Source organism: Psychrobacter sp. 1Y4 (assembly GCF_051847555.1).
Genome location: NZ_JBPYDE010000013.1, coordinates 57,672 through 108,127 on the forward strand (window position 1 = coordinate 57,672; position 50,456 = coordinate 108,127).

Below are 50,456 nucleotides of genomic sequence, written 5' to 3' on the forward strand. Positions count from 1 at the left end.
GGTTGGTGGCGATTTAGTAGAAGTATCACCACCATATGATCCGTTTGGTAATACTTCTGTGTTAGCAGCGAACTTGCTGTTCGAGATGCTATGTATCTTGCCAGGTGTGCGCTATGACGACAAAGTCAAAGCAGTCTACTAATCGCAGCGTTTATCTCGATTGAACTGTCCTGCAAAGAACAGTTTGGACAAAATAGTCTCTATAACAAGCAGCCTTTATATATAAATAATATAAGGGTTGTTTCAAGATACAGATTTGATAATTTTGATAATTGCCTGAATATTCAGCGAACCTTTTTAGGATGATCGACCCATGACGCAATCAATGCAAGCGCCTTCTTCATTGCCAACAACCTCACCTCTGACATGCGGTGAGCTGTTGGTACAATGGTTAGAGTATTACGGAGTTGAAACCGTATTTGGTATCCCTGGTGTCCATACGGTAGAGCTATATCGTGGTTTGCCCAATACCGATATTCGCCATGTGACCCCGCGTCACGAGCAAGGCGCTGGGTTTATGGCCGACGGCTATTACCGCGCGTCTGGTAAAGTTGGCGTTTGCTTTATTATCACAGGCCCTGGCATGACCAATATCATGACTGCGATGGCACAAGCGTTAGCAGATTCTATCCCGATGTTGGTGATATCTAGTGTCAATAAAGTTGAGGACACAGGAAGCGGTGAAGGGCATTTGCATGAGTTGCACGATCAGCAAGGTATGGTCAGCAAGGTTGCGCTTATGAGTAAAACCATCTGGCAACCTGAGGCGCTACCCAAAGTCATTGCTGAAGCATTTTCCATGTTTAACGGCGCTCGTCCAGGCCCTGTCCATATTCAGCTGCCTATCGATGTAATCACCGCCGATGCCAGTCATGTTGCTAAGCCACCTAAAATAGATCAAAGTGCAAAAAACCAAGCTGATGCGATTTTAGCACTACCGCAGGTCACAAGACCGCTACCCAATCCTGCGCAGCTTGATTTGATCGTTGAGCAGCTAAACCGCGCAAAGAATCCAGTTGTATTGTACGGCGGTGGTTGCGTTGACGTCGATCACGATGCACAAAGGCTGGCAGAGCTGATAGATGCCCCGACATTTTTGACCATCAATGCCAAAGGTTTGCTGCCACCTGGTCACGCACTCAGTTTGGGTAGCAATCAGTCATTGGACGCTGGTCGCGCCGTGATTAGCGAGGCAGATTTGGTACTAGCGATCGGTACCGAGCTTGGTGAGACTGATTACGATGTGTTTTTTAATGGTGAGTTCCAAGTCAACGGCACACTCATTCGTATTGACTGCGATGCTCAGCAGTTGCAGCGTCCTTTTAGGGCGGATATCGCCGTATTGTCTGATGCACAGATGGCGATTAGTGGGCTATGTACACGTTTAGAAAATCACAATCTCAATCATAAGGCAGCAGCGCGCGTAGCCGAGGTAAAGCAGACGTTAATAGAAGCGATGACCCCAGACTTTGCTGGTCAAAATGCACTACTTAAGCTCATTCGTGATGAAGTGAAGGATGTCATCTTCGTCGGTGATTCAACGCAGCCTGTCTATAGTGGCAATCTTGGTTTTGAGGCATTATCAACCCGTAAATGGTTTAATTCATCGACGGGATTTGGCACGTTGGGTTATGGTTTGCCTGCCGCAATTGGCGCAATGATTGGATCGAAAACGCCTGTCATTAGTCTTATTGGTGACGGTGGTATTCAGTTTACCATTGCTGAGCTTATCTGCGCCGCTGAGCTTGAGCTGCCATTGATTGTCCTACTGTGGAATAACCAAGGTTATGGTGAGATTCGTCGTTATATGGAAGAGGGTGGTTTGCCATTGATTGGGGTCAATATAAAAACACCTAATTTTGAGCATTTAGCCGCTGGATTTGGCGCAGGCTATCGCAGAATTAATGATAAACAACAACTGCTAGATGCTTTACAAACAGACACTCAAGGTAGCCAGCCTATCGTTTATGAAGTGGATGAAGCTGATGAATTTCTTATCAATATGGGTAAGACTTTTACTTGTTTTAGCTAATCAAAAGGTCACTACGCATATAAGAAACTGGCATATAAAAAACTGGTCGCTCAGGGAAGAACGCCCATGCTATCAAACGTTAAAAAAGCGTCAGACGAAGGACTTGAGCGGTTAATGGGTTTGTTAACGGATCTAATTGCTACTGTCGGTGCGGCTAATGTAATGACCAAACCCAGTCAGCAACAGTCTTATCTACACGGTGCGACTGGAGATATCGCAGATGCCGTCAAGGCAGTAGTAACGCCAGATACCTTAGTAGCGCTTTGGCGCGTGATTAATATTTGTGCGGCAGCGGATGTGATTATTATTGCTCAAGCGGCCAATACGGGACTGACTGGCGGCTCAACCCCGTACGGTGACTATGATCGACCAGTCGTCTTGGTTTCGATGCAGTTATTGACCGGTAGCTACTTGCTTAACGATGCTAAAGAAGTGATTGCGTTACCAGCCACCACGCTTCAGCAGCTAGAAACGCAGCTTTCGCCATTAGGGCGTGAACCGCATTCGGTATTGGGCTCTAGTTGTGTTGGCGCGTCAGTGATTGGCGGTATTTGTAACAGCTCAGGCGGTATGTTGGTACAACGTGGGCCTGCTTATACTGAAATGGCATTGTTTGCTAGGCGTAATAATGATGGTGAGTTTGAGTTAATTAATCATTTAGGTATTGATTTAGGTGAGCATCCAGAGCAGCAGCTGCGCAATTTACAGTCTGGACAGTTTGACAAAAGCTTGAGCGCTTTAAGTGATACATCCATCAATAGAAGTAATGCAAACCATCACTATCAGCATAAAGTCCGTGACTACAAAGCCAGTACGCCTGCTCGTTTTAATAATGACCCTAACGGTCTATATGAAGCTGCTGGCTCAGCAGGTAAGGTCATTGTCTTCGCTGTTAGGGTCGCCACATTTGCTAAGCCGGCCCAAGAACAAACGTTTTATATCTCGACCGATAACGCGGATACCTTAACCATATTGCGTAAGCAATGGCTAAAAAGCGCGCTGAGTCTGCCTGTCTTGGCAGAGTATATGCACAAAGACTACAACGATATTACCCTGCGCTATGGCCGCGACACTTGTCTTAGTATGCGCAAGTTGCCAGCCAGCAAAATAGGGGTGCTATACCGATTACAAGCAAAGATCAGCTATTATCTAGATAAATGGCGACTGCCAAAAACGTTGCCTGATCGCGTGCTACAGATGGCAGCCATCTTTATGCCCGCCTCGTTACCAAAAAACTTAGCTGAGCAGTCACTTTCGTACCGTTATCACTTAATTATAAAAGTGGCGGATGATGATGATAAGAGTAATGACATTGCTGCTGCGACAGCATTTTTACGTGAGTATGTACAGCGACAACAAGGCAAATTGCATCTGTGTACAAAGGATGAAGCACAAGCATTATTGATGTTTCGTAGTGCCGCCACCGCTGCTATGTTTCGCTATCATAACCTCAATCACACAGCGTTCGGTGAGCTATTATCCACTGATATCGCTCTGCCTAGAAATGCGACAGATTGGGATGAGTCTTTGCCGACTCATTTACAACAGCAAGTAAGTAGAACTTTTTATTTGGGACATTTTTTTTGTCACGTTTTGCATCAGGATTATCTATTAAAGCCTGCGGTTGATGTAAAAGAGTTCAAAAAAGCGCTACTAGATTTTTACAATGAGCGCCATATCGAGTACCCTGCAGAGCACAATGTGGGCCACGTCTATACTGCAAAACCTGCACTACATTCTTTTTATAAAAAACTAGATCCGACCAATTCACTTAATCCGGGAATTGGTCGGACAGCAAAATGGAAAAATTGGCGAGTGTCGCCTATCATGGAGGAAACAAATGACGGTTAATATCAATAAGTCGCAGCAGCCTGTTTTAGGCAATGATGCTGTCGACTCAAAAACGCCGCAAGGAGAGCAATGGCGCGCGTCATTGTGGAAGTTTTTATTGTTTTCAGCGCTTGGTATTGCGCTATTTATTATTCCATTTCAATGGGATGGTAAAGTTACGATTTTACTTGGTGTATTAACCGATGCTTTGCAGGCGGCTTTAGGTAGTTATGTCGCTTATATTACCCTTGCGATAGTCACGACCTCTTTTATTGGCGCGCTTGCAGTCAAAGTATTGCGTCCTAATTTACACCCAGATTCTTTACTAAAAAAACTCTTCGATGTCGATTGGTTATGGCTTGTCGCACGTTTTTTAGGTACGCTATTTATCTGGATGATTTTTTTACAAGTAGGTCCAGAATTTATTATTAACCGGAATACTGGCGGCGTCATATTTGAAGATCTGGTCCCCATTTTGGTTCCTTTATTTTTCTTTGCCATTTTATCTTTACCGTTCTTGACTGACTTTGGCTTGATGGAGTTTTTGGGAACTTTGGCCAGTAAAGTATTTATTAAACTGTTCAAACTGCCAGGTCGTTCTGCAGTCGATGCAATGTCCTCATGGTTTGGTGCAGCCTCTATCGGTCTGCTAGTGACTATGCAAGAGTACGATAAGAGTTACTATAGTCAGCGTGAAGCAGCCATTATTGCCACGACTTTTTCGGTAACCTCTATTGCTTTTACTTATGTCGTTGCCAAGACCATTGGGGTAGATAATAATTTTGTCTTCTTTTATTTGACCATCGCTTTGACTGGTTTTATTGCTGCGATTATTATGCCGCGCATACCACCATTGTCACTAAAGCCTGACACCTACCATTCTGGTAAATGTTTGTTGAATGAAGACATTCCTGCGCAATATAGTATGCCGCAGTGGGCATTGAACCGCGCAGTGACTCGCGCACACTCTATGCCAGGCTTGGGTAGTGTATTTAAAAACAGCGTAAAAAACTTGTTTGATATCTATTTTGGACTTATCCCAATTATTTTTGCAATCGGTACTATTGGTCTAGGATTAGCTGAATATACGCCTGTGTTTGATTGGCTTGCCGCGCCATTGGTTCCTGTGCTCGATTTGTTACAAATTCCAGAGGCTGCCAAAGCAGCTCCTGCTATGATTATGGGTTTTGCTGATATGTACTTACCAGCGTTGGTCGGTAAGAGTATTGAGAGTGAAATGACACGCTTTGTCGTTGGCGCTGCCTCTATCACGCAGATTATTTACATGTCTGAAGTTGGTGCGCTGATTTTGAAATCAAACATTAAACTTAATGTTTTAGAGCTGTTTATGATTTTTATTATTCGTACGCTTATTAGCTTGGTGGTTATTACATCAGTGGCACATTTGCTGTACTAGTAATTTATTTATAGCAAACATAGAGCCGATTTGATGTCAGTCAGATCGGCTTTTTGCTATTTATATATTTTCAAAAAAATCTCAAATCGCTAAGCGTGAAAACTTCTCTTGATATTCTTTTGGTGTCAGCTCGGTTGCGCGCTTAAAAAGTCGCGTGAATGATGAGATGTCATCGTAGCCAACTTGCTCAGTCAGCGATTTTATCGTCACATTCCCTGATTCCAACAACCGCTTTGCTTGCTCAATTCTGACTGCTTGAATGTATTCAATTGGGCGCATCGCGACGCAAGATTGAAAACGTCTGTTTAAGGTACGCGGGGTGACATTGACCATCGCTGCCAAATGGCTCACCTGTAAAGGTTGTTTAAAGTTATCTTCGATAAATACTTGTACTTGCTTGACCAGCTGGTCTGCATGCGGCTTATGCAAAGTCACGTTAGTATAGCTGTTTTGATTGCCACGTTTGCTATCGATGATCTGAGTTTTGGCCACTTGAGTCGAAATCTCACGGCCGCAGTAACGCTCTATCAATAACAAGGCTAAGTCATAAAAGGCGCTACCGCCTGCGGCGCAAAAAATATGTCCCGATTGGGTTGTTGACTCGCTTTTTGACTGGATTTTTGATTGCGTAACAAACTGGTTTTCTTGCAAATCAACCAATGGAAAATCTGTCTTAAACTTATTGGCATAGCCCCAATGAGTGGTCGCGACTTTGCCATCGAGTAAGCCTGCCTTTGCCAAAAAAAACGCGCCGCTACAGTTACTGGCGATATCCGCCTTGGTCGTTGCAAGCCGCTTTATATGCACAATTAATTCACTGTTTTGATTCAGTACTTTATCGATCGAATCGCCAATGGTTGGAATTAATAATAAGTCGCACTCAATCACATCTTGAATATCGCAATGCGCTTGCATGATTAAGCGATTGCTACATCTGATATCGGCACCGCCTAGACTGGCTATCTGCACATCAAATCTTGGCTCTACCGTCTCATCTGCGAATCGTTGCCAGCTGACCCCAGTAAATGAAAATAAATCTAGGGCCCCAGCGAGCACGCTACCGAGAACACCATCGAAACCAACAATAATGACTTTAAAAGGTTTAGAGTAAGGCACAAGCGTTTCCTTTCTTTATACGTATCAGAAATAAAGTTTTTCGACTGAATATTTCTCACAATCAATGTTGTGTATGTCTTATTTGACCATAATTATGTCATAAATGACAATACGGTACGGCGTTAAATTAGATTACTATCAATTAATTATCAAATTTAATAAGTTAACGAGAATACTATGGCAGCAGATACGCTTATCAATGACTTTGAATTACCGTTCCAATTATATGATGTATTGGGCACTGAAGACTTAACCAAACATCCTAAATTTGCAGAACACAGCCGCGAAACCTTTGATGCGGTTTTGGGTACCGCCAATAAAATTGCCACCGATTTGTTTTTGCCACACAACCATTTGGCAGATAAAAACGAACCACAGTTTGACGGCAAAAAAGTCAGCATGATAGACGATGTTAAAGTAGCTTTTGATGCGTTTCGTGAGTCAGGTTTTATCGCGGGTCGTTATCGCTTTGATGATGGTGGGATGCAATTACCTGAAACCGTCATGACAGCGGTGGCAGGCTATTTTATGGCAGCCAATCCATCGACCACCGCTTATCCATTTTTGACCACTGCCGCGATTAACGTCATCTCGCATTTCGCCAGTGATGAGATTAAAGATGCCTTTATGCCGCGTATGTTAACGGGCGAGTTTACTGGCACTATGGCACTGACCGAGCCACATGCAGGTTCATCGCTTGCTGATATCAAAACCACAGCAGTAAAGCAAGACAACGGCAGCTATCGCATCAAAGGTAACAAGATTTATATCTCAGCGGGCGATCACGAATTGTCTGACAATATTGTGCATTTGGTATTGGCCAAAGTGCCGGGCGGTCCTGGTGGCGTCAAAGGTATCTCGTTATTTGCTGTACCCAAGTATCGCTTAAATGAAGATGCCTCGGTCGGCGAGCGTAATGATGTCCATCTAACCGGACTCATTCATAAGCTTGGTTATCGCGGCGCGACTTCTACGGCGTTAAGTTTCGGTGATGCAGGCGAGTGCTATGGCTATCTCATCGGTGAAGAGCATTTCGGCCTGCGTTATATGTTTAAGATGATGAATGAGGCGCGTATCGCGGTTGGCTTTGGCGCGGCGATGATTGGCTATCGTGGTTATCAGTATTCGCTCGATTATGCAAAAGACAGAACGCAGGGTAGAATCGCACCGAATAATAAACCCGAAGATGCAGCAACGGCGATTATTCAGCATGGTGATGTCAAACGCATGCTCCTTGCGCAAAAAGCTTACAGCGAGGGCGGCATTTCACTGTGCTTATACGGCTCAAACCTGATTGATCGTATCAATACCTGTGAAGACGCCACACTCAAAAACGAGCTATCAGAATTATTGGATTTACTCACGCCAGTGTTAAAAGCATGGCCATCGGAATATGGGCCAAAGGCCAATGATTTAGGTATTCAAGTATTGGGCGGTGCAGGCTACACGCGTGAATATCAGGCTGAGCAGTTTTGGCGTGACAACCGTCTCAATCCCATTCATGAAGGCACAAATGGTGTGCAGGCGTTAGATTTGTCATTTCGTAAGTTATGGCAAAACAAAGGACTTGGTATTCAAGTTTTAAAACGTGAAATCACCCAAGATCTAGAAAGTATTAGTACGCCAGAAACTGCAAAACTTGCGGGTAAATTGATGCCCTATATGGATCATCTGCATGAGGTATTGGTACATCTAAGTAAGGTTTTGCAGACAGAAAAAGTCATTACGTTGACGGGCAACGCGCAAGCGTTGATGAATATTTTTGCCTCTATCGTGGTCAGTTGGATTTGGATTCGCCAAGCGAGTAAAGCGGAGCAGTTGCTAAGCGAAATTAACGACAGCGGCACACAAAATACTGAAAAACAAAACTTTTATCATGGCAAACTACAAGCAGCCAAATATTTTATCGATTGGGAGCTGCCATTAATCAAGCGCGATATTGAACTGTTGAATAACGACAATGCGGTATGTACCGATATGCAAGCAGAATGGTTCTAACCAATGAAAGGTTAGTAGTATCATTTTGTAGAAACTTGCATCAGATAAAATAAAACTCTTTTAAAGGAATATTATATGACGTTAAATACAAATGGAGTTGCATCAGACGTAACTGGTAAACGCATTTTAATCACTGGCGGGGCGTCTGGTATCGGCGCTGCAAGTGCGTTATTGTTAGCCAGTCGCGGGGCCAAAGTAGTCATTGGTGATCTAGCAGAAGAGATGGGCGCAGCCGTTGCTAAGCAAGGTCAGGAAGCTGGCAATAGTATTGTGTTTAAAAAGGTCGATGTTACCAGTGGCGATGACGTGCGAGCGCTATTTGCCTTTGCCATGGAGACGCTTGGCGGTCTTGATGTGGTGATAAACAATGCTGGCATCGATCATAAGCCAGCACCCATGCACGAGCTAAGCGATGAGGATTTTGATCGCAATATCGCCGTTAATTTAAAAGGCGTCTGGCATTGTATGCGAGCTGCTGTCGCTTGTATGGCGACCAATGGCGGTGGTCACGTGATCAATGTCGCGTCTATCGCAGGTTTGCGTTCTGCGCCGCTGTTATCAGCTTATAGCGCTGCAAAGCATGGTGTCATGGGGCTAACCAAGTCTGCTGCTCATGAATATGCGCGCATCAATATCCGCTTTAATGCAGTCTGTCCGAGCTTTATCGATACGCCGATGGTACGTAATACCATGGCGAAGATGGATGAGCGCGCCCAGCAAGCAACCATTAAAGCCAGCCCAATGCGCCGTTTGGGAGATGTCGATGAAGTGTCTGGTGCGATTGCTTGGCTGGCGAGTGATGAAAGCAGCTTTATGAATGGTCATGCGTTTACCCTCGATGGCGGCATGTTGGCTTAATAGTTTATACCAATCCCAAAAATATGATTAGCGGTGTCAAACTCGCTTAGTCTACTAATTGTAGTACTTGCACTCGTTTTCCTTGCTACTCAAATTTTTGGAAATGGTCTTAAGTTTCGTAAAGCTGATAAAAATCTTAAAACTGAAGGGTTAATTTACAAAATTATGAGGAATAATGATGAAAGATTTATTTGATTTAACGGGCAAGATTGCCTTGGTTACTGGCGCTAGTCGTGGTATTGGTGAGTCTATCGCTCGTTTATTGGCATCTAGAGGCGCACATGTCATTGTCTCTAGCCGTAAGATTGATGCTTGCCAAGCCGTCGCTGATAGCATCAAAGATGATGGACATAAAGCCAGCGCCTTTGCCTGCCATGTCGGTGAGATGGATCAGATTGAGGCGATTTTTGAGCACATCAAGAGCGAATTTGGTCAACTTGATATCTTAGTCAATAACGCTGCCGCCAATCCTTATTATGGGCATATCTTAGATACAGATTTGGCAGCGTTTGATAAGACTGTGGAAGTTAACATTCGTGGTTATTTCTTTATGTCGACAGCTGCGGGCAAGATGATGCGCGAGCAGGGCGGCGGGGTGATTTTAAACACCGCCTCGGTCAATGGCTTGGTCGCGGGTGATAAGCAAGGCATCTATTCAATCACCAAGGCTGCCGTGATTAGTATGACCAAAGCTTTTGCTAAAGAATGTGGCCCCTTAAATATTCGCGTCAATGCGTTATTACCAGGTCTGACCGATACCAAGTTTGCCTCGGCTTTGACCACCAATGATAAAGTCTTAAAAATGGCGCTACATGCCATTCCACTAGGACGCGTAGCCGATCCGGACGAGATGGCAGGTACGGTATTATATCTAGTGTCTGATGCGTCGAGCTATACGACAGGTGCAACGGTGGTTGTCGATGGCGGTATGCTTGCTTAGTAGTAAATGGGTAGTAAATGAGTAGTTTGAAATAATAGAGCCAGCTCTTAAAGTAAAGAAACCGCATGATGCTAATATCATGCGGTTTTTTGTATTTATACTCTATATTCAATTTATATGATCTAAACTTATAAATAAATTAACTGTGAAGCTACGTTAATAAAAAATAGAGATGAGTTATTGTCCTGCAATATAACTGTTGCTATAGTAAATAACGGTTTGATCTTAAAATGAGTCGCTTATAGCGTATTTACTAAGCTCTTTTATTGTCTACCGGTCACTACCAAGTACGAAATGGAATTCGTCTCAGAGTTAGTAGATGCTATCTCTATATCTCAATACGATAAGGAAGTCGTCAATGATACATGCTCATACCCCCATTCATAATAAGCAAAAACTCAACAATAAAACCAATAAAAATCTCACTACTAGGGCGTTAAAATCAACTTTTACTGCATTGGTGGCCAGTCTGGCGCTTGCATATAGCGCGCAAGCATTTGCTCATGGCGGCAAAGTCAATATGGTTCCGATCGAGGAGGCGATGAGTACAGCGGGTGCAGACGTTGAATATGATAGTTATGCTGAGATGTATACTATTACTAAGAACTCAACCCGCGTACAAATCAAACCCAACAGCAAAACTGCTATGGTGAACGGGCAGTCCTTAGCAATCACCAATCCGCTCATCATAAAAGATGGTCAAGCTTTAGTGCCTGATTCATTAGCAAATGAGATTTTACAATCAGGTTTGGATCAAACTTTTAAGATAGAGCAAAGCCCGCATCCACTCAATGTGTTAAGTGCTGAGGAGATCGAGCAAACTTTGGCTATTATCAAAAAAGCCAAGCCTACCGAGACCAATCTACGGTTTTCTGATATCCGCCTAAAACAACCTGATAAAGATGCAGTATGGCGTAATGTCACTGAAAACAAGCCTTACCAAGGTGATCGAGTGGCAACCTTTAGCATTTTAAAAGGCAATACGGTCATTGAAGGTGAAGCAAATTTAAACAAAAACGCCTTAACCAGTTGGAATGCGATAGAAGATACCTTTGGTATGGTGCTGGTAGATGATTTTTATGCCATACAAGACATCATCCAAAATAGCCCTGAATACAAAGTGGCGTTAAAAAAACATGGTATAGATGATGTGACTAAGGTTGTCGGAACGCCGCTGACCGTTGGATATTTCGGTGATCAGGACAATTTAGATCAGCAGCTGCGCGTCCTTAAAATCGTCTCTTATCTAAATGTGGGCGATGGCAACTACTGGGCGCATCCTATCGAAAACTTGGTGGCAGTGGTCGATTTAGATGAGAAAAAAATCATTAAAATAGAGGAAGGTAGTGTCATTCCCGTACCGATGACCCCGCGTCCAATCGATGGTCGTGATCAAGATATTGTCACTAGTAAGCCATTAAATATCATCGAACCAGAAGGCAAAAACTATACCATCACTGGCCGAGACGTTGAATGGCACAACTGGAAGTTTCATATTGGTTTAGACAGTCGAACAGGCCTACAGCTTAGTACGGTCACTTTTAATGATAAAGGCGTTGATCGCAAAATCATGTATCAAGGTAACTTGGGCGGTATGGTCGTGCCTTATGGCGATCCAGATATGGGCTGGTACTTTAAATCTTATCTTGATGCTGGTGAATACGGCATGGGAACTCTGACCTCGCCGCTAGAAAAGAACGTCGATGCACCAGAAAACGCGGTACTCCTTGACGCTGTGCTACCAGACTATCAAGGCAATCCTTATACCATTCCGAATGCCATTGCAGTGTTTGAGCGCTATGCAGGTCCTGAGTTTAAACATCAAGAAATGGGGCAAAAAAACGTCAGTACTGAGCGCCGTGAGCTGGTCGTACGCTGGATAAGTACGATAGGTAACTATGATTATATTTTTGACTGGGTGTTTGAGCCAAACGGTACGATCGGTATCGACGCTGGGGCAACTGGTATCGAGGCTGCTAAAGGCGTACTTGCAAAAACCATGCACGATCCAACGGCCAAAGAAGACACTCGCTATGGTACGTTGATTGATCATAATATCGTCGGTCCAACGCACCAGCATATCTATAACTTCCGTTTGGATATGGATGTCGATGACAAGACCAATCATATCAAACGTATAGATCCCATCGTCGCTGACAATACACGCGGAGGGCCGCGTACTAGTGCGATGGAGACTCGCGAAACCACAGTGGTGACCGAGACGGCCGCCAAAGAAAACTTCGATCCTGCTTCTGTGCGTCTAATCAGTAATGCAAGCAAAGAGAACCGTATGGGAAATCCGGTATCGTATCAAATGATTCCGTTTGCAGGCGGGACTCATCCTATCGCAAAAGGTGCCAATTTCGCTGATGATGAGTGGATATACAATCGTCTTAATTTTATGGATAAACAAATTTGGGTGACCAACTATGATGCAGATGAGCAATATCCAGAAGGTAAATATCCTAATCGCTCTGACAAAGATACTGGCTTAGGGCAGTTTACGAAAGACGATGAAAACATTCATAACAAAGACTTGGTGGTGTGGCTAACGACAGGTACCACCCATATTGCCCGTGCTGAAGAGTGGCCTATCATGCCGACAGAATGGGTAAACGTGCTACTCAAACCGTGGAATTTCTTTGATGAAACGCCATCGCTGCATTTGAATCAAGATAAAGGTGAAAGCGAGAGCAAATAAGTACCTAAGTAAATAAACGCCTTTAGAATATTAGGCCATAACCCTAACCATAAGAGTAAAAAAATGAAAGAATTTAATTTAATTATCAACGGTGAAAGTGTTGGCACCACTGACTATTTTGACGTTATCAACCCAGCGGACAAATCTGTCATTGCTCGTTGCCCAAAGGCTACCACTGCGCAGTTGAATGATGCGGTAGCAGCGGCCAAATCAGCGTTCCCTACTTGGTCGGCATTGACTTATGAGCAGCGCCGAGATCGTTTGATGCAGCTTGCTGATGCTATCGAAGATAACGCTGAGGAGCTGATGACGCTACTGACCAAAGAGCAGGGTAAGCCGACCAAAGGCTTTGCAGATCTAGGTGCAGGCTTTGAGTTTGGTGGCACACTCGCTTGGATACGCGCGACCGCCAGTATGACATTGGAGCCGCAGGTCATTCAAGATAACGACACCGCACATATAGAGCTACATCGCAAGCCACTTGGGGTAGTAGGTTCGATTACGCCGTGGAACTACCCATTGCTGATAGGTATCTGGCACATTATCCCTGCACTATTGACAGGTAATACAGTTGTCATGAAGCCCTCTGAGATGACCCCATTGACCGTATTACGATTCGGTGAAATCGCTAAAGACATTTTGCCCGCTGGTGTGTTAAATATAGTGACTGGCGAAGGGGAAATTGGGGCTGCGATGACGTCACATCAAGATATTCAAAAAATCGTATTTACAGGCTCGACGCCCACGGGCAAAGCCATTATGAAAAGCGCAGCTGACAATCTTACCCGCTTGACACTAGAGCTTGGTGGCAACGATGCGGGTATTGTCTTAGCAGATGCCGATATTGCTGCTTGTGCGCCAAAGATATTTGCGACCTCTTTTATTAATAATGGCCAAACTTGTGCTGCCCTAAAGCGCCTTTATGTCCATGAATCTGTGCATGATGAGCTATGTGAAGCTTTAACGAACATGGCCAATAGCATGAAAACGGGCAATGGCTTTGATGAAGATACTGACTTTGGACCGCTACAGAATCAAGAGCAGCTTAATATCGTCAAAGCACTTGCCAAAGATGCCAAAGAGCGCGGCGCCAACTTCTTATGCGGCGGTGACGTCACGGACGAGAGCGGCTATTTTTATCCAATCACGCTCGTGAGCAATATTAATGATGGGGCAAGGCTGGTCGATGAAGAACAATTTGGGCCCATTTTACCTATTATTAAATTTAGCGATGTAGAAGAGGCGATAGATAGCGCCAATCGCTTGCAAGTGGGGCTTGGCGGCTCAGTGTGGTCGCAGAATATCGAAAAGGCACAGAAAATTGCTTCTCGCTTAGAGTGCGGTACGGTCTGGATCAACAACCATGCCATGATTCAGCCTGATGCGCCATTTGGCGGTGTGAAAGATTCAGGGTTTGGGGTGGAGTTTGGAGAAGCTGGCCTAAAAGAATTCACCTTCATCCAAACCGTACAGACGTTTAAATCTTAAAACCACTTTTACTGATAACAAGGGTCATTAAAGATTCTATGCTGTAGTCACGTTTGCAGCATAGAGTCTTTATTTGTATTTGACTCTGATTAGGCGCTGGCATATATTCAATGGTTGGTGATAATAATATGATGACTTTTAGCCATATAAAGAAAGGCTATGATGGCATCATACAAAATGGACTGCGTCATAAACAATGGAGTGTACAGAGTGAAAATATACAGTCATGAAAACTTAAGTCTGCATAGACCACTGCCTTACTTTTCGTATGGAAAAATGCATGAGCCGCTAGAGATACCAGAGCGTATGGTCGAGATGTTAAAAGCACCAGCGGCATTAGGACTGGAGGTGACGAATGCCAAAGAGGTCGGGATGGGACCGATCTTAGCGGTGCATGACTTTGGTTATGTTGAGTTTTTAAAGCATGGCTATGACGAATGGATGGCGGTAGAAGAGGACTTAGGGGACCAAGTACAGACAGGGATTTTTGTGCCGTATGACAATCCTGGACTGGGCATCATGGCAAAAGCGGCCAAATATCAGGCCGATGATAGCGCGCCAATCAGTGAGCATTCATGGATATCTATCTATTGGTCAGCGCAAACGGCGCTTAATGCAGCTGAGGCTTTGCTTAACGATGATAGCGACTCAAGCAATGACACCGATGTACAACTTTGCTTTTCACGGCCGCCCGGTCACCATGCACGCAAGAGCGCAGCAGGTGGATTCTGTTATCTAAACAACGCTGCCATCATCGCGGAACACTTACGACAAAAATACGCCAAAATAGCCATCATCGATACCGATATGCATCACGGTCAGGGTATTCAAGAGATATTCTACGAGCGTAAAGATGTCTTATATACCTCGGTACATGGCGACACCGTTAATTTTTATCCGGGTGTCACTGGTCATGAGTTTGAAAGAGGGACGGGTGAGGGAGAGGGTTATAACGTCAACTTCCCAATGCCGCATGGTACTGATGAGGACGGCTTTTTTGAGTATGTCGATAAATCCATCGATACTATAAAAACCTTTGATCCTGATGTCATCGTCCACGTCTTAGGGTTTGATGTCTACAAAGATGATCCAGAAGCGAGATGTAAGGTCAGTACAGAGGGCTTTAAGATATTGGCGCAAAAGATGAAAGCGTTAAACAAACCTTTGATTGTACTGGTAGAGGGTGGCTACTATATCCAAAAGCTCAACCATAATTTACAGGCGTTTTTATCTGGGTTAGTAGGAGAAGATAGCTAATCATTTGTCTGATTATTTGACTGACTGTTTGACTGGTTATCTGATAAAGATGGCTTTATTAAAACCCGACTTAAAATATAAAGGACACGGTAACAGTTATCGTGTCTTGTTCCATATTGTCGTATATTTGTCCATTGGTCGCCTAAAACTTAATAAATCTTTTGGCATATAAATGCCAAGTATTCTTTATAACGCTTATCCAACCTGTCAATTTACGCTATAATCATCAGCAATTTATCCAATCTAGTCGCATAAAGGGTCCGCGAGTCATGATTAATACCAAAATATATAAGTCCATTTATGTGCTAGCCGAAAAGCTACTAGAAGCCGATAGCAAAAATGATCAAGAGACATTTGACGCTCTCTATGCACAGCTAAAAGATCTTTGCATTGAAAATGAGAAGAGCGATAAAGACCACCCAGAGCAATGGGAGACGCTCGCTGACTTCACTGAAGACTTAGAAGCTGCGCTTATCATTTATGAAAAAGCACTCAAAAAAGCCACTGCTATTAATTCAAAAGATCATATGGCATCAATTGCGTTTTCTATGGCTGAGTTACAGATTGAATTGGGCCAAAAAGACGCGGCTCTCACCAATCTAAAAAACGCCAAAACCAGTGCCAATAAAATTGAAGATAAAGAATTTAAGACTGAGATAAACAAGCTACTTGCCACGCTATCGGCAGAGTAACTGTCATATAAAAGGGCGTTTGAACCGCTTTAATTTTAAAGTTAAACGTCTATACCTAAGCGCACCTGCTTGCCTTTTGTCGAAAAATTGTCCAAAATGCGACAACGAAAACGTGTTAGCGGGTTCGTTGCAGATTTACCTCATTGTCATGTCTGTTTTAGTATTCATTATTTTGAGGTTTTTTTAATAAGGAAGTTAATAGGAATATTGCTATGGGTTCAATCAATCACGAAGAGCGCGTCCGTCATGAAGGTTTGCGTGAAAAAATCATGTCTGCTGAACAGGCCGCTTCATTTGTACAAAACGGCATGACGCTTGGGGTCGCAGGATTTACAGGGGCAGGCTACCCAAAATTTGTACCAACTGCTATCGCTAATCGTGCCAAAGACGCTCATGCTCGTGGCGAAGCATTCGGCATCGGTATGCTAACGGGTGCGTCCACCTCTCATGACTGTGACGGTGTATTGGCAGAAGCCAATTGTATTAATTTTCGTGCACCATTCCAATCTGATCCTGCCATGCGTAACCACATTAACGCTGGTAACACGCACTATGTTGATATGCATTTATCACACTTTGAGCAGCAAGTTCGTTTTGGCTTCTATGGCGATATGGACATTGCCTTGATTGAAGCGACAGGCATTACCCCAGAAGGCAAAATCATTCCTTCAATGGGCATTGGTACTAATAACCAGTGGCTCAAAACTGCCAAAAAAGTCATCATCGAAGTCAACTCGCGTCAAAGCATGATGTTAGATGGCATGCATGATATCCCAGCAGACCTTGGTGAGCCGCCGTTCCGTCAGCCTATTCCTATTGTCAAACCAGATGACCGCATCGGTACGCCGTACCTAGAGTGTGATCTCGATAAGATCATCGGTATCGTTATGACCGATGCGCCTGATCGCAATAGCAAGTTTGCAGATCCAGATGAAAACTCTAAAACCATCGCGTCACAAATCATCGAATTCTTGGATCATGAAGTCAAAAAAGGCCGTTTGCCAAAAAACCTGTTACCACTACAGTCTGGTGTAGGTAATGTGGCAAACGCTGTATTGATGGGTCTACAAGATAGCCCGTTTGATGATCTGATGGGATACACCGAGGTACTACAAGACGGCATGCTTGATCTGGTACTTAGCGGCAAAATGAAGTCAGCGTCGGCCACGGCATTGTCGTTTAGCCCAGATGCGCTAAAGCGTTTCAATGATAATATTGAGTTTTTGAGTGATAAGCTCGTACTGCGCCCGCAAGAGTTTACCAACCATCCAGAGGTGATTCGTCGTCTAGGTATCATTGCTATGAATGCGATGATTGAAGCGGATATTTACGGTAACGTCAACTCAACCCATATCATGGGTACCAAAATGATGAACGGTATCGGCGGTTCAGGCGACTTTACTCGTAACTCGCATTTCTCGTTCTTTGTGAGTCCATCTACGGCTAAAGGCGGTGCTATTTCTACTATCGTACCGATGGTATCGCATCACGACCACTCTGAGCATGATGTGATGTTTTTGGTGACTGAGCAAGGATTTGCTGATTTGCGTGGTAAGTCGCCGCGACAACGCGCCAAGCTTATTATCGATAACTGTGCGCACCCAGACTATCGCCCAATGCTACAAGATTACTATGACCGTGCTGCTAAGGCCAGTGGCTTACAAACACCGCATCTCTTAAATGAAGCATTGTCATGGCATCAGCGCTTTGTTGAGACTGGCGATATGCGTATCAACAAAATGCGTTTAGCGGTATAAGCGATTCGTAGTATTAAAAACTAGTAATATGCTAGTCATAAAAAGTAATAACGCCTCTTATCTGTCATCAGGTAGGAGGCGTTTTCTTATATCTAAAAATAGCTTCTAAACCGTTATAGTCAGTTCACAATAAAAGAGATACGCTTAAAATAGCGTTCTGCTGGTATAAATTTTCCTCGCTTGCTGTGCGCTTTACACTCCAGAGGCTTCAAAAAATGTATTCCAGCAGCGCTATGCTGTTTTTGAGAGGTGTTTTTTACTTATTAAAACTGGTTTTTAGGCTCCTATTCTTCAAGCTCCTATGTTTCAAAGTCAGCCAGCATCTTGGTGATGCGCTCATCTTTTTCGCGCCATATATGCTCAACCCATTCAAACATTCTGGCTTTGACGGCATCATCATCTTGATAACCACCATTTTGAACAGCTACAGATAAACCATCTGGTATGTCGATATAGCGGACATCGACGCCCAAGCGCTTGATATTGCCTTTCCACAAGTCACTATAGTTTGGTACGCCATCAGGATAGACAATCGTCATATCCAATATACCGTCTACTTCGGCACCCAAGGCATTGATAGCCAGCGCCAAACCGCCCGCTCTTGGCTTAAGCAGGTGCGTGTAGGGCGACTGCTGTCTCTCATGCTTAACAGGCGTAAAGCGCGTTCCTTCTAGATAATTGAGCAAGGTAAAGGGCTTGTCTTTAAGTAGCGCGCAGGCACGTTGTGCTTCTTTGAGGTCTTGACCTTTTAAGGCAGGGTTCTTTGCGATATCCGCTTTAGAATGCCGGCGCATCATGGGGAAATCTAAAAAATAAAAGGTTTGACCGACGATAGGAATGTATAACAATTCAAACTTAGTAAAAAACCGCGTCAAAGGCAGGCGATCTTGGCTAATATACTGAACAATACTGGTATCAACCCAAGATTGGTGATTGCTAATCAGTAGGTATTTTCCGTCTATATATACATCATCAGGTAAGCTGATGCGCCAGTCTTTTTGTGGTAACACCATGTCGATCACAGCGTTATTACTATTAATCCAATGATTGGCGATTTTGATCACCGCCTTGTCGGCGATGGCGGCGCCAGTAATCATTTTGGTCGCACCCATAAGCCACACGGGGATGCTGCCAGCGAAGCTATTCCCTGCGATGACGCCCGTCGCCGTCGCTAGCGATACTGCTTTGGCAAGTTTGGGCGTGCGGTCGTGCATTTTTTGAAAAACGGATGCCAAGCGCATATCAAATCCTTTCTATTTGTCTATTGTTGGTTATTATAAGCATCATGGCATAATTTTAGCAGATATACATACTTGTGCAGCGCTGGCGGTGTGACTGGCTGTTACAAATAATGAATATAGCAGCAGAGAGTGAATGAGAGCGCATTGTAGGTGCATTTCAACTGCTATCATAATCGAGTGTTTGAGTTATCGTAAGAAGTAAAAATTCATTTTGAGTGAAATACTATTTTGGAGCGCAACTATGGAGATCATAGGAATTGTTTTATTTATTATCGGTGTCATCATCTCTTTTATCTACGGGATTAAGCTGATTATTATTGCCTTTCAAGAGTCCATACTTTGGGGTCTGCTATATTTGTTTCTTCCATTTGCCAACTTATATTTTATTATTACGCGCTGGGAAAAGTGCAAAGCGTCCGTTTTTAAGATACTGATGTCAATTCCGTTTTTAGTGATAGGCGCTATGCTTGGTTCAATGCAATAAAATGTTAGAAGTAACGCCCTATTTATAAATCCTCAACCATGCCCCATATAGAAGAGAAGCATTTAAAAACCAATTATTTAAAAGAAATAAAAGACAACTATGATTTTTATCAGTAATACCATCAGCTTAAGCGATAGTGAAGTCGAGATTAGCGCCATCCGCGCGCAAGGGGCAGGCGGGCAAAACGTCAATAAAGTCTCCTCCGCTATTCATCTACGCTTCGATATCAATGCCTCAAGTCTGAATGACACCCAAAAACAGCGTTTATTAGATAGCAAAGACAGTCGTATCACTAAAGAGGGGATATTCGTCCTCAAAGCTCAGCAACACCGTACCCAAGAGCGCAACAAGATTGACGCGTTTGAACGTCTTAAAGCCTTCATCTTTCAATCTACCCAAGTCGCTAAAGCTCGCAGACCAACCAAGCCGAGTAGAAATGCTAAGCGTAAACGCGTCGATCAAAAGACGCAGCGCGGCAAAACCAAGGCATTGCGCGGTAAGGTTGATTATTAAGCGGGCTATTATAGTTAGTATTAAATAAAAAAGTTACAACGACTAAAAAGTGCTACTGGTATAAATTTTTAAGTCGCTTAGCCATATTAAATCGAATTTGGACACTATCCTATGCTAATTAATGCAGATTTTTCATCTCGAGCTGAGCTAACGGCTGAAGAGCATCAATGGATTAAATCACCGCAGAATGGTGTCGAGCGCGTCATGCTTGACCGCGTAGGCGCGGAGAAGGCGCGGGCGACTAGCCTTGTGCGTTATGCGCCTAATTCGCATTTTCCGCATCATCAACATCCGGGCGGCGAGGAGATTTTGGTATTGTCAGGTACTTTTTCTGCCGATGATAAGCACTATCCCACTGGCTGGTATTTACGCAATCCGCCAGCATCAGGCCATACGCCTTATAGCGATGAAGGGGCGGTGATCTTTGTAAAGCTGCGACAGATGTCACCATCTGAAGAGCGCCATGTCGCTATCGACACGCACGATAGTACAAACTGGCAATGGATCGGCAATCGTGAGGTGTGTGCTTTATTTTTGAACGATAGTGAACAGGTGAGCTTGCAGCGGCTGAGCGCAGATGATGCATTGTTTACACAAGACCTCATGACTCAAGCGATTGAGGGTGGTGCAGAGCTGTTAGTGGACGAAGGTACGCTGCTAGAAGGTGATAAGACGTATAAACAAGGTAGCTGGCTACGCTTGCCCGCAGGTGCGCAGCCACAGATAAAAGCAAGTACAGAAGGAGCTACGGTCTATGTTAAGACTGGACATCTTGCTCACGTCATTGGCGCAGATATCGAAGGTTTAGACGTTTAATGAGCTAAAGCATGTTATCCATAATTTAAGATGTTAAGCGCTTTTAATGAAAAATAAAAAGAAAACTTCTATGCAAAAATTAGATATAACAAATGTACCTGTAGCAATTATCGGTGGTGGTTTGAGTGGTCTATATGCGGCTTATTTATTAGAGCAAAAAGGCATTGATTATATATTGTTAGAAGCGCGTGATAGTTTGGGCGGTCGCATTCTCGCTAGTAAGCTTTTAAAAGATTCGGCCTTAGAGCGACCGACTTCACAACATCTTGGCTCTGATAGTGTACAAGAGGTAGATAGCTTTGATTTAGGACCTTCTTGGTTTTGGCCTGATTATCAGTCGCAGTTGAGCGATCTGGTCAATGAACTACAGCTGGAGACTTTTGCACAGTTTGAAGAGGGCGATATGATGGTTGAGCACGCTCCTAACGAGCCTGCTGTTCGTATGCAAGGCTATAAAAGCTCGCCACCTTCAATGCGTCTAGTCGGTGGTATGGCCGCATTGATTGATGCTTTATATCGTCGTCTTGATTCCTCACGTGTTTTTAATAGTCAAATTGTACGTCGGTTGCATAAAGCAGATGAGCACATAGAGATAACCAGCGAAGACACGTCTGGGCAATTCACGACTTGGCGAGCGCAGCATGTATTGCTGGCGCTACCGCCTCGTTTGGTGGAAGACAGTATAACGTTTGAGCCAGCTTTACCGTCCGATATGATAACGCAATGGCGCAACACAGCGACTTGGATGGCGCCTCATGCCAAGTATTTTGCCGTTTACGATACGGCTTTTTGGCGCAAGCACGGTCTCTCGGGAGCCGCGCGTAGCTCGCAAGGGCCAATGGTTGAGATTCATGATGCCTCTAGCATGGGTGGCAGGGGTGCGTTGTTTGGCTTTATAGGAGTACCTGCCTCCGTACGCCAAAGCGTCTCTGAAGATGTGTTAAAAGCACATTGCCGTGCGCAATTGGTACGTCTATTTGGCGAGCAGGCAGACACGCCCAAAGCTGAGTATCTGAAAGACTGGTCACAAGATAAATTCACCGCAACGACTGCCGACGCAAGTAGTGATGGTCAGCATGCGGTGGCACCTGTTTCTAAGGCAATATCAGGTGTATGGAGTGATTGCCTAACGGGGATAGGCAGTGAATGGTCGCCACAGTTTTCTGGTTATATTGCTGGTGCTATTGAAGCGGCAAGCCTTGCGGTACAAAACTTGCCTGAAAAGATGTAGTTTTTAATTTTATTAATAGTATTGTTATTAAGTAGCGTTCTTCTAAATGGTGAAGCTATTAAGGTCCCGTCCATACTGCATGGCGCTTTTCGATAAAGGCATCAATGCCCTCGCTCACATCGTCTGCCATCATATTGCAGGTCATCACTTGTCCGGCATATTCATAAGCATCCGCTAAATCCATGTCCAACTGTTTATAGAACATATCTTTGCCCGTTTTGACCGCGACAGAGGATTTGGCAGTAATGGCATCGATTAAAGATTGCAGCGTTGCATCCAACTGATCCGCTGGCGCGACACGATTAATGAGTCCTTGCTGCAAGGCCGTATGGGCATCGATAAACTCACCCGTGATTAGCATCTCAAAGGCCTGCTTGCGAGACAAGTTGCGGCTGACGGCAACGGCAGGGGTTGAACAAAACAGTCCGACATTTATCCCAGAAGTCGCAAACTTAGCGTCATTAGAGGCCACCGCTAAGTCGCAGGCTGCCACCAGTTGACAGCCTGCGGCGGTAGCAATGCCTTGTACTTTGGCAATTACAACTTGCGGCATTTGATTGACGGTCAACATCATCTGACTACACTGCTTAAATAATGCACTGTGGAATGCTTCATCTGAGTGTGCGCGCATCTCTTTTAGGTTGTGACCTGCACAAAACGCTTTGCCATTCGCGGCAATGACGACCACGCGAATACTACTATCTTGAGCGATGCCGTCCAGCTCTGCTTGCATGGCGGATAACATATCGACTGATAGCGCATTGAATTGCTTAGGACGGTTTAAAGTAAGAGTGACGACGCCGCTTGCATCTTTGCTATCGTCTCTGATAACTAATGGCTCGCTGGTGGGGGCGTCTGTATTTGTAGTATTCATTTATCATCCTTGATAATTGGTGTTCATTCACTCAAATGATAGCATGGCGTGCAAGTTATACAATAGAGTGCTGATATTGAAATTGCACATATGAAAATAGCGCATTCATAATATGAGTGCGCTATTCGTATCTTTATTAAGAATAAATCGACATGTAGAGATAAGTCCGATTTTTTTAACTTTCATAACGAAGCGTTATTTTACTCTTAAGCGCTATACCTAATACGCGCCTTCGCTATAAATAAGCTCATAGCTGTGGCTGTATATTTCAACGATATTGCCGAACGGGTCTTCCATATAAATCATACGGTAAGGTTTTTCGCCGGGATAGTAATAACGCGGTTTTTCCATACGCTTTTTACCGCCAGCAGCGACAATGCGTTCAGCGAGCTCTTCCACGTTTGGATCTTGCACGCAGAAGTGAAAAATACCTGTCTTCCAGTATTCAAAGTTGTTTTCAGGGTTTTCTTGATTTTTGAATTGAAAGATTTCAACGCCGATACGGTCACCGGTAGAGAGATGAGCAATACGGAAACTGCCCCAGCCTGAGCTAAAGACTTCCGTACACATCTCACCAATCGGGCTGTCATCTTCAATGATTTCAGTCGGTTCCATGATGGTGTACCAACCCATCACCTCGGTATAGAATTTTACCGCTGCTTCTAAGTCAGGGACGGAAAGGCCAATGTGTGAAAAGCTTCTTGGGTAAACGTTATTCATCATTCATACTCCTGTTTTGATATGGGAGTAGTTTACAAAGCTATATCCATTACGTAAAATTATCCTTTATTATAAAGTTAAGTATATATCGTAATGATGAATATCACATGGCTACGTACGTTCTGTACCCTTGTTGAAGTGGGGCATTTTACCCGCACTGCCGAGCGCCTACATATGACCCAGTCAGGTGTCAGCCAGCACATACGTAAGCTTGAAAGTCAGTTAGATGTCGACTTGCTCATCCGTCAAGGGAAGCAGTTTTCATTGACGGATGCCGGCGAGGAGCTGTATAGGGAGGCGGGTGATATCTTGCAGCGCTTAACAAATCTAGAACAGCGTATCGGTGATGACCCCGCCTATGCAGGGCTAGTGAGACTCATGTCTCCTGGCAGCGTGGGCTTAAAGTTATATCCAAAGCTTTTGATCTTACAGCAACAGTATCCACAGTTGGTGATTGACTATCGCTTTGCGCCAAATAGCGATATAGAGCGAGCGCTTGCGAATCATGACATTGATATTGGGTTTATGACGGAGATCTCAGATGACGAGGGAATAAGTTGCCAGTCAATAGCTCAAGAAGCGCTCATACTAGTGACGCCTGTGATGACTAATGAGCTAAGCTGGGAGACACTCATAGCGCTTGGGTTTATCGATCATCCTGACGGTACTCATCATGCCAGCATGCTGCTGAGTGCCAATTATATCAAGTTCCAGCATATTAATGACTTTAAGAAAAAGGGCTTTTCTAATCAAATTGGTTTGATTTTAGAGCCTGTTAGTAGGGGGCTTGGCTTTACCGTATTGCCAGCACACGCGGTTGCAGCATATCCAAACCCTGAGCTTATTAGCAGCCATCGTTTGCCCGTGCCAATGAGTGAAACACTATATCTTGCCGTACGGTGCCAGCAAGCCCTACCTAATAGAATGCAAACCGTCATTAACGAGGTAAAAAAGTGGTTGTAAAATTATAAAAAATAGCGATATTTAGATTTGATGTCGGTCAATCAATTAACTTGTAGGCTGTTTTTATTTCATACTTTGCCCCAACTTCATAGTCGCGCCAACATTAACCGCGGTAGTCTCAATACTTTTATAAGCTTTGCTTAGCACCTTATCGAGGGTGTCCAGCTTTTGAATGCTAGGCATGACGACGTCAAACCCAGTGGTCTGAGCTGGCGCAAGGCCGTCAACGCTACCGCAAATAGCGATCACAGGCTTGTGGCTGGCTTTTGCCAGTTGGCTGATACCGCCAGCGACTTTACCCATTAAAGTTTGTGCATCAAGCTTGCCTTCACCAGTGATGACCAGATCTGCATTAGCAATATGCTCTTCTAGGCTGACAGCCTCAGCGACGGTATCAAACCCTGATTTAAGATTAGCGCCGCAAAAGGTCATTAAGGCAAAGCCAAGACCACCTGCTGCCCCTGCGCCTGCGATATTTTGGTAATCCTGATAGCCGTGCTGTCCAGATACCATTGCAAAGTGACTCAAGGCTTTATCTAATAGTGCGACTTGCTCTGGATTGGCGCCTTTTTGTGGTCCAAAGATAGCACTAGCTCCTGATGATCCGCATAATGGATTGGTGACATCGCAGGCCACTTCAAAGACGGTATCTTGCAGCTTTGGATGAAGCTCTGCACCGTCTATCTGCTTTAAGTTGGCCAGTTCGCTACCGCCTTGCGCCAAACGCTTGCCATCAAGGTTATAGAAATTCATTCCTAAGGCCGTTAACATACCAAGACCGGCATCGTTGGTGGCACTACCGCCCAGACCGATAATGATGCGTTTGACGCCCTCACTCAAAGCATCCGCAATAAGTTCGCCAACTCCGTAGCTGCTGGTAATGAGCGGATTGCGCTCATCCGTCTTCAATAGATGTAGACCGCAGGCGTGAGCGATTTCAATCACAGCTGTCTTGTTTTCTAATAACAGATAATTGGCAGTAATTGGTCGCATTAATGGATCGTTCACAACCACGTTTTTCCAGCGCCCGCCCAACACATATGACAACACCGCAGAGGTGCCTTCGCCGCCATCTGCCATGGGCAATAATGTATAGTCTGCATCAGGAAAAACCTGACTAAACCCAGATTGGATAGCGCGACAAACTTCTAGCGCTTCTAAGCTTTCTTTAAACGAATCAGGGGCGATTAAAATTTTCATGAAGCTCTCTTGGAATATCTAAGTAAAAATAAAGTGGGTAAGCAAGTTTCTTTTATAAACGCTATTCTCTAGCAATTTATTTAATAAAATTAGTTAAATAAATACCAAAGTTAATAACCAGATAAACAATATGCTGGTAATACCTTGAATACCGGTAGCCATTGAATGAGCTTTATAAGCTTGTGCTACACTCATGCGGCTAAACTGGCTAACAATCCAAAAGAAGCTGTCATTAGCGTGCGAGATGGTCATCGCGCCCGCACCAATTGCCATCACACAAAACACCCGTCCAAGCTCACTGTCGAGACCAATTTGACCCAATAACGGTGCAACCATCGCTGAGGTGGTGACCAATGCGACGGTGGTTGAGCCTTGAGCAGTTTTTAGCGCAGCAGACACAATAAATGGCATAAAAATACCGAGACCTAACGCGGATAAAGTAGTACCTAAATAATCGCCTATTGGAGTGACTTTTAGCATCGCACCAAATGCACCGCCAGCCCCAGTAATCAAAAGGATTGGCGCTGCTACGACTAGACCTTGAGAGATAGCATCGCTAACTTGTTGTGTCTTCTCTTTACCATTTATTAATAAAAATGATAAAAACAGACCGATAAGCAGCGCAGTAAGTGGATTACCAATAAATATGAGTATGTCAGCCAATAAGCCTTCGCCTAAAGGGGCGGTAGGGAAGTTGGCAAAAGAGGATAAGCATATTAAAACGATAGGAACAATAATAGGCAAAAAAGCCTTGGTTGCAGAAGGCATACTATTATAGTCTTCACGAGATTTCATGTTGGCTGGCACAGTGGCTGCTGGTGCGTTTTCGGCATCTATATTGTCTGGTTCGACATTAAGGAAACGGTTTGACCACAACCAGCCCGCCAATACAGCGACGGCTGTGACGACAACACCAACCATAATGACCAAACCTAAATTTGACTCTAAGCCCAAGTTTCCAGCTGCAGCAATGGGTCCTGGGGTCGGCGGCACAAAGGTATGGGTGGCATATAGGCCAGTTGCTAAAGCAATACTCATGGCCACGCTTGATACTTTTAAGCGCTCGGCTAAAGATTCTTTTAACGAGTTTAGAATGATAAATCCTGAATCGCAGAATACAGGAATTGAGACGACGGCGCCGACAATAGACATGGTCAGCGTAGGAAAACGTGGCCCTAAAAAGTTAATAACCGTTTCGGCCATTACAATTGCTGCGCCTGTCTTTTCAAGAATTAAACCGATAATAGTACCAAATACAATCACCAGACCAATGTAACCTAAGATGCCTCCAAAGCCATCAGAGATAGTCTTAGCAACGGTATCAAGGGGCACTTGGTAAAATAGCGCTACCAAAAATGCCGATAGTATCAATACTAAAAAAGGATGCCATTTTAATTTTGCGGTGGCAAAAATAATAAAAAGAATGGTTAATACAAGCCAAAATACAATCATCGTAACCTCTATGGGGCTGTAGTATTTGTTATTTTAAGACGTGTTTCTTAAGAAATGTTCAAGACATCATTCTATAGCAAATGTTATAAGCTAGATAAGAGAGTTTGTTTAATGATTTGTTTAAGGCTAGCGTTTTTAATAATTTAAATGGCTACTTGGTATATTTGTTAGAAAATAAGATAGGTAGCTCAAGAAAATAAGCATAATCTGCTACCATAGTCTCCTGTTTTATTTATAACTTTAGGATGACTGCTTTGACCACCTTTACCGCGCCAACCATTGCCAATATAGAAAATAATGAGCTACGTCAGCAGCTGCAACAGATCATAGACTCAAAAACCAAACCACTTGGCGCACTGGGTCGCTTAGAGACACTGGCACTGCAATTGGGCATGATTCAAGGGACAACAACCCCGCATATTAATCAGCCACAGATTCGAGTGTTTGCTGCTGACCATGGCTTAACCAAGCATGGCACCTCAGCCTATCCAAGTGCCGTCACTGCGCAAATGGTTTATAACTTCTTGCAGGGCGGCGCTGCTATCAATGTCTTGGCGCGTCAGCATAATATCGAGCTAAAAGTCGTCGATGCTGGGGTCGATGCAGACTTTGCCAATTCTCCTTTTAAAGACCATCCGCAACTGCTCGATTATAAGGTCCGCCGTGGTAGCCGAGACGCGCTCACAGAACCCGCCATGACAGAAGAGGAGTGCTTAGCTGCACTAGAAAACGGTATGAAAGTGGTTAAAGGCTTGGCGGGTAATTTGCTCATCGTTGGTGAAATGGGCATTGGCAATACTTCAGCGGCGAGTCTTTTGCTGGCGAGATTGGGTGATGTACCGATCGCTGATTGTATCGGTCGTGGTACCGGTCTCGATGATGGAGGTCTACAACATAAGACGGATATTTTAACGCAAGTATTGGCGCGTCATAATGAAGCACAGTCTCCGTTAGATGCGCTCGCGGCATTAGGCGGGCTTGAGATAGCCATGATGGCAGGTGCGCTGATTCAGGCCGCTAGCGAACGGCGTATTCTATTAATCGATGGCTTTATTGCCAGTAGCGCGTTATTGGCTGCGGAGCGCCTATCACCCGGTGTCGCTCAATACGCCATATTCGCCCATCATTCAGTCGAGCCAGGGCATGCGCATTTATTAAAATTACTTAACGCTGAGCCATTACTCGATATGGGTATGCGCTTGGGCGAGGGTAGCGGGGCAGCGCTTGCTTACCCACTACTGCAGTCCGCTTGCGCCATCATTAATGAGATGGCAAGCTTTAGTGATGCTGGAATTAGTGAGCAAAATAAATAATGTCACAGCCATTAAAGCAGGAATCAAAACAGGCGTTAAATCAGCCAGAGCCGTTACAGCAGTCTTCGCCTAAAAGCGTTGGTCAATTCATAAAGCATGAATGGATATTGTTACTGGTCGCCATGCAGTTTTTAACGCGATTGCCCGTGCCGCCATTCAAAAATTATAATCCGCAGTGGTTACACCAAAGCAGCCGTCATTTTCCCGCCGTTGGTTTGCTGGTTGGGCTACTTTGCGCTGGCGTGTTTTGGCTTGCCAGTGTGCTATTTACGCCCTTAGTTGCTGCGGTGCTAAGTACGGTATGCGGGATTAAGCTCACGGGCGCTTTTCACGAAGACGGTCTTGCCGATAGCTGTGATGGTTTGGGCGGCGGTCTGACACGTGAGCGCACGCTGACTATCATGAAAGACTCGCGCTTGGGTACATATGGCGTGTTAGGTCTGGTCTCTGCGCTATTGCTAAAGATTTCCTTGTTAGCCACCATGCCGTTATCGGTGGCTATCGTCGCGCTGATTATTGGGCATACCGCGTCGCGTTTGCTATGTATTAGCCTGCTTGCTCTGCTACCGTATGGCGGTGAGATAGAACATGCTAAAGCCAAACCTATGGCGCAGCAGTTGACAGCGTTACAAGGATTGTTCAGTAGTGGTTGGTTGCTCGTGGCAGGAGTTTTAGTAATGGTTATATTTCCTAATGCCATACAGCAGATTAGCATCGGTCAGTGGTTATTGGCTTTGGTGTTGGCTTTAGTTGCCACTGATTATATGCGGCGCTTATTACGTAGGCGTCTGGATGGCTATACTGGTGATGGTTTAGGGGCGACACAACAGCTGAGTGAAGTTGCCATTTATGCAGGTTTGGCAGCGACTATACCTTTTTTATAATTCAAAAGAAATCTAAAGTATATAATCAGTCCTAAATAAAATAAGTGCAAGTATCATAACGCGCTACTGGGTAAATTTTCCTTGCTTGCTGTACCTACGCAGACAGATGCTACGAAAAATTTATCCCAGTAGCATTGTGTGCGTTTTATAGCGGATTGGCTACAAAAAAGAAGGCTAATCAATCAATGACTCTTTATATTTGGCGTCATCCTAAACCCATTGCTGCTGAGGGTATCTGTATTGGGCAAACAGATGTAGGAGTAGATAGGCGTAAATTAAAACGCCTTGCCAATCAAATCGAGCGCTTTACCCGTGTTCATCAATTACCTAAAGTGATTTGGGTCAGCCCATTACAACGCTCACTAAAAGTCGGGCAGATACTGGTGCAACGTGGCTTTCAATGTCGAGTCGCGCCTGAGCTTGCTGAGATTGATTTTGGCGAATGGGACGGTCGCCCTTGGGAGCAAATCGCTAAGCGAGAGATTGATGATTGGTGCAATAACTTTGCGCACTTCGCGCCCGATAATGGCGAAAGTTTGCAGCAGCTATTTGACCGTGTTAAAGGGTGGTTGAATAAAGTCTCGACTGAATCCGATCACACCCCAATACTAGCTGTTAGTCATGCGGGCTGGATTAATGCTGCTAAGATGATAGATGCTGGGCAGGAGGTACCGAAGGTAGCGGTTGATTGGCCATCTTCAGTTGCTTATAGGGAGTGTAGTAGTTTGGAGCTTTCAGGAATATAGCTATCGCTCATTTATGTCTAAACGGCATTACCAATAATCCCCATAGCGAGGCGTTTCGTTTGGGTGAGGGATATTCTTTTAACCCAATATCTAGCTCATTATCAGGCTTCTGCGCTTGACCCTTATAACTACCAAAGATCCAATCCCACCAAATGACACTAAAGCCATAGTTTGAATTGGTCTCGCTGCCGCGCTGGCTATGGTGAATACGATGCAAGATTTGGGTCATCAATACGAGGCGTGCAGGTTTTTCAATGGCAGGTGGCAGACGAATATTGGCATGATTAAACATTGCCAAGCCATTTAGCGCAATCTCAAATATCAGCACTGCAATGGCAGGAACGCCCAATAAGCTGACGGCAACGAGCTTCACTAAAATGCTTAAGACAATCTCAATGGGATGAAACCTTAAGCCTGTGCTAGCGTCGATATGCGCATCAGCATGATGGACTTTATGCAAACGCCAAAGAATAGGTACGCGATGAAATAATCGGTGCTGCCAGTAAATAATAATGTCGAGCAATATTAAGCTTAATACGATAACTAGGACGCTTGGCAAATCGATAATATTAAACAGACCAATTCCATGCTGCTGATTATAAAGCGCCACAGCCGTTAGACCGATAGGCACCGCTAGACGAGCAATAACGGATGACGCAAACACCAAGCCAAAGTTAGCAAACCAGCGTTTATGGCTTTTAATGGGTGCGGTGCGTGCAGGCATGCGCCACTCAATCAGCATCATGATGACTAAAATGCTTAAAAAGAACCCAAGTCGCCACCATACTTCATTAGTCATTGCTTACCTCTTGATTGGTACAAACTGCATATTTTTAATGGGCATTTACTTCTAGTTGTTTGAGGGTATGGTAGCCACCATGGATACGGGTAAAAATCGTAATGGCGCAGGCAGTTGCAAAAATGCCAGCGAGTAATATAAAGTGCTGCGGCCAAATGCAAAAGGCAACAAACAGCGCGATGGTTTCGGTGCCTTCCGTCAAGCCGTTTAAATAATAAAAGCTTTTATATTTAAACTGTGGTTTATCCAGTTTAAACTTTTCTGCAGCGATGGCAAATGCTAAAAAGCTGGAGCCTGTACCAATAAAAGCGGCGAGTAATAAAGCGCCTGCAATGGCGTTTTGTTCAGGATTTGCCAAGATAAAGCCTAGCGGAACTGCTGCATAAAATAAAAAGTCGAGCGTAATGTCTAAGTAGCCGCCTGCGCTTGAGCTTTGCTGTGCATGACGAGCTAGCGCGCCATCAAGACCATCAAAAATACGATTCAATACAATCGCTGCAAGTGCGCCATACCACAATTCAAACGCCAGCAGTGGTAAGGCTAACATGCCGATTAAAAAGCCCGCCACCGTGAGTTGATCAGCCGTGATACCGCGTTTGTGCAATACAACGACCACAGGGGCTAGCATCGGCTTAATCATGGGCGTGAGAAATTTGTCTAGCATGCGCTTGCCTTTTATATTTCGCTTCAATGTTTAAGGTTATAATTCTAAGACTACAGGTTTAGAGCTACAGGTCTAAATGAATGACTTTACCCTTTGCGGCCTCAGCATCGCTACGATCGTGCGTGACCATAATGGCGGGGAGTTTATGGGTGCGGATTTGCTCAAATACCAGTTGGCGCGTGTCTACTCGCAGCTGGGTATCGAGCTTGCTAAAAGGCTCATCAAGCAGTATCGCTTTTGGCTCGCTCAATAGTGTTCTAAGTAGCGCCACTCGTGCTTGTTGTCCGCCCGATAAATTATCGGGATGGCGATCTCCCATGCCTGCTAGCCCCACTTGTGCCAGCGCTTGTGCTATTTTTTCACGGCGCTGTTTTTTATTGCCCACTTTATTGCCTTTAGGCATCGCAAAAGCAATATTACCTGCGACCGATAAATGAGAAAACAGTAGAGCATCTTGATACAGTACCCCAATATGCCGTAGATGCGTCGGCAAATGACTTACGTTTTCATCATTTAACCAGACATCACCAGTAGCGGCGAAATTATTCGGTAAGGTACCTGTTAACCAGTTCAATAAGCTCGATTTACCACTGCCAGATGGGCCCATGACGGTCAGTATCTCACCACCAGTAATTTGCTCATTTAGGCTGAGTAATAGCTCGTCTTGTCGATATAACTGTAAGTCTTTTATCTGTAAAGAGGATTGCATCAAGGGCCCTTTTTTGTGTTTTTAACGACTGAGTTTTTAACGTCTGGATTTCTAACGAGTGCCACTTTTAAAGAAATACTTCGGCAATACCCACGCCAATATAAAGCCAATTAACGGCAGTGCCATTTGGATGATGGCATACACCGCACTGGTGCGCCTACTGGCACCATTGGCGAGAGTCACCGCTTCGGTGGTGATGGTGGCGATACGTCCGCCGCCTGCGAGTAGCGTCGGCAGATACTGACCAAAGCTAATGGCCAAACCAAGGGCGATAGCAATCAAAATCGGTGCAAACAGCTGGGGCAATTTGACCTGCAAAAATACTTTAGCAGGAGTTGCACCAAGGCTCGCGGCTACATGAGCAAAACGCGGGTCTAGACGCCTGTAGCTGCTGGCAAGTGATAAAAACACATAAGGCAGCACAAAGAGCAGATGGGTGAACGCCACATTAAAAAATGCCGTTTGATTATTCACCAACTGCTGTAGCCACACCAAACCAAATAAAAAGGCAATGCTGGGCACTAATAGCGGCAAATAGATAATGAAACTGGTAAATCTTGAAAGTGGCTTTTTACTTAATTGCTCGGCTTCTAAACATAATAAAGTCAGCACAATGGCAAATACCGTACTCACGATACCGATCGTAACGGTATTAAATAATGGCGTACCCATTTGCATAAAGGCACTTTGAAAATGTAATAACACAAGCTGCTCTGGCAATACGGCGGGAAAGCGCCAAAAACCAGCCACAGACCACATGACCAGTCCAATGAGCGCCAGCAAAATAAAGCCAATCACTACAGTGGTAAGCGTGGCGGCGATTTTTTGCCAGAGTGCATCGGCATAGTGGCGCTTGCCATTGAGCAACGTGCCATTAAAGCAAGCTTTTATTGCTCTCTCACCACCGAGCCACAAGGCAATTAAGCCACCCGTCAACGCCAGCTGTAATAATGCGCCTGCCGAGGCTTTTATACGTAAGTTTAAATCCACATCGTTAAACCATTGCATGATGGTGACTGCTAGTGTTGGCGGCGTATTTGGACCGAGTATCAATGGCATTTCTACGCTGGCACTGGCATAAGCAAGGACGGCTAAGATAGGCAAACGTAAAAAAGGATAGAGAATTGGGAGGACAGCTTTAAAAAAGGAAGTGATGGGATAATAGCCGAGATTTAGTGCAACTTTATATTGTAGACGCAGCTTTTTACCAAGCTCTGGTTGTGCCAATGCGCCTAGTGCCATTAATAATAGAAACGGCAGCTCTTTCAACGTTAAACCCAAAATGATGCTGATGCCGTAAGGGTCATGTGGAAACATACCGCTTGGCGCCAACTCCCAGCCACTTAGAAGCGGTGAAATGAGGCGTGAAAACATACCAGAAGGCGCAATTAAAAAGCCAACCGCGATGGCTGCCGCTGCATGAGGAATGACCAAGATTGGACTCAGCAAACGCTCAATACGGGTCAACCAAACGCTATTAAAAAATGCCGCCAATACCATTAAAGATATGACAAAAGCGAGTAGCGTACTTATCAATCCAGTAGCGATGCTGAGCGCTACCATTTGGCTAAGACCGGGCGTCTGCCACAGATCGTTAAATCCTTGTAGACTAACGGTCGTTTTTTCAAGTGCGGGCACCCAGCTAAAGGCAGGCAACAGCACGCTGATCAAACCACCGAGTACGGGTAATATTAACAGTAGCAGTAAAAATTTCGGACTCAATGATACAATGCGCGTAAATAGGTCTGTTTTATAAGGATCTATCGTTCTAGTGCTTGCATCAGCCGTTTTATTATTAGAATCTTTACTCATGGGCTGACTCCATAACGCGCCTGCCAGCCTTGCATAATGGCATCAACCCAGCTTGGATGTGGTTCATTCACGGTCCGTTTTATCGCGTCAACCGGTAGGGCGCTCGGATGCGGTTTGCTAGTCTTAAATAGCGCTTGTTGCTCAGAGTCGAGCGTCGATTGGACAAGTACAGTTTTATCACCCCATACAGCAGGCATTTGCTTTTTAGCCTGTGCTTCTGGACTCAGCAAGAAGTTTGCCACCAGCTGCGCGGCTTGCGGATGGCTGGCATTATAGGGAATGGCCACAAAATGCGTGTTACTCAAGCTGCCATCGCTCATCGCATAGCTACGAATGCTCTGGGGTAAGTCATAACGCTGCACCGCCGCTGGCACTTCTGGCGCAGAAAAGCTAAAGGCTAAGCTAAGCTCGGTATCATCAACCAAGCGCCGCATGTGCGCGCCCGTTTGCACAAATTGCTCACCCTTACGCCATAGAGTTGGATGTAAATCATCTAAAAATTTCCATAAAGGGGCTAATACTATGTCTGTATTCTGCTCAGTGGCTGGCAGGTTGAGCTGTGGTTTGGTATTTTCGCCTATTTTAGCATCCTGTTGTTCGTGCAACATGACTAAAGCGTATTTTAAAAAGCTCATGCCTAAAAAGTCAGGCGGCTTTGGATAGCTAAAACGCCCGGGGTTTTGCGCCGTCCAATTGACCAGCTCATTTAAAGTGGTTGGTGGCTTGTCAGTTGATAAGCTGTCGTAATAAAAGGTCAGCGAGGCTTGTCCCCATGGTGCTTCCATACCATTGGTCGGTACACCAAAATCGAAGTTAACGGCAGGATTATTGTCTGGGTCGGTCAACGCAAAATTCGGTAGTTTGTTTGCCCATTGTTTACGTAATAATGAATTCTCACTCATGGTGGCAAAGTTGGCGCCATTTATCCAGATAAGATCCACGCTGCCTCCATCATTATTATTGGCGGACTTTTCCGCAAGTACGCGGCTGACAGCTTCACTCGTGTCGCTTAACTTGACATGAACCAAATTGATATTGTATTTATCATCGACTTGCTTGGCGGCCCACTGTAGATAAGCATTGATTTGCGGGTCACCGCCCCATGCATAAAAGTAAACGTCTTGGTTTTTACCTTGCGTCTCTATCTGCTGCCAATACGAGGATACTTCATTACTTACGGCAGTAGTAGATGAAGCGGTGTTGGCAGAGATGCTTGAAGAAATAACCGCACAAACGCTAAGCGCTACAGCATAGGCGCTATAGCGACTTAGGTTTTTTAGCGTTGGCAAAGCTGGTAAAGATTTAATAACGTACATTTATGTTCTCGTTATAACCCGTATTAAATGTCATTCAATCATAGATTCTGAAGCGTGCCGTTGGTACAAATTTTCTTCGCTTGCTGTGTGACTCCGTCACTCCAGAGGCTTCAAAAAATTTATCCCAGCAGCACTTATTTCTAAAAAAATCAATTGTCTAAAAGACGATGAAATTAATGAGTTGCAACAGCATCGAGTTTCACTGGAAGGCTAATTAACCTCGACGCCATGTATGGTATTTCTCAAGCCAGTTTAATACCGTTTCAGGCGCATGATTGCGTTTCCATTCACCAGCCGCGTATTTATTGCCCTCCGCCCACGTTGGATACATATGAATGGTGCCGAGTATTTTATTCAGTCCTAAACCATGTTTCATCGCCAGTATAAACTCCGGCATGATATCCCCAGCATGCGCAGCGACGATGGTCACGCCGAGTATTTTATCTTTACCTTTAGGGGTAATCACTTTGATGAAGCCATCGTTGACGCTTTCCGTCACTGCGCGATCTAAATCTTTAAAGTCGTAGCGGGTAATCTCAAAGTCGATGCCTTTCTCAACAGCCTCTTGTTCATTTAAGCCAACGCGCGCGACTTCTGGGTCTATAAAGGTCGTCCACGGAATCACGCGATAATCTACTTTAAACTTCTTTAGATGCCCAAATAGGCCGTTGACGGCGGCGTACCATGCCTGATGGGAGGCCACATGAGTAAATTGATAAGGACCGACGACATCACCTGCCGCGTAGATATTGGGATAGAGGGTCTCTAGATAGTCATCCGTCTCAATAGTACGCTCAGTTTCAACACCTAATGCTTCTAGGCCATAGCCTTCTAAGCGCGCACTACGTCCAACGGCACAAAGCAATTCGTCATATTCAATCGCGATTTCTGCCTCATTGTGTTTCACCACAATATATTTTTTGTCGTCACGTATCTCACAGCGTATCGCTTGATGCGAGGTTAAGACATTTACGCCACTCTCGACGAGTACTTTCTCCGCAAATTCAGAGACTTCCACGTCTTCTTTTTTCATAAGACGCGCGCCTCTTTCGATTTGGGTCACATTGGAGCCTAAGCGTGCAAAGGCTTGCGCCAGCTCAGAACCGATAGGCCCGCCGCCAAGTACGACCAGTTTTTTCGGCGCTTCTTCTAATTCGGTAAATTTATTCCATATGGTGTCACTGGTCACATAGCCGGTTTCTTCCAAACCCGGCAAGTCTGGGACAAATGGGCGTGCGCCAGTCGCAATAACGATGGAACGTGCGGTTAGTGTTTGCGTGCCGCCATCGTTTAGTGCAATCTCTACCGTCCATGGATCGATGAATTTGGCATAACCTTTTAACACTTCGACACCCAAGTCGGTATAGCGCTCGACGCTGTCGTTTGGCGCGATGTCAGCGATGACTTTATGGATACGGCTCATGACATTTTTGAATGAGAACTCTGGTGGCGTATTGTCTAAACCATAGCGCTCAGCATGGCGCATTTGTTCGGCGACTTTCGCGCTTTTAATCAGGGCTTTACTCGGTACACAGCCATAGTTTAAGCAGTCGCCACCCATCTCACCCGCTTCGATTAATGTCACTTTTGCTCGGACGGTCGCCGCGATATAGCTGGTGACTAGCCCGCCAGCACCAGCGCCAATTACGATCATATTACGGTCGAATTTTTTAGGTTTGCTATAGTTTTTATAGACGCGGCGTTTTTTTAGCATATTTAATATCCCTTTTGCTATTAATGGGAAGAAGCCTAATAACGCAAATGAGACAATTAAATTAAATGATAAAATCCCTGACAAACTGTCAATTTGCGCCAGTTGCGTACCGGCATTAACGAATACAAAGGTGCCCGCAAGCATACCAACTTGGCTTACCCAGTAGAATGTCCTCGCTTTAATTGCGGTGACGCCCATGAGTAAATTAATCAAAAAGAACGGAAATATCGGTACTAAGCGTAAGGTAAATAAGTAAAACCCGCCTTCTTTTTCAACGCCAGCATCAATAGCTGCTAAGCGCTCAGGAAAGCGCTGCTTAATCGTATCACGCAGTAAATAACGTGAGGTTAAAAACGCTAGTGTCGCACCAATACTGGAGGCAAATGAGGCCACCAATAAGCCTTGCCATAAGCCAAATAATGCCCCAGCCGCTAAGGTTAAAATAGCTGCACCAGGTAAGGATAAGGCGGTGACGACGACATAAAGTAAAAAGAAACCGCCAATAATCAACAGCGGTGATTGCGCTTTATAGTCGTTAAATTGCGCCATCGACCCTTTTAAGCCGTCAAGCGTCAATAATTGATTTAGGTCAAAGTAGAAAAAGCTTGCCGCTAATATCAATATTAACAGTATCAAAAATATTCTTTTAATCATGAAATGTCCGGCTAAATAGTGGGGCAAAGGTTAAAGATACAATGGTTTTTTCGGTTAAGCATCTGCATCGTCTTAAGAGTAGCAGCCATTACATTGAATGGTTTGAACGGCCTATTGGTTTATTAACCACAAAACAGCCAACTTATCATTCTTAACAGTATATAGCCTGTGTTCTGCTAACTAGTATTTATATTACCATTATCAAAATGAGGACATGCTTTAGTCTAATAATAGGCACGATCTAATAAACTCTACTGAATAAGCTCTATTTAGTAGGTACTTTATGAGTTTGCGTTAAAAAGGTTTTTTTGCCTAACGTTAATGTGTCCCAATCTCGCATTAAAAATAACGCGACACAGGCAGCTAACATTGGCCACGCGGCAAAAAACAGTAGATTATCAAAAGGTTTGAGGTATAAGCCAAAGGTTGAGAAAGTCGAGATAGCATGGAGCAATAAGACGGCGCCATAAGTCCAAGTTTTAAATAAACCGACAGCAAATGTCAAAATAAGAACCAATTGAGCGATACCTATAGCGAGGAATATCGTCTCACTCATGGCCTCAAGACCATAAAATTTTGAGAAAACACCTGCAGCGTGTTCGGGATGAATAAGCTTGTCGAGCGTCCAAACTAAAAAAACAATGAAAATACCAAGTCGAAGCAATAATAATGAAAGTGGCAAATATTTTGGCATAACTTTTTGCATAAGTTTTCGCTTTTGAGAAATTTTGAAAGTGGGTTCAAACAATTAATGAATAAAATGAGTACTGATACTTTTCATCATCATAGAATAGACATAAGTAAAATATTTATCATATTGAGTGATTGCTCAAAAATGAATACAATATTGCTGCTAAACACTATAAAGAAACTTATTGTAGTTGTTCTTGAATGATTGTTCAAGTTTGTATTGTCTGGTACCTTACGGTTATAAGAATTCGTTACACTCTTTTACTACATTAGCAATGCTAGCTTAAAGGTGATTATTTTATATACACTCAACGTTATATATGATTAGCCTTTTGAGCTGCACAAATCGTAATGGGAAATATTTTTCCTAATTAATTTCAGCAAAACGCGATTTTAAATAGAAACGGGTAAAAGAGATAGACAAATAAAAAAGGCTGAGCCAATGCTCAACCTTTTTTTAAATCAGATATCTATAACACGATATCTAAAATACTGTGTTAGATAATTAACCTTTCAAAACTTCGACCATCGCATTGGCGACATAGTCGACGTTATCCACATTTAGACCAGCGACGCACATACGCGAATTGGAAACCATGTAAATACCAAACTTGGTTTTCATTTGCTCCACTTGCTCAGGCGTCAATCCTGTAAAGCTAAACATGCCGTTTTGATTAGTCAGGTAATCAAAGTTACGATCAGAAATTTTGGCCTCTAGTACCGACTTTAGCTTCATACGCATGGCTTTAATACGGTCACGCATGCCATAAACCTCACCGATCCATTGCTCGTGCAAGGCTTCGTCATTCATGATGATATCGACGACGCGTCCGCCATGTGATGGTGGGCTTGAGTAGATACGGCGTACTGTAGAAGTCAGCTGACCAAAGACACGCTCGGCTTCATCAGTAGTTGGGCAAACGACTGATAAGCCGCCGACACGCTCACCGTATAACGACAGGTTTTTGGAGAATGAGTTGCTGACAAACAGCGGTAGACCCATATCGACTGCCTTACGAATAGCATAAGCATCGCTGTCCATATCTTCGCCAAAACCTTGATAAGCGATATCCATGAATGGAATCAGCTCGCGCTCTTGAATGACGTTTAGCACTTGATCCCACTGCTCTTTGGTCAAATCCACGCCCGTTGGGTTGTGGCAGCAAGGATGAAGTAAAAGAACATCGTCTTTGTTTAACGTCTCAAAGAACGCAATCATCTCATCGAATTTGATGCCGCCAGTGGCTTTATCGTAGTAGGGGTATTTGCCAACTTCAACATCACTGCCCTCAAAGATAGCAATATGGTTGCCCCATGTTGGGTCGCTCACATAGCATTTAGATTGCGGGAACCATTCATGAATAAATTCAGCACCTACTTTTAATGCGCCAGAGCCGCCAATAGTAGCGATGGTAGCGACAAGACTGTCTTTTAATACTTGCGCATCTTTACCGAATAACAGTTCCTGACAACCTTTACGGTGACCTGGTAGCCCTGCCATTGGTAAATAAGGACGCGGAGAGACAGGGTCTGCAATGCGCTGTTCGGCAGTTTTTACACATTCAAGTACTGGCATTTTACCGTCTTCGTCGTAGTACACACCCACGCCCAAGTTTACTTTATCGGGATTGCTGTCTTTTGCAAACTTGTCCATCAGCCCCAAGATTGGATCACCCGCGTAGTAGTCGATACGTTCAAACATTTTTTTTCCTTACAAGAATAAAATAAAGCACAAGAATAGACACGAAGCCGCCAAAAAGCATAAACCAGATTGACAATTAACTCAACGATAGATTCAACCATATTGATTAATTAACTGATTAGATGAGCTATTTGATAATCTAAATATATTTTTAGCCAATTAAATGGCTAACAACCATTTAAAAATAGCGTCTACTTACGCTAGCTTCCTTTATAATCGTTAAAATGGCTTGCAAAATAAGTCTGCAAAAACTCTTTAAAAGCAATACTGGCAGGCGATAGCGCTCGCGATGAACGCTGATATATAAAGAACCTACGCACTTTAACAGGCTGTGCGAGTGGGCGCATTTGTAGGCCATTGGCACTTACCCAATCAATGACTTCTGGCATATAAGGCAAGCATAAAGTAATACCAAAGCCCTGACGCGTCATCTCAAGTGCAGTCGACATAAAGTTGACTTTATAGCGTGCTTGCTGAATATGAGAAGCAATGGTCTCATCCAGCTCGGCGGTCACTTGTTCAATAAAAGGCCCTTGTAAGGTAATAAGCGGAATATCTATCAAATCCTGCCAGATCACCTCGCTTTGCTTAGCCAGCGGATGATTATCTGGCATCACCACGCAAAATGGCAACTCATATAACAAATCGGCTCTGATGTCGTCTTCACTTTCCATGAAACCAAGCTCCGTACCAACGCCCAAATCGACTTCAATATCTTGAATATGTTGCAAAACGTTTTCTGCAGAGCAATCTATTAAAGACACGCTGATATCAGGATATTCTTTAGCAAACTGAGCGATAACCGCAGGCATAGAAGAAGCAGCAAATTGTGACACCGCTAGCCGGACTTGACCTTGCGCAAGACTCATCAGACTGCTCGCTTCGTTTTCAAACAATTGCATCTCATTAAGGACCCGCCGAGCTTGCGGCAGTAAATGTCTGCCTACGACCGACAAAGATAGCTGACGCGTGGTGCGATCAAACAACACGATGCCAAGACTGGTCTCCAACTCTTTGATCAATCCGCTCACAGCTGATTGGGTCAAATACATCTGATCACTAGCACGGGTAAAGCTGCCACTATCAGCGACTTTGATAAAAGCGGTCAATTGGCGAATACTGATATTCATAAGTAAACCTGATAAATAAATTAAAAAAAACAATTAGTCTTATAAATAAAGCTACTCTAAGATGGACACATCGTCAATACATTGCATTGATATATACAACTTTTATATGGATTTCATACCACCGATTAACGTTAAGGATGATTACAATGGCAGATTTATTTGAAAACCCAGTAGGCTTGCAAGGGTTTGATTTTGTCGAATTCGCCTCACCACAACCTGAAGCAGTAGAAGCGCTTTTTGAGCAGCTTGGTTTTACCCATGTCGCCAATCACCGATCTAAAGATGTCTCTTTATACCGTCAAGGTGACATCAATCTTATATTAAACCGTGAGCCAAGAAGCCAAGCCAGTTACTTTGTAGAAGAGCATGGGGCAGGAGCTTGTAGCATGGGTTTTCGCGTGAAAGACTCCAAAAAAGCTTACGAGCTGGCAATTAAAAATGGTGCCCAGCCAGTAGAGGTACCGACAGGGGTGATGGAGTTAAGACTTCCTGCTATCAAAGGTATCGGCGGCTCACTGATTTATCTGATTGATCGTTTTAAAGATGGTGAGTCTATCTATGACGTCGATTTTGAGTTCTTCCCAGATGTAGATAAGTATCCGGTTGGTCATGGCTTCAAGGTTATTGATCACCTGACCCATAACGTTTACCGTGGGCGCATGGCTTATTGGGCAAACTTTTATGAGCGCATCTTTAACTTCCGTGAAATCCGCTATTTCGATATTAAAGGCGAATATACTGGCCTGACCAGTAAAGCCATGACGGCGCCTGATGGCAAAATCCGCATTCCGTTAAACGAAGAATCAAAGCAGGGCGGCGGACAAATCGAAGAGTATCTAATGAGCTTCAATGGTGAGGGTATTCAGCATATTGCTTTAGCCAGTGATGACTTATTTGCCAGTATCGATAAACTAAAAACGGCGGGTATACCGCTTATGACCGCGCCAACGGCCGCCTATTATGAAATGCTGAGCGAGCGCTTACCGAACCATGGTGAAGACGTCTCTGAATTACAAACGCGCGGCATCTTACTCGATGGTACTACCGAGGGCGGCACACCGCGTCTGCTATTACAGATTTTCTCTGAAACTATCTTAGGTAGCCCAGTATTCTTTGAATTTATCCAACGTAAAGGCGACTATGATGAGGGCTTTGGTGAAGGTAACTTTAAAGCACTATTTGAATCGATAGAGCGCGATCAAGTGCGCCGCGGCGCTATCGGTCAGTCTGAGACAGAAACCGAAACAGAGTAAACTTATCCACCAAACAAACATGGCAAGGCAAAAGGCGATTTGTCTTGCCATCGTTCACGCTGTAGTATCGAACATATAGCGTTATTAAAGTACTGACACAAATAAAACGGATATACGGAAAAAGGAGCATCGGCATGGAACGCCAAAACAAACAACCCTATCTCTCGCATCAACCTGATGCCAATGGTCACATTCACTACAGTGATGATGAGCATGCCATGTGGCAAGCGCTGCTCGAGCGTCAAGCCAAACATACACCCAACCGCGCTTGCTCAGAATATCTAGAGGGACTTAAAAAGCTCAATCTACCGTCAGATCGTATCCCGCAATTGCACGATATCGATGAAGTGCTACAAGCGACGACAGGTTGGCAAACAGCCGCGGTGCCTGCTTTGATTAGCTTTGGTAAGTTCTTTAAACTTTTGGCCAATAAATCCTTCCCTGTTGCGACCTTTATCCGCCGCTTTGATGACATGGATTACATCGAAGAGCCGGATATCTTTCATGAGATTGTCGGACACTGTCCGCTACTGACTCATCCTGCTTTTGCTACCTTCAATGAAACTTATGGCAAGCTTGGTCTTAATGCCAGTAAAGAAGAAAGGCTATTTTTGGCACGTCTTTATTGGTTTACCATTGAGTTTGGTTTGGTCGGGCAAACGCAGGATACCCGCCGAATTTATGGCGGCGGTATTTTGAGCTCACCATCTGAAACCATTTATGCGCTCAGCAACGAGACTCAAAACCAGTCAAACCCTCAATCCCATCATCAACCTGAGCACCGAGCCTTCGATTTGCTAGATGTGTTACGTACCCCTTATCGTATTGACCACATTCAGCCTATCTACTATGTTATTGATGATTTAGATACGCTATTTGATATCGTGAATAGCGATATCATGGGAGTGGTCAAGCAGGCGATGTCACTTGGCATGTTTGAGCCAACATATCAGGTTGAAACCAGTTGATCATTTAATAATCGATTACTTAATCAACGAACGACTTTACCAAAAGTACTGCAACATAGATTGTTTAAGTAAACAATCATGTCAACATAGACGTGCATTTAATAAAAACTTAATAGTTAAAATAAAAGGAATTTACTATGACAACATTATCTCAAGCCAGCTGCGAAGCCTGCCGTATCGGTGCCCCAACAGTCGAGGAAGGTGAAGCACGCGAGCTGCTGCAACAAATACCTGATTGGTCACTCATTGAAGACAATGGTATCAATCAGCTACAGCGTCAATATAAATTCAAAAACTTTGTCACCGCTATGGCGTTTGCCAATCAGCTTGCAGATATTGCAGAAGCTGAAGGTCATCATCCTGGCATATTGGTAGAGTGGGGCAAAGCGACGGTTACATGGTGGTCACACAGTATTAAAGGTCTGCATCGCAATGATTTTATCATGGCAGCCAAGACAGATAGTCTATATGGTCAATAATGAGTATAGTAATAATCAAAGCGACTTAGTAAACTTACCACATTAAAATCCAACCCCAAACCAATTTTAATTGGTCATTTAAGGATGTGTGATGCCGCCACAAATACTTACTCAGTTTTCACCTAGACTCGCATTTACTATCGCCATCACTGTCATCGCTATTATGGGTATCACCATGATCGGCTTTGGCTGGGTACCTCATTTGTCGTTGATACTTGCTATCTGTGTGCTATTGGCTATTGGACTATTCAAAGGTCTAAGCTTTGATGACATGCAAGGACAAATGGCCTCGGGCGTAATGCGCGGTATCGGTGCTATTTATCTGTTTTTCTTTATTGGTTTGATGGTTGCTGCACTTATGATGTCTGGCGCCATACCGACACTGATGTATTTTGGCTTTGAGCTGATATCACCAGAGTTTTATTACATCTCAGCCTTTGTACTTACCTCGATCATCGGCATTGCACTGGGCAGCAGTTTGACCACTGCGGCAACCTTGGGCGTGGCGTTTATTGGAATGAGTAATGCGTTCGATGCCAATGTCGCTATCGCTGCTGGCGCTGTGGTATCAGGGGCGTTTTTCGGTGATAAAATGTCGCCATTATCTGATACCTGTACCATCGCTTCATCAGTTGTGGGTATTGATTTATTCGAGCACATTCGCAATATGATGTACACCACGGTACCTGCTTGGATACTGACGGTCATACTGTTCTGGTTCTTCTCAGGACAAACTGTCAGTGGTGATTTGAGTCAAGTGACAGTTTTGCAAGGACAGCTGATCGAAAGTGGTTTGGTACATGGTTATGCAGTATTACCGTTTGTGGTACTTGTAGGGTTGGCCTTGTTTCGGGTTAATGCCATCTATACCATTATTTGTACCATTGTTGCGGCATTGATTGTTACCTATTTGCACAGTTCACCGAGCCTTGGACAACTAGGAGGATACTTCTTTGCAGGCTATGCGCCCGCTGAGACATTGGAGCTTGGAGAAGTTGGCGGTATGCTCTCACGTGGCGGCGTACAAAGCATGTTCTTTACTCAGATGATTGTGATATTGGCACTGAGCCTTGGTGGCTTGCTAAGCGCTTTAGGTATCCTGCCAGCGCTGCTATCAGGTATCAAAGACACTTTGACCAGCTCGGGGCGCGCAATATTTGCCGCGGCCATGTCAGCACTCAGTATCAACGTGTTAATCGGTGAGCAGTATTTAAGTATCTTACTCTCAGGTACTGCGTTTCGTCCGATATTTGAGCGCTTAAACTTACATCCAAAGAACTTATCTCGTACCATCGAGGATGCAGGTACAGTCATCAATCCACTCGTACCTTGGAGTGTGTGCGGGGTATTTATCAGTCAAGCATTAGGCGTGCCAGTACTGGATTATCTACCTTATGCGTTTTTCTGTTATTTATCGCTACTGTTGACATTGTTATTTGGTTTTACGGGGCTTACCATTAGTCGTAAGGATGGCACCAAAGTATCCGCTCGATAGTTAGGTTTTAGTGACGATTGTATATTTTGCTAATGCTTATTTAAACCAATAAAGCCGTCCCAAATTTTTGGTGACGGCTTTATTGGTTTTGTGTCAATCAAAGGCCAATTTTGAGCTATCTAACAGTTTTGCTATCTGACCATCTTACTGTCTAACATAACAATGCCACTATCTAACAATACCACTATCTAACAATGCCACTATCTAAGGCTTTCGCCCAACTTTTACATTCACAGCGCACGCACCGCTGATCTGGTTTAATAATATAATCGACATAACCACAATGCATGCAAGCATAGCAATGCTTTGGGTCTATCTCGTCAGTTGCTTGGTACTGCTTAGGAAAAAGTGGCAAACCATACTGTGTTTCATCGGGCGCAAATAGCAATAAACTAAATGAGCCATCAGTTTCTAATAAGCCGACACGTACCTGGCCTAAGTGTTCAACCCCTTGTTGGCGCATTTCAGCAAAAAATTCGTCATGTGACATTTTGCCTCTTTTAATTTTATCCAGTACTAACGTGCCATCTTCGACGATATAAAGCGACTTTCCTTCCAAAAGATCCTCAAAAGGCTGATATTTCATCATCATCCAAGTGCAGAGTCGATACATGATAATCACAATACTCATGATGAGCAGTGCTTGAATGATGGGTAAGTCCTCGGTAAACATCGGATCACCAGCGATAGAACCTAGTGACAAAATAATCGTCAGCTCAAAAATAGACAGCTGCCGGACACCGCGTTTACCAGTAAAACGTAAAAATATAATAATCATGCTAAACATTACTACTACGCGTATCACGATTTCGGCGGCAAATGCCCAAGTAGTGTCATGAATAAAGATGCTTGCCAGATCCATGTATGTTTATCCTTTTTTAGTGATCAATTATTATTATTAATCATGCCATCGTTATTACTACTGCCTTCAATTAAAGTCATGCTTTGCTGCCATGGTTTCACGTCATAAATAGAGCCTATGACAAACCGCTACAGCGTGTTTGAATGCCTGCCGCATTATAAATCAATATCTTTATACCTTATAACGTAAAGCAATATAAAAGCTAAAAATAAGGATTAAAAAATAGGGACTAAAAACATAGATATTAAAAACATAGCTACTAAAAAAACAAAACGTTCGAACATAGATGAGTTTTTTTTAACTTACTCAAAAGCCTAGGAATCGCTTGCAATATTGATGAATTTAAATTACCTTATACGTAAGTAGTTAATCTATACGTAATTTTATATTTGTGATTTATCTATAATTATTTGATAAGATTTGTCTTTTATCACAGTGATTTTTACAAAAATAGTTTTTAAACCAATTAGCTAGCAAGGAGCCACCTATGTCAACGAGTGACAAAAACCTTTCCTCATTTCTCGATATCGCAAGCGATTCTGATTTTTCTATCCACAATTTACCTTATGGCATCTTTAGTGACACTGCCGATGGTAAGCGCCGTGCTGGTGTCGCCATTGGTGAGCACGTTTTAGACTTAGCGGTACTTGAAGCCGAAGGCTTACTTAAATTAGAAGGCGGTAGCTATTTTGATCAGCCGACATTGAACGCCTTTATTGATTCTGGTCGGGATAATTGGACTAGCGCGCGTAGTACCATTCAGACCTTGCTATCTGCCGATACGGACACGCTACGCGACAACCAAGACTTGCAAGGCAAGGCGTTATTTAAGCAAGCTGATGTCACGATGCATCTGCCTGTTCATGTGCCTGGTTACACTGATTTTTATTCGTCCAAAGAGCATGCTACTAACGTTGGTACGCTGTTCCGTGATCCTGCTAATGCGCTATTGCCTAACTGGACAGAGATGCCAGTCGGCTACAACGGACGCGCCAGTACGGTCTTCGTGACAGGTGCTACAGATATCATTCGTCCATCAGGTCAGCTCAAACCCAATCCAGACGAGCGTCCTATTTTCGCGCCATGTAAGCGCCTTGATTTTGAGCTTGAGACCGCCTTTATCGTGGGACAACCCAACAAAATCGGTGAGCCTATCTCTATCAAAAACGCGTGGGATCATATCTTTGGTATGGTTCTGTTTAATGATTGGTCAGCCCGTGATATTCAAAAATGGGAGTATGTGCCATTAGGTCCTTTTAATGCCAAAACCTTTGCTTCAGAGATATCTCCTTGGATTGTCACTTTAGATGCGCTAGAACCTTTTAAAACGTCAATTCCAAACCAAGATCCCAAGCCATTGGCTTATCTACAAGAAACAAAATCTGATAACAGCTTTGACATTAATTTGTCAGTAGAGTTGCTTCCAGAAAATGCGGAGAGCGCTACCGTCATCTCTGAAACCAATTTTAAATACATGTATTGGTCGATGGCGCAGCAATTGACGCATCACACCATTACTGGCTGTAAAGTTGAGGTCGGCGATATGATGGGCTCAGGTACTATCTCAGGACCAACGCCAGATTCGTACGGCTCAATGCTTGAGATTGCTTGGAACGCGACCAAACCTGTTGAGCTCAAAGGCGGGAGCACACGTACCTTTATCGAAGATGGCGATACGGTCATTATGAAAGGCTATAGTGAAAAGGATGGTATTCGAGTCGGCTTTGGTGAAGTGCGCGGAAAGGTGCTACCAGCTTTAAACTTTGATTTTGACGCATAAAATTTACACAGTATAAGCGCAAAACAGTCAATAGCTGTTATTAATATGAATGTTAGCAATAGTGTCATCGTTAATATAAACAGCTACTTGGCTTAGGTTGTATGCCAAAAACACTAGTGAAAGCATTCTTCTTAGGTTTTGCGCCTTATCAAAAGGATATTGATATGAGTTTTAAAATAGAAAAAATTCACCACGTAGCCTATCGCTGCAAAGATGCTAAAGAAACCGTAGAGTGGTACAAAAAACACTTAAACATGGACTTCATTTTAGCGTTCGCTGAAGACCATGTGCCTTCTACCAAAGCCTTTGATCCCTACATGCATATCTTTTTAGATGCTGGTAACGGCAATGTATTGGCATTTTTTGAAGTGCCCAATCAGCCTGAGATGGGGTTTGACCCTAATACCCCAAGTTGGGTGCAGCACTTAGCACTTAAAGTTAAAGACCGTGACGAGCTTATGGCTGCCAAAGAGCAGTTAGAGTCTGCTGGCATCGATATTGTTGGTGTGACCGATCACGGTATTTTTCACTCTATTTATTTCTTTGATCCCAATGGCCATCGCTTAGAGCTGACCTATGATGACTCTGCCTCAGAAGCAAAAATCTCGATGATTACTGAAGAGATGAAGCAAGAAATGCTTGATGAATGGTCACGTACTAAACGTGCACCAGCTCATACGCAGTTTTTACATGCAGCAGAGCTTGAAGAAGCCAAACAGCAAGTACCTGTAGGTGAGTAGCAACTGCTGATTTTAAAGATTTCACTAGTAAAAATGAACATCAAGAAAGGACTCTACGATGAGAACAAAACTATCTACTGGCATAACGCTTGCGGCCGTACTTGCAATCTCCGGTTGCTCTGATAAAAGCGCCACCACCTCAGGCACAGACGATGTGACAACGCTCCGGTTTTCACATTTTATGACTGCCAATGACAATATCAATACCGAAGGCTTTGAGCCATGGGCCAAAAAGATTGAAGAAGAGTCAAATGGTCGCTTAAAGATTGAAATTTATCCTTCCGCCACTCTAAGTAAGCCAGGTGCCACCTACGATGCTGCTGCTAAAGGCACCGTAGATATTGGCATGCAGGTGCAAGGTTATACTGCTGGTCGTTTTCCTTTGACGCAAGTCGTAGAGCTACCTGGTATCTCAAACACGGCACAAGAGCAGACCTGTATCTTGTATGAATTGTATAATAACGGTGCCATCTCGGATGAGTATGAAGATACCCATCTATTGTCGCTCATGGGCTCGGGGCAGGGCGCACTACATACTGCTGACAAACCGATTCGGACGCCAGAAGACATGAAAGGTATGCGTATCCGTCAGCCATCAGTAGTCGCAAGTCACGTCATTGAAACCATTGGTGCAGCTCCTGTTGGGATGCCTGCTAGTGATACTTATACTTCGCTACAGCGCGGTGTCATCGATGGCTTAGCCTTTACTTGGCAGCCTATTCAAGCATTCCGTCTCGATGAGTTACTCAGTCATCATACCAACATTCCTTTTTATAACTCTACCTTTGTCGTGACTATGAATAAGGACAAATATAACAGTCTGCCTGACGACCTTAAAAAGGTTATTGATGATAATTCAGGAATAGTCATGTCAGAGCGTATCGCCAAGATATTTGATGAAAGTAATGAAGCTGCGATGGCTGCTGCTCGCGCCAAAGGCGATACGATGATTGATATTCCAGATCCGCTCAATGATCCTGAGTGGAGAGGTCCATTACTAGAAGGTACTCAAAGATATCTTGATGAACTAGAAGCACTTGGTCTAGACGGTGAAGGTGTTTATGAGCAAGTAAAAGCTGCGAGCGTTGGCTGTAAAGTCTAACCTATTAAAGGCAATCTCCCATGGCATTTTTAGTCAACCTCAGCACTCTCATCTCAAGGCTGTG

The 50,456-nt window shown here is 44.1% G+C and carries 43 protein-coding genes (1 of these 43 only partly in view); 27 read left to right on the forward strand and 16 right to left on the reverse strand.

Features of this window, described 5'->3' with window-relative positions:
- The 4 genes from speB to ACS8FC_RS11430 form a co-directional block, all read left to right on the forward strand.
- Positions 1-142, forward strand: the 3' portion of a protein-coding gene (gene speB / locus ACS8FC_RS11415; protein WP_439261294.1) for an agmatinase. 827 nt of this gene lie to the left of the window's left edge; only the last 142 of its 969 coding nucleotides appear in the window; the start codon falls outside the window, past its left edge; it ends in the stop codon at positions 140-142.
- A 171-nt stretch (positions 143-313) separates the two neighbouring features.
- Entirely contained in the window at positions 314-2,032 is a 1,719-nt protein-coding gene (locus ACS8FC_RS11420) for a 5-guanidino-2-oxopentanoate decarboxylase (protein WP_439296884.1), read from the forward strand.
- A 66-nt stretch (positions 2,033-2,098) separates the two neighbouring features.
- On the forward strand, positions 2,099-3,883 hold the full coding sequence (gene dld, locus ACS8FC_RS11425) for a D-lactate dehydrogenase (protein WP_439260956.1): 1,785 nt from the start codon (positions 2,099-2,101) through the stop codon (positions 3,881-3,883).
- A complete protein-coding gene (locus ACS8FC_RS11430; RefSeq protein ID WP_439260955.1) occupies positions 3,873-5,279 on the forward strand; it encodes a YjiH family protein in 1,407 nt (468 codons plus the stop codon). The genes dld and ACS8FC_RS11430 overlap by 11 nt, the downstream gene beginning before the upstream one ends.
- 81 nt (positions 5,280-5,360) lie before the next feature.
- Here ACS8FC_RS11430 and ACS8FC_RS11435 read toward each other — a convergent pair whose 3' ends face one another.
- Complete coding sequence (locus ACS8FC_RS11435) at positions 5,361-6,395, reverse strand: GlxA family transcriptional regulator (RefSeq protein WP_439296885.1); 1,035 nt, start codon at positions 6,393-6,395, stop codon at positions 5,361-5,363.
- 177 nt (positions 6,396-6,572) lie between these two features.
- Between ACS8FC_RS11435 and ACS8FC_RS11440 the strand changes: the two genes are divergently transcribed.
- The 8 genes from ACS8FC_RS11440 (at position 6,573) to ACS8FC_RS11475 (ending at position 18,086) form a co-directional block, all read left to right on the forward strand.
- Positions 6,573-8,393, forward strand: a complete 1,821-nt coding sequence (locus tag ACS8FC_RS11440) for an acyl-CoA dehydrogenase (protein ID WP_439296886.1) — start codon at positions 6,573-6,575, stop codon at positions 8,391-8,393.
- Positions 8,394-8,468: 75 nt separating this feature from the next.
- Positions 8,469-9,251 (forward strand): SDR family NAD(P)-dependent oxidoreductase, encoded by a 783-nt coding sequence (locus tag ACS8FC_RS11445; RefSeq protein WP_439296888.1) that lies wholly within the window; start codon positions 8,469-8,471, stop codon positions 9,249-9,251.
- Positions 9,252-9,426: 175 nt separating this feature from the next.
- Positions 9,427-10,191, forward strand: coding sequence for an SDR family oxidoreductase (locus ACS8FC_RS11450; protein ID WP_439296889.1), 765 nt, complete (start codon positions 9,427-9,429; stop codon positions 10,189-10,191).
- Between the two features lie 358 nt (positions 10,192-10,549).
- Positions 10,550-12,892 carry a primary-amine oxidase gene (gene tynA / locus ACS8FC_RS11455; protein ID WP_439296890.1) on the forward strand — a complete coding sequence of 781 codons (2,343 nt, stop codon included), beginning with the start codon at positions 10,550-10,552 and terminating at the stop codon, positions 12,890-12,892.
- A gap of 63 nt (positions 12,893-12,955) precedes the next feature.
- Positions 12,956-14,380, forward strand: a complete 1,425-nt coding sequence (locus ACS8FC_RS11460; RefSeq protein ID WP_439260950.1) for an aldehyde dehydrogenase family protein — start codon at positions 12,956-12,958, stop codon at positions 14,378-14,380.
- 210 nt (positions 14,381-14,590) lie between these two features.
- Positions 14,591-15,637, forward strand: a complete 1,047-nt coding sequence (locus tag ACS8FC_RS11465; RefSeq protein ID WP_439260949.1) for a histone deacetylase family protein — start codon at positions 14,591-14,593, stop codon at positions 15,635-15,637.
- A gap of 269 nt (positions 15,638-15,906) precedes the next feature.
- A complete protein-coding gene (locus ACS8FC_RS11470; RefSeq protein WP_439260948.1) occupies positions 15,907-16,329 on the forward strand; it encodes a tetratricopeptide repeat protein in 423 nt (140 codons plus the stop codon).
- A gap of 212 nt (positions 16,330-16,541) precedes the next feature.
- Positions 16,542-18,086, forward strand: a complete 1,545-nt coding sequence (locus ACS8FC_RS11475) for an acetyl-CoA hydrolase/transferase family protein (RefSeq protein ID WP_439296891.1) — start codon at positions 16,542-16,544, stop codon at positions 18,084-18,086.
- Between the two features lie 299 nt (positions 18,087-18,385).
- Here the strand turns inward: ACS8FC_RS11475 and ACS8FC_RS11480 are convergent, their stop codons facing one another.
- On the reverse strand, positions 18,386-19,327 hold the full coding sequence (locus tag ACS8FC_RS11480) for an acyltransferase (protein WP_439296893.1): 942 nt from the start codon (positions 19,325-19,327) through the stop codon (positions 18,386-18,388).
- Between the two features lie 241 nt (positions 19,328-19,568).
- On the opposite strand from ACS8FC_RS11480, the gene ACS8FC_RS11485 reads away from it, so the two are divergent.
- From ACS8FC_RS11485 to ACS8FC_RS11500, 4 genes are all read left to right on the forward strand, one after another.
- Positions 19,569-19,811, forward strand: a complete 243-nt coding sequence (locus ACS8FC_RS11485; protein ID WP_439296894.1) for a hypothetical protein — start codon at positions 19,569-19,571, stop codon at positions 19,809-19,811.
- A gap of 99 nt (positions 19,812-19,910) precedes the next feature.
- Positions 19,911-20,324 carry an alternative ribosome rescue aminoacyl-tRNA hydrolase ArfB gene (arfB, locus tag ACS8FC_RS11490; protein WP_439260944.1) on the forward strand — a complete coding sequence of 138 codons (414 nt, stop codon included), beginning with the start codon at positions 19,911-19,913 and terminating at the stop codon, positions 20,322-20,324.
- Positions 20,325-20,435: 111 nt separating this feature from the next.
- A complete protein-coding gene (locus ACS8FC_RS11495; protein WP_439296896.1) occupies positions 20,436-21,140 on the forward strand; it encodes a cupin domain-containing protein in 705 nt (234 codons plus the stop codon).
- A 70-nt stretch (positions 21,141-21,210) separates the two neighbouring features.
- A complete protein-coding gene (locus tag ACS8FC_RS11500; protein ID WP_439296897.1) occupies positions 21,211-22,371 on the forward strand; it encodes a flavin monoamine oxidase family protein in 1,161 nt (386 codons plus the stop codon).
- A 58-nt stretch (positions 22,372-22,429) separates the two neighbouring features.
- Here the strand turns inward: ACS8FC_RS11500 and ACS8FC_RS11505 are convergent, their stop codons facing one another.
- Both ACS8FC_RS11505 and ACS8FC_RS11510 read right to left on the reverse strand, forming a co-directional pair.
- Positions 22,430-23,245 carry an enoyl-CoA hydratase gene (locus tag ACS8FC_RS11505; RefSeq protein WP_439296898.1) on the reverse strand — a complete coding sequence of 272 codons (816 nt, stop codon included), beginning with the start codon at positions 23,243-23,245 and terminating at the stop codon, positions 22,430-22,432.
- Positions 23,246-23,464: 219 nt separating this feature from the next.
- Positions 23,465-23,968: a lactoylglutathione lyase family protein gene (locus ACS8FC_RS11510; protein ID WP_439296899.1), complete on the reverse strand. Its 504-nt coding sequence runs from the start codon at positions 23,966-23,968 to the stop codon at positions 23,465-23,467.
- Positions 23,969-24,058: 90 nt separating this feature from the next.
- Between ACS8FC_RS11510 and ACS8FC_RS11515 the strand changes: the two genes are divergently transcribed.
- Positions 24,059-24,928, forward strand: coding sequence for a LysR family transcriptional regulator (locus ACS8FC_RS11515; RefSeq protein WP_439260939.1), 870 nt, complete (start codon positions 24,059-24,061; stop codon positions 24,926-24,928).
- Positions 24,929-24,991: 63 nt separating this feature from the next.
- Here the strand turns inward: ACS8FC_RS11515 and ACS8FC_RS11520 are convergent, their stop codons facing one another.
- Both ACS8FC_RS11520 and ACS8FC_RS11525 read right to left on the reverse strand, forming a co-directional pair.
- Positions 24,992-26,128, reverse strand: a complete 1,137-nt coding sequence (locus tag ACS8FC_RS11520) for a glycerate kinase (RefSeq protein ID WP_439296900.1) — start codon at positions 26,126-26,128, stop codon at positions 24,992-24,994.
- A gap of 93 nt (positions 26,129-26,221) precedes the next feature.
- Positions 26,222-27,580: a GntP family permease gene (locus ACS8FC_RS11525; RefSeq protein ID WP_439296901.1), complete on the reverse strand. Its 1,359-nt coding sequence runs from the start codon at positions 27,578-27,580 to the stop codon at positions 26,222-26,224.
- A gap of 245 nt (positions 27,581-27,825) precedes the next feature.
- Here ACS8FC_RS11525 and cobT point away from each other — a divergent pair, with 245 nt between their 5' ends.
- The 3 genes from cobT to ACS8FC_RS11540 all read left to right on the forward strand — a co-directional run bounded on the left by cobT (position 27,826) and on the right by ACS8FC_RS11540 (position 30,523).
- On the forward strand, positions 27,826-28,893 hold the full coding sequence (cobT, locus tag ACS8FC_RS11530) for a nicotinate-nucleotide--dimethylbenzimidazole phosphoribosyltransferase (protein WP_439296902.1): 1,068 nt from the start codon (positions 27,826-27,828) through the stop codon (positions 28,891-28,893).
- Positions 28,893-29,777, forward strand: coding sequence for an adenosylcobinamide-GDP ribazoletransferase (gene cobS / locus ACS8FC_RS11535; protein ID WP_439260935.1), 885 nt, complete (start codon positions 28,893-28,895; stop codon positions 29,775-29,777). Before cobT ends, cobS begins: the two co-directional genes overlap by 1 nt.
- A 185-nt stretch (positions 29,778-29,962) precedes the next feature.
- A complete protein-coding gene (locus ACS8FC_RS11540) occupies positions 29,963-30,523 on the forward strand; it encodes a histidine phosphatase family protein (protein ID WP_439296904.1) in 561 nt (186 codons plus the stop codon).
- 7 nt (positions 30,524-30,530) lie between these two features.
- Here ACS8FC_RS11540 and ACS8FC_RS11545 read toward each other — a convergent pair whose 3' ends face one another.
- From ACS8FC_RS11545 to ACS8FC_RS11585, 9 genes are all read right to left on the reverse strand, one after another.
- Positions 30,531-31,322: a sterol desaturase family protein gene (locus ACS8FC_RS11545; RefSeq protein WP_439296906.1), complete on the reverse strand. Its 792-nt coding sequence runs from the start codon at positions 31,320-31,322 to the stop codon at positions 30,531-30,533.
- Positions 31,323-31,356: 34 nt separating this feature from the next.
- On the reverse strand, positions 31,357-31,986 hold the full coding sequence (locus tag ACS8FC_RS11550) for a CDP-alcohol phosphatidyltransferase family protein (RefSeq protein WP_439260932.1): 630 nt from the start codon (positions 31,984-31,986) through the stop codon (positions 31,357-31,359).
- Between the two features lie 64 nt (positions 31,987-32,050).
- Positions 32,051-32,695: an ATP-binding cassette domain-containing protein gene (locus ACS8FC_RS11555; protein WP_439296907.1), complete on the reverse strand. Its 645-nt coding sequence runs from the start codon at positions 32,693-32,695 to the stop codon at positions 32,051-32,053.
- 51 nt (positions 32,696-32,746) lie between these two features.
- Positions 32,747-34,507 (reverse strand): ABC transporter permease, encoded by a 1,761-nt coding sequence (locus tag ACS8FC_RS11560; RefSeq protein ID WP_439296908.1) that lies wholly within the window; start codon positions 34,505-34,507, stop codon positions 32,747-32,749.
- The gene (locus ACS8FC_RS11565; protein WP_439296909.1) at positions 34,504-35,823 is read right to left on the reverse strand and encodes an ABC transporter substrate-binding protein; all 1,320 of its coding nucleotides are present in this window, start codon (positions 35,821-35,823) and stop codon (positions 34,504-34,506) included. The genes ACS8FC_RS11560 and ACS8FC_RS11565 overlap by 4 nt, the downstream gene beginning before the upstream one ends.
- A gap of 214 nt (positions 35,824-36,037) precedes the next feature.
- Positions 36,038-38,173 (reverse strand): FAD-dependent oxidoreductase, encoded by a 2,136-nt coding sequence (locus tag ACS8FC_RS11570; RefSeq protein ID WP_439296910.1) that lies wholly within the window; start codon positions 38,171-38,173, stop codon positions 36,038-36,040.
- A 283-nt stretch (positions 38,174-38,456) separates the two neighbouring features.
- The gene (locus ACS8FC_RS11575; protein WP_439260927.1) at positions 38,457-38,897 is read right to left on the reverse strand and encodes a hypothetical protein; all 441 of its coding nucleotides are present in this window, start codon (positions 38,895-38,897) and stop codon (positions 38,457-38,459) included.
- 489 nt (positions 38,898-39,386) lie between these two features.
- A complete protein-coding gene (locus ACS8FC_RS11580) occupies positions 39,387-40,583 on the reverse strand; it encodes an amino acid aminotransferase (RefSeq protein WP_439296911.1) in 1,197 nt (398 codons plus the stop codon).
- A gap of 200 nt (positions 40,584-40,783) precedes the next feature.
- The gene (locus ACS8FC_RS11585; RefSeq protein ID WP_439296912.1) at positions 40,784-41,713 is read right to left on the reverse strand and encodes a LysR family transcriptional regulator; all 930 of its coding nucleotides are present in this window, start codon (positions 41,711-41,713) and stop codon (positions 40,784-40,786) included.
- Between the two features lie 146 nt (positions 41,714-41,859).
- Between ACS8FC_RS11585 and hppD the strand changes: the two genes are divergently transcribed.
- From hppD to ACS8FC_RS11605, 4 genes are all read left to right on the forward strand, one after another.
- Entirely contained in the window at positions 41,860-42,966 is a 1,107-nt protein-coding gene (gene hppD / locus ACS8FC_RS11590) for a 4-hydroxyphenylpyruvate dioxygenase (protein ID WP_439260924.1), read from the forward strand.
- Positions 42,967-43,100: 134 nt separating this feature from the next.
- On the forward strand, positions 43,101-43,934 hold the full coding sequence (gene phhA / locus ACS8FC_RS11595; protein WP_439260923.1) for a phenylalanine 4-monooxygenase: 834 nt from the start codon (positions 43,101-43,103) through the stop codon (positions 43,932-43,934).
- Positions 43,935-44,071: 137 nt separating this feature from the next.
- Positions 44,072-44,413 (forward strand): 4a-hydroxytetrahydrobiopterin dehydratase, encoded by a 342-nt coding sequence (locus ACS8FC_RS11600; protein ID WP_299219637.1) that lies wholly within the window; start codon positions 44,072-44,074, stop codon positions 44,411-44,413.
- A gap of 91 nt (positions 44,414-44,504) precedes the next feature.
- On the forward strand, positions 44,505-45,908 hold the full coding sequence (locus ACS8FC_RS11605; protein ID WP_299219640.1) for a Na+/H+ antiporter NhaC family protein: 1,404 nt from the start codon (positions 44,505-44,507) through the stop codon (positions 45,906-45,908).
- Between the two features lie 184 nt (positions 45,909-46,092).
- Here the strand turns inward: ACS8FC_RS11605 and ACS8FC_RS11610 are convergent, their stop codons facing one another.
- Positions 46,093-46,770, reverse strand: a complete 678-nt coding sequence (locus tag ACS8FC_RS11610) for a DUF421 domain-containing protein (protein WP_439296913.1) — start codon at positions 46,768-46,770, stop codon at positions 46,093-46,095.
- Between the two features lie 487 nt (positions 46,771-47,257).
- On the opposite strand from ACS8FC_RS11610, the gene fahA reads away from it, so the two are divergent.
- The 3 genes from fahA (at position 47,258) to ACS8FC_RS11625 (ending at position 50,392) form a co-directional block, all read left to right on the forward strand.
- Positions 47,258-48,550, forward strand: a complete 1,293-nt coding sequence (fahA, locus tag ACS8FC_RS11615) for a fumarylacetoacetase (protein WP_439296914.1) — start codon at positions 47,258-47,260, stop codon at positions 48,548-48,550.
- Positions 48,551-48,714: 164 nt separating this feature from the next.
- The gene (locus tag ACS8FC_RS11620) at positions 48,715-49,290 is read left to right on the forward strand and encodes a VOC family protein (RefSeq protein ID WP_439296917.1); all 576 of its coding nucleotides are present in this window, start codon (positions 48,715-48,717) and stop codon (positions 49,288-49,290) included.
- Between the two features lie 58 nt (positions 49,291-49,348).
- On the forward strand, positions 49,349-50,392 hold the full coding sequence (locus ACS8FC_RS11625; protein WP_439296915.1) for a TRAP transporter substrate-binding protein: 1,044 nt from the start codon (positions 49,349-49,351) through the stop codon (positions 50,390-50,392).
- The last annotated feature ends 64 nt before the right edge of the window (positions 50,393-50,456 follow it).

What these genes read in the sequence shown, in the direction of transcription:
- ACS8FC_RS11420 (WP_439296884.1), top strand. Translation starts at nt 314, where the DNA reads ATGACGCAATCAATGCAAGCGCCTTCTTCATTGCCAACAACCTCACCT.
- dld (WP_439260956.1), top strand. Translation starts at nt 2,099, where the DNA reads ATGCTATCAAACGTTAAAAAAGCGTCAGACGAAGGACTTGAGCGGTTA.
- ACS8FC_RS11430 (WP_439260955.1), top strand. Translation starts at nt 3,873, where the DNA reads ATGACGGTTAATATCAATAAGTCGCAGCAGCCTGTTTTAGGCAATGAT.
- ACS8FC_RS11440 (WP_439296886.1), top strand. Translation starts at nt 6,573, where the DNA reads ATGGCAGCAGATACGCTTATCAATGACTTTGAATTACCGTTCCAATTA.
- ACS8FC_RS11445 (WP_439296888.1), top strand. Translation starts at nt 8,469, where the DNA reads ATGACGTTAAATACAAATGGAGTTGCATCAGACGTAACTGGTAAACGC.
- ACS8FC_RS11450 (WP_439296889.1), top strand. Translation starts at nt 9,427, where the DNA reads ATGATGAAAGATTTATTTGATTTAACGGGCAAGATTGCCTTGGTTACT.
- tynA (WP_439296890.1), top strand. Translation starts at nt 10,550, where the DNA reads ATGATACATGCTCATACCCCCATTCATAATAAGCAAAAACTCAACAAT.
- ACS8FC_RS11460 (WP_439260950.1), top strand. Translation starts at nt 12,956, where the DNA reads ATGAAAGAATTTAATTTAATTATCAACGGTGAAAGTGTTGGCACCACT.
- ACS8FC_RS11470 (WP_439260948.1), top strand. Translation starts at nt 15,907, where the DNA reads ATGATTAATACCAAAATATATAAGTCCATTTATGTGCTAGCCGAAAAG.
- ACS8FC_RS11475 (WP_439296891.1), top strand. Translation starts at nt 16,542, where the DNA reads ATGGGTTCAATCAATCACGAAGAGCGCGTCCGTCATGAAGGTTTGCGT.
- ACS8FC_RS11480 (WP_439296893.1), bottom strand. Translation starts at nt 19,327, where the DNA reads ATGCGCTTGGCATCCGTTTTTCAAAAAATGCACGACCGCACGCCCAAA.
- ACS8FC_RS11485 (WP_439296894.1), top strand. Translation starts at nt 19,569, where the DNA reads ATGGAGATCATAGGAATTGTTTTATTTATTATCGGTGTCATCATCTCT.
- arfB (WP_439260944.1), top strand. Translation starts at nt 19,911, where the DNA reads ATGATTTTTATCAGTAATACCATCAGCTTAAGCGATAGTGAAGTCGAG.
- ACS8FC_RS11495 (WP_439296896.1), top strand. Translation starts at nt 20,436, where the DNA reads ATGCTAATTAATGCAGATTTTTCATCTCGAGCTGAGCTAACGGCTGAA.
- ACS8FC_RS11500 (WP_439296897.1), top strand. Translation starts at nt 21,211, where the DNA reads ATGCAAAAATTAGATATAACAAATGTACCTGTAGCAATTATCGGTGGT.
- ACS8FC_RS11505 (WP_439296898.1), bottom strand. Translation starts at nt 23,245, where the DNA reads ATGAATACTACAAATACAGACGCCCCCACCAGCGAGCCATTAGTTATC.
- ACS8FC_RS11510 (WP_439296899.1), bottom strand. Translation starts at nt 23,968, where the DNA reads ATGATGAATAACGTTTACCCAAGAAGCTTTTCACACATTGGCCTTTCC.
- ACS8FC_RS11515 (WP_439260939.1), top strand. Translation starts at nt 24,059, where the DNA reads ATGATGAATATCACATGGCTACGTACGTTCTGTACCCTTGTTGAAGTG.
- ACS8FC_RS11520 (WP_439296900.1), bottom strand. Translation starts at nt 26,128, where the DNA reads ATGAAAATTTTAATCGCCCCTGATTCGTTTAAAGAAAGCTTAGAAGCG.
- ACS8FC_RS11525 (WP_439296901.1), bottom strand. Translation starts at nt 27,580, where the DNA reads ATGATTGTATTTTGGCTTGTATTAACCATTCTTTTTATTATTTTTGCC.
- cobT (WP_439296902.1), top strand. Translation starts at nt 27,826, where the DNA reads ATGACTGCTTTGACCACCTTTACCGCGCCAACCATTGCCAATATAGAA.
- cobS (WP_439260935.1), top strand. Translation starts at nt 28,893, where the DNA reads ATGTCACAGCCATTAAAGCAGGAATCAAAACAGGCGTTAAATCAGCCA.
- ACS8FC_RS11540 (WP_439296904.1), top strand. Translation starts at nt 29,963, where the DNA reads ATGACTCTTTATATTTGGCGTCATCCTAAACCCATTGCTGCTGAGGGT.
- ACS8FC_RS11545 (WP_439296906.1), bottom strand. Translation starts at nt 31,322, where the DNA reads ATGACTAATGAAGTATGGTGGCGACTTGGGTTCTTTTTAAGCATTTTA.
- ACS8FC_RS11550 (WP_439260932.1), bottom strand. Translation starts at nt 31,986, where the DNA reads ATGCTAGACAAATTTCTCACGCCCATGATTAAGCCGATGCTAGCCCCT.
- ACS8FC_RS11555 (WP_439296907.1), bottom strand. Translation starts at nt 32,695, where the DNA reads ATGCAATCCTCTTTACAGATAAAAGACTTACAGTTATATCGACAAGAC.
- ACS8FC_RS11560 (WP_439296908.1), bottom strand. Translation starts at nt 34,507, where the DNA reads ATGAGTAAAGATTCTAATAATAAAACGGCTGATGCAAGCACTAGAACG.
- ACS8FC_RS11565 (WP_439296909.1), bottom strand. Translation starts at nt 35,823, where the DNA reads ATGTACGTTATTAAATCTTTACCAGCTTTGCCAACGCTAAAAAACCTA.
- ACS8FC_RS11575 (WP_439260927.1), bottom strand. Translation starts at nt 38,897, where the DNA reads ATGCAAAAAGTTATGCCAAAATATTTGCCACTTTCATTATTATTGCTT.
- ACS8FC_RS11580 (WP_439296911.1), bottom strand. Translation starts at nt 40,583, where the DNA reads ATGTTTGAACGTATCGACTACTACGCGGGTGATCCAATCTTGGGGCTG.
- ACS8FC_RS11585 (WP_439296912.1), bottom strand. Translation starts at nt 41,713, where the DNA reads ATGAATATCAGTATTCGCCAATTGACCGCTTTTATCAAAGTCGCTGAT.
- hppD (WP_439260924.1), top strand. Translation starts at nt 41,860, where the DNA reads ATGGCAGATTTATTTGAAAACCCAGTAGGCTTGCAAGGGTTTGATTTT.
- phhA (WP_439260923.1), top strand. Translation starts at nt 43,101, where the DNA reads ATGGAACGCCAAAACAAACAACCCTATCTCTCGCATCAACCTGATGCC.
- ACS8FC_RS11600 (WP_299219637.1), top strand. Translation starts at nt 44,072, where the DNA reads ATGACAACATTATCTCAAGCCAGCTGCGAAGCCTGCCGTATCGGTGCC.
- ACS8FC_RS11605 (WP_299219640.1), top strand. Translation starts at nt 44,505, where the DNA reads ATGCCGCCACAAATACTTACTCAGTTTTCACCTAGACTCGCATTTACT.
- ACS8FC_RS11610 (WP_439296913.1), bottom strand. Translation starts at nt 46,770, where the DNA reads ATGGATCTGGCAAGCATCTTTATTCATGACACTACTTGGGCATTTGCC.
- fahA (WP_439296914.1), top strand. Translation starts at nt 47,258, where the DNA reads ATGTCAACGAGTGACAAAAACCTTTCCTCATTTCTCGATATCGCAAGC.
- ACS8FC_RS11620 (WP_439296917.1), top strand. Translation starts at nt 48,715, where the DNA reads ATGAGTTTTAAAATAGAAAAAATTCACCACGTAGCCTATCGCTGCAAA.
- ACS8FC_RS11625 (WP_439296915.1), top strand. Translation starts at nt 49,349, where the DNA reads ATGAGAACAAAACTATCTACTGGCATAACGCTTGCGGCCGTACTTGCA.